The sequence below is a fragment of the Nonomuraea sp. NPDC005730 genome (genome assembly GCF_040630865.1).
GTDB lineage: Bacteria > Actinomycetota > Actinomycetes > Streptosporangiales > Streptosporangiaceae > Nonomuraea.
The window spans coordinates 1-57,671 of record NZ_JBEXYK010000024.1; the positions used below are offsets into that span (position 1 = coordinate 1).

Genomic DNA, 57,671 nt, shown 5'->3' on the forward strand with positions numbered 1-57,671 from the left:
AGTAAATTCGATGGGTGGCGCCTGCGTGCTAGACGGGGGGGAGCGGCGGGCGGGGGCCCCCGGGCGGAACCTCCGCCGGGCGCCTCTCGCACGCCCGGGCCCCCTCCCCACCGCAGTGGACCGGTCGTGCTTCCACCCCACCAGGCCAAGCGGTGGTTTCACACGATGTATGTGGGTGCTCTGACCCTGGACATCCTGCTCGGCGACGTGCATTCGCTGAAGCAGAAGCGCTCTGTCGTCCGGCCTCTGATCGCCGAGCTGCAGCGACGTTACCCGTCCATCGCGGTGGCCGAGACCGGTCATCTTGACCTGCATCGCAGGTGCGAGGTGGGCGTCGCGGTGATCTCCGCCTCTGCGGGTAACTGCAAAGAGGTGATGGACGCCTGCGAGCGGATGGTGGCCTTCCGCCCTGAAATCGAGTTGCTGTCAGCCAGACAGCGGCTCTACAACGACGAAGATTGAACGACAGCACGGCCAGGTCGTGCGTGAGGGGGAGCGAACATGGTGGATGCCGCACGAGCGCGCAAGCTCGCCGACCGCATCCAGCAGATCGTCGCCGAGATGCTGGAGCGCCGGATCAAGGACCCGCGCCTGGGCTTCGTCACCGTGACCGACACGCGCATCACGGCTGACCTGCGTGAGGCGACGGTGTTCTACACGGTGTTCGGCTCCGACGCCGAGCGGTCCGACAGCGCGGCCGCCCTCGAGAGCGCCACGGGCATCATCCGCGCCGAGGTGGGCCGCCAGACCGGCGTGCGCTTCACCCCGACGCTGACGTTCCGGCACGACCCGCTGCCCGACAGTGCCCGCCAGCTCGACGACCTGATCAACGCCGCCAGGGCGCGGGACGCCGAGGTGGCGCGCCGGGCCGAGGGCGCGGCCTACGCCGGCGAGGCCGACCCCTACAAGAAGCCCGATGAGGGTGAGGACGACCAGGCGTGACGTCGCACGTGCGCGCCCGAGCCGAGCAGCCCTCCCAGGAGGCCACGGGGATCCCCGAGGCCGCCTGGGAGCGCGCGGTCCAGCTCATCGGCCAGGTCGACGAGGTCGCCCTGGCCTGTCACGTGTCGCCCGACGGCGACGCGCTCGGCTCGATGCTGGCCGTCGGTTACGTGCTGCGCTCGATCGGCAAGCGGGTCGTGGCCTCCTTCGGTGACCAGTACTTCGCGGTCCCGCGGATCCTGCGGTTCCTGCCGGGGCAGGAGATGTTGTGCCCGCCGGCCGACTACCCCGAGGCGCCGGCGTTGATGATCACCTTCGACTCCTCCACGTTCGAGCGGCTGGGCCTGCTCAGCCCCAACGCGGCCAGGGCGGAGGAGGTCATCGTGATCGACCACCACCCGTCCAACGCCGGGTTCGGCACGCACAGCCTCATCGACCCGCGGGCGGCGGCCACGGCCATGCTGGCCGAGCAGCTCATCTACCGGCTCGGCGGCAGCCTCGACCGGGACATCGCCACCTGCCTGTACACCGGCCTGGTGACCGACACGGGTTCCTTCCGCTACGCCTCGACCACGCCGGCCGTGCACCGGATGGCGTCCCGGCTGGTGGCCACGGGCCTGCACACCGACGAGATCGCCCGCGAGCTGTGGGACCGTTCGCCGTTCGGCTACCTCAAGGTGCTGGCCAGGGCGCTCGACCGGGTGCAGCTGGAGGGTTCCATGGTCTGGACGTACGTGCCGCGGGTCGACCGGGCCGCGTACGGGCTGCCGTACTCGGAGATCGAGGGCATGATCGACATCGTCCGGCGTACCGACGAGGCCGAGGTCGCGGTCGTGCTCAAGGAGGACGACCACGGCGACTGGCAGGTGTCGACCAGGTCCAAGGGCGCGGTCGACGTGGCGGCCGTGTGCGCCGCGCTGGGCGGCGGCGGGCATCACAACGCGGCCGGGTTCACCTCCTACGACAGCGTGGAGGAGACCATGGCCAAGTTCAGACGAGAGCTGGGGAAGGCTGGATGGCCGAGAGCGGTCTGATCATCGTCGACAAGCCGGGCGAGTGGACCTCGCACGACGTGGTGGCCAAGATGCGGCGCATCGCGGGCACCCGCCGCGTCGGGCACGCCGGCACGCTCGACCCGATGGCCACGGGCGTGCTGGTGATCGGGGTGGAGAAGGCGACCCGGCTGCTCGGACACCTGGCGCTGACCGAGAAGGTCTACGAGGCCACGATCCGGCTGGGCGTGTCCACCAACACCGACGACGCCGAGGGCGAGACCGTGGCCACGGCGTCGGCGGCGGAGGTGGGCGCGGCCGAGGTGCACAAGGGCGTCGAGGCGCTCACCGGCGCCATCATGCAGGTGCCGCCGCAGGTCAGCGCCATCAAGGTCAACGGGCAGCGGGCGTACAAGATGGCCCGCGCGGGCCAGGAGGTCGCGCTCGCGGCCCGGCCCGTGACCGTGTACGGCTTCGACGTGCTCGACATCAGGGCCGCCGGCGACGTCGTGGACGTCGACGCGGTCGTCACCTGCTCCAGCGGCACCTACATCCGGGCCCTGGCCCGCGACCTGGGAGCCGCGCTCGGCGTCGGCGGCCACCTGACGAGCCTGCGCCGGACCCGGGTCGGCCCCTACGACCTGTCGCTGGCCCGGAGCATCGACCAGCTCGCCGAGGAGTGCATGGTGCTGCCCATCGGCGAGGCGGTCTCGGCGGCGTTCCCGCGCCGGGACGTGACCGCCGAGGAGGCGCGCGTGATCGGCCACGGCGGCCGGCTGCCCGCGGCCGGGCTCGGGGCCGGGCCGATCGGCGTGTTCGGGCCGGAGGGCGAGCTGCTGGCGCTGGTGGAGGAGCAGGGGCGGATCGCCAAGCCGCTGGCCGTGTTCGCGGGCTGAGCGCCGCCACCGGGCCGGCCGTGTTGGCGGGCTGAGCGCCGCTGCCAGGGCCGGCCGTGTTCGCGGCCGGCCTGCGGGCCCGTCGTCAGGCGGGTTTGCGGGCGACCAGGATGTCGCGGACGATAGCCTGGTCGACCCAGTGCTCGAAGTCGGGGTAGTCCATGACCTCCAGGCCCGCGCCGGTGAGGATCGCGGCCAGCTCGGCGCTCTTGCCGCCGTAGGTGTTCCAGGAGATGCCCATCGCGCCGCCGGGGCGCAGCAGCTCGGCCCAGACCGGCACCGCCTGCCTCAGCAGCTCCAGCGGGCTGCGGGACAGGCCGCCGCCGCCCTTGCTGCCGTGCTGGACGCCGTAGGGGGCGTCGGTCACGACGACGTCGAACGTGCGGGGCTTGAAGAACTCGCGGCTCTTGAGCGTGTCGGCGTTGACCACGGCGAGCTGCTGCACGTCGCCCGCCTTGACGGCCTCCTTCGACAGCCCGAACGTGACGTTGAGCCGCCGCCCCACCAGCGCCCGCGCCCGCCGCACCGGCACGGTCTCGGCGGTGTGCTTGAGCCGCTTGTTGCGCAGCCAGGTCTTGACGAACGTCGTGTACGCCTCGAAGTCCTTGCCGTCGACGTCGAGGCCGTAGGCGTCGTAGCCGTACATGAGGGCCTGGTTGAGGGTGGTGCCGCGGCCGCACATCGGGTCGAACACCGACAACCTGCCGGACATGGGCCGGTCTGAGGCGAGCACGGTGACGTTGAGCAGCAGCTTGGTGAAGTGTTCGTTGGTCTTGCCGGCGTATTTCTGGATGGTCAGCAGGTCGCTGCTCAGCCGGTCGAGCGGGCGCATGGCCAGCGGGCGCAGCAGGTCGCCCTCGACGCCGAAGACCGCGTAGACGGAGGAGAGGTTGGACAGCAGCGCGACGTCGGACTCGGAGAGCGGCTCGGCGGTCTCGAACGTGATGTACGGGACGCCGCCGATGGTGGTCTCCGCGCTGCTCAGCACGGTGTTCTCGATGGCGTGGTCGCTGAAGACGGCCAGCTCGCCCCTGGTCAGGCGTGGGGAGCTCTCGCCGTAGACCCGGTTGAAGGCGGGCAGGATCAGGAGCGCGTATCGAGGCATGATGGCTCATCCTACTTGCGGGAATACCGCGCTCCGCCCCTCGATTGGAGGTGAGCGGGAGGTGCATGGCAGGCTTGTCTCGGATTGATCTGCCACGAGCGAATGGGGCCTAGCGTGCGGGGTTCGAGAAGGTCTGTGGTGACCATCGGCGTGTACGACGGGGTCCATCGCGGGCATCGCAAGGTGATCGAGCGGACGGTCGAGCTGGCCCGCGAGCGGGGGGCGCGCAGCGTGGCGGTCACGTTCGAGCCGCATCCCGACGAGGTGGTGCTGCCGGGCACCCGGCGGGCGCGGCTGACCACGCTCAAGCGGCGCGCCGAGCTGCTGGCCGAGCTGGGCATCGACGACGTCGAGGTGGTGGAGTTCACCCTCGACCTGTCCAGGACGAGCCCCGACGACTTCGCGCAGGGCATGCTGAGCGAGCGCCTCGGAGCGGCGGTGGTCGTGGTCGGGGCGGACTTCACGTTCGGGCACCACGCCGTCGGCGACGTCGAGACGCTGCGCACGCTGGGCGACAAGTACGACTTCGAGGTCGAGGTGGTGCCCCTGCTCGACGGCGTCTCCTCGACCTCCGCCCGTGAGCTGATCGTCGCCGGTGACGTCGAGGGGGCCGCCGCCGAGCTGGGCCGTCCCCATCGGGTGGAGGGCGTGGTGGTGCGCGGCTACCAGCGGGGGCGGCAGCTCGGCTTCCCGACGGCCAACGTCGAGACGCCGCAGCAGACGGCCATCCCGGCCGACGGGGTCTACGCGGGGTGGCTGGAGTGCGTCCCGGTGGCCAACCTGCCGGCACCGTACGAGGGCGAGCGGTGGCCGGCGGCGATCTCGGTGGGGACGAACCCGACGTTCGAGGGCGTTCCGCGTACGGTGGAGGCGTACGCGCTCGACCGCGACGACCTGGAGCTGTACGGGGTGCACGTGGCGGTGGAGTTCGCCGCCCGGCTGAGGGGCAACACCCGTTTCGAGTCGATCGAGGCGCTGATCGACCAGATCCACGCCGACGTCGACGCCGCCCGCCGCATCACGTCGTGACACCGGGCGGCGACGTCAGCAGTCGTGGGCGTGAAACGCTTGACTCCGATGGTAACCTTGCATGTCGGCTCTGTAACGGTGGCGCTCTGCGCTGCTCATGACGGCCTTCACGCGGCGACTGTAGGCACGCACGGTCGTTCGCACTCTCATCTCATTCGCGCGTGTCCGTAGCTCGAAGGAGAGCCGTGTCCCTCGACACCGCTGCCAAGAAGACCATCATCGGCGAGTACGCGACGACCGAAGGCGACACCGGTTCGCCCGAGGTGCAGATCGCGCTGCTCAGCAAGCGCATCAGCGAGCTCACCGAGCACCTGAAGACGCACAAGCACGACCACCACAGCCGTCGTGGCCTGCTTCTGCTCGTCGGTCGCCGGCGTCGTCTGCTGAAGTACCTGCAGAAGGTCGACATCCAGCGTTACCGTTCGCTCATCGAGCGACTCGGTCTGCGCCGATAACATGAAAGGGAGCGGCGTAGGACGCCGCTCCCTTCTCATATGGCTCCGCCCATGTGGGTAGGGGCACACACGACCGGCGCGTCGTGGCGGCGAACCGCCGCGCCGTCGGCGTACAACTGAATATCCGAGACACACAGCCCCCGCGTCCGATTCAGCACCATGCGACCCGCGACGCCTGCGGGCCGGTCCTCGGTAGTGGCTTCCGGTAAGAATGACCGGGCGCTTCGATCGAAGACCGGCGCTGCACCTTCTATGGGGAGACGCGCTGATGGATCGCCGCCACCGTGCCACCGGGCACGACGGATGGGCGGCAATCTGACGAGCGGGTCCTTTCATAGGCACGAGGGTGCCGGTGAGAAAAGAGGGCGCGGGTGACCGACCACAAGGAGGTCCCCCGTGGAGGGTGTCCACACCGCTGAAGCCGTCATTGACAACGGCTCTTTCGGCACGCGCACGGTCCGGTTCGAGACCGGCCGTCTCGCGCGCCAGGCGGCGGGTTCCGCCGTCGCCTATCTCGACAACGACACGATGGTGCTTTCGGCCACCACCGCGTCCAAGGCTCCCAAGGAGAACTTCGACTTCTTCCCGCTCACGGTCGACGTCGAGGAGCGCATGTACGCCGCGGGCCGCATCCCCGGCTCGTTCTTCCGCCGTGAGGGCCGTCCGTCCGAGGACGCGATCCTGACCTGCCGCCTGATCGACCGGCCGCTGCGCCCGTCGTTCGTCAAGGGCCTGCGCAACGAGATCCAGGTCGTCGCCACGGTCATGGCGCTCAACCCCGACCACCTCTACGACGTGGTCGCCATCAACGCCGCCTCGCTGTCCACTCAGCTCGCCGGGTTGCCGTTCTCCGGCCCGATCGGCGGCGTGCGGGTCGCGCTGATCGAGGGCCAGTGGGTGGCCTTCCCGACGCACCCCGAGCTGGAGCGGGCCACGTTCGACATGGTCGTGGCGGGCCGCGTGCTCGACGACGGCGACGTCGCGATCATGATGGTCGAGGCCGAGTCCACCAAGGACACGCTCAAGCTGGTCGCCGAGGGCGCGGTCGCGCCGACCGAGGAGACCGTCGCGCAGGGTCTTGAGGCCGCCAAGCCGTTCATCAAGGTGCTGTGCGAGGCGCAGTCCCGCATCGCGCAGGTCGCCGCCAAGGAGACCACCGAGTACCCGGTCTTCCTCGACTACCAGGACGACGTCTACAACGCGGTCGAGGCCGCGATCAAGACCGAGCTGGCCGCCGCGCTGACCATCGCCGGCAAGCAGGAGCGCGAGACCGAGCTCGACAAGGTCAAGGCGCTGGCCGCCGAGCGGCTGCTGCCCGACTTCGAGGGGCGCGAGAAGGAGATCTCCGCCGCGTACCGCTCGGTGATGAAGAAGCTCATGCGCGAGCGGGTCGTCAAGGACGGCGTCCGCATCGACGGCCGTGGCACCAAGGACATCCGCGCCCTGTCGGCCGAGGTCCACGTGGTGCCCCGGGTGCACGGCTCGTCCCTGTTCGAGCGCGGCGAGACCCAGATCATGGGCATCACCACGCTGAACATGCTGCGCATGGAGCAGAACATCGACACGCTCAACCCTGAGCGGACCAAGCGCTACATGCACAACTACAACTTCCCGCCGTACTCCACCGGTGAGACGGGCCGCGTGGGCTCGCCCAAGCGCCGCGAGATCGGTCACGGCGCGCTGGCCGAGCGGGCGCTCATCCCGGTGCTGCCCTCGCGCGAGGAGTTCCCGTACGCCATCCGCCAGGTCTCCGAGGCCCTCGGCTCCAACGGCTCCACCTCGATGGGCTCGGTCTGCGCCTCCACGATGGCGCTGCTGGACGCCGGTGTGCCGCTCAGGGAGATGGTCGCCGGCATCGCGATGGGCCTGATCAGCGAGGGCGGCAGCTACGTCACGCTGACCGACATCCTCGGCGCCGAGGACGCCATGGGCGACATGGACTTCAAGGTCGCCGGCACCAAGGACGTCATCACCGCCCTGCAGCTCGACACCAAGCTCGACGGCATCCCCGCCTCCGTGCTGGCCGCCGCGCTGAAGCAGGCCAAGGGCGCCCGTCTGGCGATCCTCGACGTGATGCAGGAGGCGATCGACTCCCCGGCGGAGATGAACCCGACCGCGCCGCGCATCATCACGATCAAGGTCCCGGTCGACAAGATCGGCGAGGTCATCGGCCCGAAGGGCAAGATGATCAACCAGATCCAGGACGACACGGGCGCCGAGATCACCATCGAGGACGACGGCACGATCTACATCGGCGCCACCGACGGGCCCTCGGCCGAGGCGGCCCGATCGGCGATCAACAGCATCGCGAACCCGCACATGCCCGAGGTCGGCGAGCGTTACCTGGGCACGGTCGTCAAGATCGCGGCCTTCGGCGCGTTCGTCTCGCTCATGCCCGGCAAGGACGGCCTGCTGCACGTCTCCCAGATCCGCAAGCTGCACGGCGGCAAGCGCATCGAGAACGTCGAGGACGTCATGGGCGTCGGCGAGAAGATCCAGGTCGAGATCGCCGAGATCGACGGCCGGGGCAAGCTCTCCCTCGTGCCCGTCGAGGTCATCGAGAAGGAGGCCGCCGAGAAGGAGGCCAAGGCCGCGACCGGCGACGAGGACGGCGAGGCTCCCGCGCCCGAGGCCGACTCCGCCGCCGCCGAGGACAAGCCGGAGCGGCCGCGCCGCACCCGGACCCGCGTGCGCACCAGCCGCCCCAACGAGGGCGACGACCGCAACTCGTGACCGGGCAACCACAGTTCTCGGCACCCCCGAAGCAGGAGGCCTCGTGATGACCACCACGCTGCACCCCGGCAAGGACGGAGCCGGGGTCGTCAGGCGCACCGTCCTGCCGGGCGGGCTCCGTGTGGTGACCGAGACCATGCCGACCGTGCGTAGCGTCGCGGTCGGCATGTGGGTCGGCATCGGCTCGCGTGACGAGGCCCCCGAGCACACGGGGGCCACCCACTTCCTCGAACACCTGCTGTTCAAGGGCACGCCCACGCGGGACGCGATGGAGATCTCGGCCTCCATCGAGGGCATCGGCGGCGAGATCAACGCCTTCACCGCCAAGGAGTACACCTGCTACTACGCGCGGGTCCTCGACGAGGACCTGCCCGTGGCGGTCGACGTGCTCGCCGACGTGGTGACCAGCTCGCTGGTCACCGAGGAGGACGTCGAGTCCGAGCGCGGGGTGATCCTGGAAGAGATCGCCATGCACGACGACGACCCGTCCGACGTGGTGCACGAGCAGTTCGCCGCCGCGCTCTACGGCGACTCGCCGATCGGCCGGCCCATCCTGGGCACGGTCGACTCGATCAACGCCCTGGGCCGCGAGCGCATCGCCGAGTACTACCACCGGTACTACCGGCCGCGTACCACGGTGGTGTCGGTGGCGGGGAACGTGCGGCACGAGGAGGTCGTCGAGCTGGTCGCCCGCGCGTACGAGCGGGCGGGCGCGCTGGAGGGCCCCTACGAGTTCGCCCCGCCGCGCACCAGCGGGCCGGGCGCCGAGACCCGTTCCGGGGTCAGGGTGCTGGACCGGCCTACCGAGCAGGCCAACCTGGTGCTCGGCACGACCGGCATGTCCCGCACCGACGACCGCAGGTTCGCGCTCGGCGTGCTCAACGCCGCGCTGGGCGGCGGCATGTCCTCCCGGCTCTTCCAGGAGATCAGGGAGAAGCGCGGGCTGGCCTACTCGGCCTACAGCTACACCTCGGCCTACGCCGACACCGGGCAGTTCGGGATCTACGTGGGCTGTCTGCCCTCGAAGATCGACGACGTGCTGAAGATCTGCCGCGACGAGGTGTCCCGGGTGGTGGCCGAAGGCATCACCGCCGACGAGATCATGCGCGGCAAGGGGCAGATGCGCGGCGGGCTCGTGCTCGGGCTGGAGGACACCGGGTCGCGCATGTCGCGGATCGGGAAGAACGAGCTGGTCTACGACGAGCTGATGTCGGTGGACGAGGTGCTGGCGCGGATCGAGGCGGTCACTCCCGACGAGATCGGGGAGGTCGCCCGTGACGTCCTGAACCGGCCGCTCACGCTGGCCGTCATCGGGCCGTACGGGGACAAGGACTTCTCGGACGCCATCGCCTGACGGGTCCGCCCCGGCTGGGGTTCTTTCGAAGGGGGAGAGCGGGATTCCGCTCTCCCCCTTTCGGGTTTCGGGGCCGAGGGCCTTCGGGGGCGGGGATGGGGTGCTTGGGAGGGGGGCGGAGGCGTAATAGGGTTGGGGCGTGATCAGGGTTGGTGTGCTGGGCGCGCGTGGTCGCGTGGGCGTCGAGGTGTGCAAGGCGGTCGAGGCGGCGGACGACCTGGAGTTGGTGGCCGCGCTCGACAAGGACGATCCCGTCGAGGGGCTCGAAGGCGCCGAGGTGGTGGTCGACTTCACCCATCCCGACGTGGTCATGGGCAACCTGGAATGGGCCATCGCCCACGGCGTGCACCCGGTGGTGGGCACCACGGGGTTCGACGTCGGCCGGCTGGAGACCGTGCGCGGGTGGCTGGAGCGGTCGCCGGGCGTCAACTGCCTGATCGCCCCCAACTTCGGCATCGCGGCCGTGCTCATGATGCACTTCGCGCAGCAGGCGGCCCGCCACTTCGAGTCCGTCGAGATCATCGAGCTGCACCACCCGAACAAGGCCGACGCCCCTTCTGGCACCGCCCGGCGTACCGCTGAGCTGGTGGCCGAGGCGCGCGGCAAGGCCGGGCTCGGCCGGATGCCCGACGCCACCAGCACCGCCCTCGACGGCGCCCGCGGCGCCGACGTCGGCGGGGTGCACGTGCACGCGGTGCGCCTGTCCGGGCTGATCGCCCACCAGGAGGTGCTGCTCGGCGGCGACGGCGAGATCCTCACCATCCGGCACGACACGATGAGCAGGTCGGCGTTCACGCCGGGCGTGCTGCTGGGCGTGCGCCGGGTGCGCGAGCTGCCCGGCCTCACCGTGGGCCTGGAGCCCCTGCTCGACCTGTGACCGCTGCACGACGTGCCCATGACCGCAGCGGACCGGGGTCATGGGCACGTCGTGAGGAGAGGGTCCCGGCTCCGCACAGCCGGGCCTACGATCATCAACACTAATACCAGCGGCGTGGTCCACCCGAAACATGAGATCGTGTCGTCATGGTGCGATGGGCCGACCCCGACGAGCTTGCCGGGCTGATCTCCGTGGAACTGGCCGCCGACAAGCTGTTCGAGCAGGCCGGCATAGTCTTCCCGGCGGGCACGACCATGGTCGAGGACGTGACGGACGCGACCTCGGTGCTGGTCGAGGGCGACCCGCCGGCCGGGTTCGCGATGATCGGCTGGGTCGACGGCAACCTGCATCTCGACCAGCTCGCGGTGCACCCCGACAACATGCGGCAGGGCATCGGCGGGCGGCTGGTGGAGGCGGTGGCCGACCACGCGCGGGCGGTCGGGGCGCCGGCGGTCACGCTGACGACGTTCCGCGACGTGCCCTGGAACGCCCCCTGGTACGAGCGGCACGGCTTCGTGGTGCTGCCCGAGGCCGAGTGGGGTCCGGAGCTGCGCGCGCTGGTGGAACACGAGCGTGAGCTGGGCATCGAGGTGGCGCCGCGGGTCGTGATGCGCCGATAGCCTGGGCGGGTGAGCCGGTTTCGTGATGAGTTGTGGCAGGTCGTCGGCGGTGTGTACGACCAGATCCTGGCCCACCCGTTCCTGTCCGGGCTGACCGACGGATCCCTGCCGCGCGAGGCGTTCCGCCACTACGTGGTGCAGGAGGCGCACTTCCTGCCCGACTACGCCAGGGCGCTGGCGGCCTGCGCGGCGCGTTCGCCGGAGCCGTCCGGCGTGCAGCGTTTCGCCCGCGACGCCGCCATGACCGTCGAGGTCGAGCACAGCCTCGTGGTGGAGCTGCTGGCCGCGTTCGGGCTGGACGAGGCCGACGCGCGCAAGACGCCCGCCGGGCCCACGACGGTCGGTTACACGTCGTACCTGGTGCGCACGTGCTCGCTGGGCACGTTCCCGGAGGCGTTGGGCGCGATCGTGCCCTGTTACTGGATCTACGCCCGGGTCGGCGAGACCCTGCTCGGCCGTTCCTCGCCCGACCCGCTCTACGCCTGGTGGATCGACACCTACGGCGGCGAGGGCTACCAGGAGACCGTGGCGGGGGTGCTCGACCTGCTGGACGGGCTGGCGCCGGGCGGCGAGGAGCGGCTGCGGCTGCTCGACCGCGCGCTCACCACGGCCCGCTACGAGTGGATGTTCTGGGACGCGGCCTGGCGCCGGGAAGGCTGGCCATGCGGCTGAGGGACCTCCTCCAGGCCCGCCAGCTCGCCCTGAAGGTGCTGACCGGGCACGACCTGCTCGACCGGCGCGTACGCGGTGTCGCCACGACCGACCTGCCCGACCCGGCCATGTTCGTCAAGGCGGGCGAGCTGGTGCTCACCGAGCTGACCTGGCACACCGGTCCGGCCTCCGCGCGTGACTTCGTCGCGAACCTCGGGGACGTGGCGGCGCTGGTCGCCGGCACCGCGCTCAAGGTGCCGCCGGCCGACCTGATCGACGCCTGCGCCGAGGCCGGGCTGCCGCTGCTCACCCTGCCGGTGGACGTGCCGTTCAGCCAGGTCACCGAGCACGTGTTGCGGGCCCTGATCGCCGAGCTGGGCACGCCGCCGCGGCCCGCGTACGCCGCCCGCAGGCGGCTGGCCAGCACCCTGGTCGACGGCGGCAGCCTCACCAAGCTCGTCACGGCGGTGGCGGGCGAGCTGGACGTGCCCTGCTGGGTGCTCTCGCCCACGGGCCGGGTGGTCGTCGGCTCGCAGCCGCTTCCTGTCGCGGCCCGGCTGCGGCTGGCGCACACGTTCCTGACCGCGCGTTTCCTGCCGGGGATGGTGACGCAGGAGGACGGCACGGCGCTGTCGGTCTTCCCGGTCAGCAAGGGGGCGCCGCACCGCATCGCCAACTGGTTCCTGGCGTATGCGGGTGAGCAGGTGCAGGGGGAGAACGAGGACCTGGTCGTCGAGCTGGCCGCGCTGGTGGCGCTGGAGCGCTCGCGGCTGGAGGCGGCGCAGCGCATCGAGCGGCGGGTGCTCGACCAGCTCCTGACGCTGCTGGAGTCGGGCGACGCGGCGCTGCCCGGCGTGGTCTCGCGGCTGCACACTCTGCACGTGGAGACCGAGCACGGTCTGCTGGCCGTCGCCCTGTCGGCGCGGCTCGACGGCGGCGGCGACGAGGTCGCCGTGCCCGTGCTGGACGAGCTGCTGCGGCCGCTGGCGCCCGGCATCGTCACGGCCACCGGCCCCGCCGAGGCGGTCGCGCTCGTCCCGCTGGCGGGCAACACGGCCGACGAGCTGACGGCCCACGTGCTCAGGGGCGCGCGCACCCTGGAGGCGGGGCTCGGTCAGGGCCGCATCACGCTCGGGATGAGCAGCGTGACGACCGGCCCGGCGGCGCTGAGCAGCCTGATCGAGGAGGCCAGGCACGCGCTCACGCTGGCCGGCCTGAGCGGCGACCGGGTCAGCGTGATCACCGGCGACGACGTCAGCTCCCACCGCACGCTGCTGGCCGCCATCCCGGGGGAGCTGCGCCGGGCGTTCCGGTCGCGGCTGCTGGGGCGGCTGGAGTCGTACGACGCGGCCAACCAGACGGACCTGCTGGAGACGTTGCAGGCGTACCTGGAGGAGTCGGGCTCGTGGGCGGCCACGGCCGAGCGCCTGCACGTGCACGTCAACACGCTGCGCTACCGGCTGCGCCGGATCGAGGAGCTGACCGGCAGGTCGCTCAACTCCTGGGACGAGCGGGTCGACTTCATGCTGGCCCTCAGGATGCGCTGAGGATGCCGGCCCTCAGGATGCGCCGAGGCGCGCCCGCACCTCCTCCACGCCGGGGTTGACCAGGGCGGAGCCGTCCGGGAAGACGACCGTGGGGATGAGCCAGGAGCCGCCGTTGAGCTCGGCGATGTGGTCGACGGCGCCGGGGGTCTCGTCCACGTCGATCTCGGTGTACGGGATGCCGGCGCGGGAGAGCTGGGCCTTCAGCCGGTGGCAGTGACCGCACCAGGGAGCGCTGTACACGGTGATCATGTATTTCCGATTCGTTAGGTGGGTTTGACTGGTGACACAGGCGCCGAATACTCTCATGTGCCAACTGGAGTTTACCGGTAGACACTGCAGCTAGGCGGGTTGACCGGTCGTGTGAAAGTAGGGTCCCCCGGTGGCCGATCTGCCTGTCTCCCGGCGTTCCGTCCTGCGGTCCGCCGCCTTCGCGGGGGCACTCGCCGTGCTGCCCGGCCTGCTGTCGGCGTGCGGGCCGGCCGAGCCCGCCGGGACGAGCGCCAAGAAGAGCCTCGACGTCCTGCGCGTCGCGCTGCCCTCCTCCATCGGGTCGCTGGACGCGGCCAAGGAGGCGGGCATCATGAACTACGTCGTCGCCCTCCTCGTGCAGGAGTCCCTGGTCGGCGTCGGCCCGGACGGCAGCCTCCAGCCGTCCCTGGCCGAGTCCTGGGCCAGGAAGGACGCCACCACCTACGTCTACAAGCTGCGCGCCGGCGTGACGTTCTCCGACGGCAGCCCGCTCACCGCCGCCGACGTGGTCGCCAGCCTGAACCTGCACGCCAAGAAGGGCTCGACCACCGCCTTCGCCTACGCCTACGCCAACGTGGACACGATCGAGGCCACCGGCGACGCCGAGGTGACGATCAAGCTCAAGAGCCCCGACGCGGCGTTCGCGTGGGTGCCCACGCCCGGCACGCTGCTGGTGACCAGCGCGAAGTTCATCCAGGCCACCGGCGAGCGCATCGGCACGCCGGAGGGCAAGCTGCTGGGGACGGGGCCGTACAAGGTGGCCGAGTTCGCCCCCGACTCGCACGTCACGCTGGAGCGCAACGACGCCTACCGGGGCGGCAAGCCGGCCTTCCGGCAGATCAGGATCGACTTCATCGCCGAGGAGTCCACGCGGCTGCTGGCCATGCGCGGCGACAACGTGGACGTCGCGCTCAACGTGCCCGCCGAGCAGATCGACCAGTGGAAGGCGGTGCAGGGCGCGCAGGTGCTGACCGCCGCCGACCGTTCGCTGGTCACGCTGGCCTTCAACACGGCCAAGAAGCCCTGGGACGACGTGCACGTGCGCCGGGCCGTCGCCCACGCCGTGGACCGGGAGGGCATCGTCAGGAGCGTGCTGCGCGGCCACGGCAAGGTCGCCACCGCCATCCCGGACCCGGCCCAGTGGGGCGGCGTGCTGGACGAGGCCGGGGTCGCCGCCCTGTACGCGTCCATCCCCCAGTACGGTTTCGACCTGGCCCAGGCCAAGGCCGAGCTGGCGAAGTCGGCCACGCCGCAGGGGTTCGCCGACACGCTCACGTACCCGAGCAGCGGCCCGCAGCTCGGGCGGGCGGCGCTCACCCTGGCCGAGAACCTCAAGACCATCGGCATCACGCTGGAGGTCAAGGAGGTGCCGCTCGAACAGTGGATCGCCGACCTCGGCAAGCACGGCTCCGGCGTCTACCTCGGCTGGTACTTCGCCACCACGGGCGACCCCGCCGAGTACGTCCAGCAGCTCCTGCACGGCGGCGCCACCGGCGAGAACGGCACCAACATCGCCGAGTACGACAACGCCGAGGTGACCGGCCTGCTGGACCAGGCCAAGGCGGGCACCGACGACGCCGCCCGGGGCAAGCTGCTCGGCCAGGCGCTGGTCAGGGCTGCGGCGGACGTGCCGTACCAGCCGCTGTGGTGGGGCGAGGCGGCCACCGCGTTCGGCAAGGCGGTCGCCGCCGAGGGCTTCGGACCCTACTTCTTCGTCGGCCCGTGGGCGACGAAGGTGGCCGCGCGCTGATGACCGAGGCCATCCACGAGCACCGGGCGGCCGGGACGACCGACCCCATCGGCGTGCACCAGGCGCTGGCCGGGATGCGCCATCCCGAGTCGGTGTCGCTGCACCCCGGCGGCGACCGCGTCGCCTGCGTGATCGACGGCGTCGCGTACGTCGTCGCGCTCGACGGCGCCATGGAGGCCGCGGGCGACTGCCACGGCCCGGTCCGCTGGCTGCCCGACGGGCGGCTGCTGCGCACGCCGTCGCCGTCCGAGCTGGCCGTCGACGGCTGGCGGGCCCGCGTGGACGGCGAGATCGAGGACCTGATCCCCGGCGACGACGGCACCGTCCTGGTCCGGCTGGCCGACCCCGGCAGCGAGCGCGACGGCAGCCACCTGGGCCTGCGGGTGCACGACCCGTCCGACCCGTTCGTCCTGACGCCGGGCGGGCGGCTGCGCCGCCTGGCCTGGTTCGAGCTCGGCGACGACCGCCCGCGCGAGCTCGCGCTGCCCGGCCTGACCGTGTGGGACGCCGACTGGCGCGGGCGCCGCGCCCTGGCCGTGACCTCGCCGGACGAGACGCCCGCCGGGTACTACCGGCCCCGGCTCGACCTGGTCGAGGACGGCGAGGTGCGCACGTTGCACCGCACGTCCTGGCAGCTCGCCCGGCCCCGGCTGGCCCCGGACGGGCGGGCCGCCGTGGTGGTCGAGGGGCTGTCGATCGTCTCGGGCCGCGTCCTGCGGGCCGACCTGGTCACGGGTGAGGTCGCGTACCTGGGCGACCTGGACGACGTCACCGACCTCGGCTGGCTGGACGACGACACCCTGTGGTTCACCGGCTGGTCGGGCACCGGCGTGCACGGCGGGGTGCTCAGCGCCGCCGACGGCCGCGTGCTGAGCCGCTGGACGGCCCGGGGAACGCTGGGCGGCCGCGACGGCCAGCCCTCGCTGTCCGTGGACCGCACCGGCACGGTGGCCGCGGCCTGCTGGGAGAGCCCCGAGCGCCCGCCCGAGGTCGCCGTGGCCGTCCTCCGGGAGGGCGACTGGCGTCAGGTCACCGCGCTCAACGCCGGGCTGGCCGGGCTGGCTGCGCGCCAGGAGGAGATCACCTGGACGGGCCGCGACGGCCTGCCGGTCAGCGGCCTGCTGCTCACCACCCCCGGCGCCGGAGAGGGCCCCAGGCCGCTGGTCGTCATGGTGCACGGCGGGCCCACCTGGTTGTGGTCCAGCTCGTTCGCGCCCGCCGAGTCCAACCAGCTCGCCCTGCCGCTCGCGCACGCCGGCGCCGCCGTCCTGCTGCCGAACCCCAGGGGCAGCAGCGGCCGCGGCCAGGACTACGCCCGCGCGGTCATCGGCCAGGTCGGCGCGGCGGACCTGGACGACGTACTGGCCGGCGTGGACCACCTGGTCGCCGCCGGCGTCGCCGACCCGGACCGGACCGCGGTCATGGGCCTGAGCTACGGCGGCTACCTGACCGCCTGGGCCGTCACCCGCACGAGCCGCTTCCGCGCCGCCGTCGTCATGTCCGGCGTGAGCGACTGGCTGAGCTTCTCCACCGCCAGCAACCTCGCGGGCGGCTTCGACCCGCTCTACCACGCCGGCGCAGACCCGGCCACCAGCGAGGGACGCGAACGCCTGGCCGCCCGCTCACCCGTGCACCACGCCGCGAAGGCCGCCACCCCGACCCTGATCCTGCACGGCGAGCGCGACCGCACCACCCCTCCCGGCCAGGCGGAACAGCTCTATCGTGCCTGGTCGGCGGCGGGCGTGAGGACTCAGCTGGTCCTCTACCCTCGGGAGGGTCACGAGCTGGTCGAGCCCGCCCACCGCAAGGACGCGGCGGAGCGCGTGATCGGCTGGCTGACCGCGGGCGGGGTGTTGTGATGGGCTGGGCCGGGTTCCTGCTGCGCAGGTCCGCGGGCACCGCGGCCGTCGTGCTGCTGCTGTCGGCGGGCGTGTTCGGCCTGCTCTACCTGGCCCCGGGCGACATCCAGCAGACCCTGCTCGGCACCCGCCCGGCCACCGCCGACACGATCGCCGCCCTGCGGGCCCGCTACCACCTCGACGACCCCGTCGCCGTCCAGTACCTGCGCTGGCTCGGCGGCGTGCTCGGCGGCGACCTCGGCACCTCGATCAGGACCGGCCAGCCGGTCGCCGCGATGCTCGGCGAACGCCTGCCGCGCACGCTCGTCCTGACCGGCTACGGCACGCTCCTGGCCGCGCTGGCGGGCCTGCCGCTCGGCGTGCTGGGCGCGCTGCGCAAGGGCCGGGCGAGCGACCGCCTGGTGGTGACCGCCGGGGTGGTGGGGCTGAGCGCGCCGCCGTTCGCGGTCGGCCTGCTGCTGCTCGTGGTGTTCGCGCTGGGGCTCGGCTGGTTCCCCGTCTACGGCACGGGGGAGGGATTCGCGAGCGAGCTGTGGCATCTGACGCTGCCCGCCGTCGCGCTGGCGGCCGGGGCGGCCGGGATGCTGCTGCGCTTCAGCAGGGCCGCGCTCGTCCGCGAGCTCGACCAGGACTACGTGGTCTTCGCCCGCGCCCGCGGCCTGAGCGCGCCCGTCGTGCTCGGCTACGCCATGCGCAACTCGCTGGTGCCCGTGCTGACCGCGGCCGGGCTCGTCGTCACCGGCATGCTCGCCGGGACCGTGCTGGTGGAGGTCACGTTCGCGCTGCCGGGGCTCGGGTCGCTGCTGGTCGACTCGGTCACCTTCAAGGACGTGCCGGTGGTGCAGGCGCTCGCGCTGCTGCTCACCCTCCTGATCGCCGCCGTCAACCTGCTGGTGGACGTCGCCTACTCGGTGGCCGACCCGCGCGTGCGGCTCGGCGGGGGGCGCGTCGTGATCGCGGGCCGTACGCGCGGGCGTGCCGTGCTCCGCCGCTTCCCGATCGCGGTGCCGCTGGCGCTGGCCGTGCTCGTGGTCGTCGTGGCCGCCGCCGCGTTCGCGCCCTGGCTGGTCCCCGGCGCCACCGCCCAGGACCTGATGACCGGCATCACCATGCCCGGCCCCGGCCACCCGCTCGGCACCGACGACCTGGGCCGCGACGTGCTGAGCCTGCTCGTCGCGGGGGCCCGCACCGCCGTGCCGGGGGCGTTCGCCGTGGCCGCCGGCTCCATGCTGATCGGCAACCTGCTCGGCCTGGCCGCCGGATACTTCGGCGGCTGGACGGACACCCTGGTCATGCGCTGGGCCGACCTGATGTTCTCGCTGCCCGCGCTGCTGGTCGCGATCGTCGTGGCGGGCGTGCTCGGCGGCGGCTACGGCCTGGCCGTGGCCGTGCTGGTCGTGCTGTTCGCGCCCACCGACACGCGCGTGGTGCGCGGCGCCGTCCTGGAGCAGCGGCACCGGCCCTACGTCGAGGCGGCCCTGCTCAAGAACCTGTCGTCCTGGCGGATCATGACCCGGCACATCTGGCCGAACATCGTCCCCGTCAGCCTGGCCTCGGCCTTCCTGAACTTCGCCTTCGCCCTGGTCTCGCTGTCGTCGTTGTCGTTCCTCGGCCTGGGCGTGCCGGCCGGCTCGCCCGACTGGGGGCGCACGCTGGCCGACAACCGCACCCAGCTGCTGGCCAACCCGTGGGCGGTCATCGCGCCCGGCCTGGCCGTGATCGTCACCGCCGCCGCGCTCAACCTGGTGGGTGACTGGCTGCACGAACGTTTCGAGCGGAGGGCCCGGTGACCATGCTGCGGGTGGCCGACCTGACCGTACGGCAGCCGGACACCGGCCGTACGCTGCTGTCGCAGGTGTCCTTCGAGGTCGCCGCCGGCGAGTCGGTGGCGATCGTGGGCGAGTCCGGCTCCGGCAAGTCGCTGACCGTCCGCGCGCTGCTCGGGCTGCTGCCCGCCGGGCTGGAGTCCACCGGCCGGGTGGAGATCGACGGGCGGCGGGTCGACGACGACCCCAAGGCCAGGCGGCGGCAGCGCGGCGGCACGGTCTCGTTGCTCATGCAGGACCCGTTCACGCTGCTCAACCCCCTGCGCAGGGCCGGCAAGCAGATCGCCGACGGCCTGCCGGAGGGCGCCGACCCGAAGACCGAGGTGCCGCGGCTGCTGGCCGAGGTGGGGCTGCCGGGCGAGGTGGCGGGCCGCTACCCCTTCCAGCTCTCCGGCGGCATGCGGCAGCGGGTGGGCCTGGCCTGCGCGCTGGCCGCCGCGCCGCGGATCCTGCTGGCCGACGAGCCGACCACCGCCCTCGACGCCACCACGCAGCGCGAGGTCCTCGCCCTCATCCGCCGCATCCAGCGCGAGCGGGACATGACCTTCCTGCTCATCACCCACGACCTGCGGCTGGCGTTCTCGATGTGCGACCGGGTCGTGGTCATGTACGCGGGCCGCGTCATGGAGGTCGGGCGCGCCGCCGAGCTGCGCAAGGAGCAGCGGCATCCGTACACGCGGGCGCTGCTGGCCGCCGAGCCGCCCGCCGACCGGCGGCTGCCGGTCATCCCGTCCGTGCCGGGCTCGGTGCCGGCCCACGACGCGGTGGCCGGGCGCTGCGGGTTCGCCGACCGGTGCGCGCACGCGGGGGAGGAGTGCCGCGCGGGCGTCCCCGCCCTGGTGCCCGTTCCGGGCGCGGAGGTTCGCCTGTCGGCCTGCGTACGGGCCGCCGCGCTGCCCGAGGCGCCGCCGCCTCCGCAGGGCGTGCCGTCGCCGCCGCGCACCGCCGCCGCGCCCCTGCTGGCGGTGACGGGCCTGCGGAAGACGTACGCGGGCGCGTCGCGGCCGGCCCTGGCCGGCGTGGACCTGACCGTCGCGCCGGGCGAGGTCGTGGCCGTCGTCGGCGAGTCGGGGTCGGGCAAGACCACGCTGGCCCGCTGCGTCACCGGCCTGGAACGCCCCGACGCGGGCGTCGTCACCCTCGACGGGCTCGACTGCTCCGACCACAGCCGCATGTCCCGCCCGGCGGTCCGCCAGGCCCGCCGGACGGCACAGATGATCTTCCAGGACCCGTACTCGACGCTCAACCCGGCGCGTACCGTCGGGGCGACGCTCAAGGAGGCGCTCGCCGCCGAGGGACGCCCCACGGACGTCGGCGCGCTGCTGCGCCTGGTGGGCCTCGACCCCGCACTCGCCCGCAAGCGCCCGGCCGGCCTGTCGGGCGGCGAGCGGCAGCGCGTGGCCATCGCGCGGGCCGTGGCCGGCGAGCCCCGCCTGCTGGTCTGCGACGAGCCCGTCTCCGCCCTCGACGTCTCCGTGCAGGCGCAGGTGCTCACCCTGCTCGCCGGGCTCAAGGAACGCCTGGGCATGGGCCTGCTGTTCATCACCCACGACCTGGCCGTCGTCCGCCAGCTCGCCGACCGCCTGTACGTGCTGCGGGCCGGCGAATGCGTCGAGACCGGCGACGTGGACCAGGTGCTGGACGCCCCCGCCCACCCCTACACCCGCGAGCTGCTGGCCAGCGTGCCCGACGGAAGCAGCCGCTGGCCCGGCTAGTCGTAGGAGATCAGCGTGAGCATCCGGCAGCCGCGCTCGCCGGTCGAGTAGACGTGGTCGACCTCGGCCCCGAACCGCACCGCGTCGCCCTCGCCCAGCCGCACCGACCACGTGTCGCTCTCGACCGTCACCTCGCCGGACACCACGTAGGCGTGCTCCACGGACCCGTGGCCGTGGGCGCTCCTGGCGCTGCGCGTCATCGGCGGCAGCTCGCCCTCGGCCAGCTCGAACCGCCGCCGGTCGGCCGCGGCGAACAGGCCGCGCACGGTCGTGTCGCCCACGGCCACCGGCAGGCCCTCGCTCCTGCGCAGCACCTCGGGCTCGGCGAGCCGGGTACGGGTCAGCTCGGCGAAGGTGAGCTCCAGCGCGCCCGCCAGCCGGGTCAGCACCTCGATCGTCGGATTGGCCACGCCGCGCTCGATCTGTGAGATCAGCGCCTTGCTCACCCCGGTCAGCTCGGCCAGCTCGCGGACGCTGAACCCCCGGGCCAGCCGCGTGCGCCGCAGGTTGCCCGCCAGCGCGCCGCGCACCCCGGCGGCCTGCCCGTTGGTGACCGCGAGTTCCTGCCGCACGTGGTGAGTCCTTCCTGTCCCGGCGTCCACCCCCATCATGCCCTGCGCGTCAGGCCACGTCGTCCGGCGAGCTCGTCCAGGAAGCCGGACACCGCGGAGACGAACGCGCCCGGGTCGTCCACCCACGGGAAGTGGCCGGCGCCGGGCAGGGTCACCAGCGTGGCGTCGCGGAACAGGGCGGCGAAGGCCGGCGCGTACCGGCGGCAGGGGTGGACGTCCAGGTCGCCGGTCAGCAGCAGCGCCGGCGCGTCGAGGGCGGCCAGCCCGGCCCTGACCTCCTCGGGCGTCACCGGGGACGGCGCGTGGAAGCCGTCCGCCGCGGCCTCGCCGCACTCCTCCTCGGCCCTGGCGGAATGGGCCGCGGCGCGTTCGGTCCAGGGGCCGTAGAAGAACCGGTGGCGCTCCACGCCCTCGTCCGCCAGGAACTCCGCCAGGGCGGCGGCGTACCACGGCTCGTGCGCGCGCAGCTCCAGACCGGCCTGCCAGTCCTCCTCCGTCGGTGTGCAGCCCACGGCGACCGGCGAGGGCGCGACCAGGCACAACGATCTGAGGCGGGCCGGATGCAGCCCGGCGTACCGGACGGCCACGTTCGCGCCCGCCGAGTGCGCCAGCAGGTCCATGCGGTCCAGGTCCAGGTGCTCCCGCAGGGCCTCGACGTCCTCGGCCAGCCGGTCCCACCGGTACGTCCCGGGATCGGCCGGGATCGCCGAGTCGCCGGTGCCCCGGCCGTCCAGCCGGATCAGCCGCCGGGGCAGGCCGCCGAGGTCGCCCAGGTAGCGGGAGGCGCGGCCCGGGCCGCCGGGCACGCACACCAGCGGCTCGCCCGCCCCGTATACGTGGTAGGCCAGCTCGGTCCCGTCGTGAGCGAGGAAGGAGGGCATGGGGCGATTATGCCGGGTGTCCCTGGTCGCCGGGCGGCGGATCCTCGAACCGCGGCCGCTGCGGCGGGCTGCCGCTCACCGACCGGACGATCGTCGCCGCGACGTGGTGCACCTTGAGGTTGCGATCCTGGGAGACGTTGCGCAGGAGCTCGAACGCCTGGTGCGCGGTGCAGCGGCGCTGCGCCATGACGATCCCGATCGCCTGGTCGATGACCGGGCGGGTGCCCAGCGCCTCCTTCAGCTGCGCCGCCACCTCCCGCGTACGGGCCGCGCCGATCGCCACGTCGAACAGCACGCCGATCGTCGCGGCGGTCACCTGCGCCGCGACGTGCGTCGGCGCGGCGAAGCCGGCCGCGCCCGCCGAGTAGAGGTTGAGCGTGCCCAGCAGCCGCCCCTGGGAGGTCAGCGGCTCGGCGTGCAGGCTGAGGATGCCGTGCGGCTGCGGGCGGAAGGAGCCCCAGCGGGCGTCACCGACCGCCAGACCGGCCACCGTGACCGCACGCCCGGCCTCGATCGCGTCGAAGCTCGGCCCCCGCCCGGCCGCCGACTGCATGCCGTCGAGCATCCCGGCACGGGCGTGCGCGCACGCCGCCGAACGGATGCCGCGTTCGGTGCATAACGTCACGCTGACCAGCGGAGAGTCGGGCATCGCGCGGGCGGCGACGACGACACTCCGCACCAGTGCCCGTTCGAACTCGTCGATTCCGGCCGGAACAGCGGTCCTGTCCAACAAATCCCTCGCGCTCGGCTGCGGCTCACGCCTGCGACCAGACAGCCTGCCCCTCCAGCGGGGTTCTAAGCGGGCCCCGCCGGAGGATCCCCGGGATTCTCAGGCGAGGTAGGCGTCGACCTCGGCCAGGTAGGCGTCCTTCAGGTGCCGCGGCAGCCAGGTGATCTCGAACGCGTTGCGCTCCAGCCGGGCCAGCTCCTCGCGGGTGAGCTGCAGCTCCTCCTGCAGCGCCACCAGGTTCTCGCCCACGTACCCGTTGAAGTACGCCGGGTCGTCGGAGTTGATCGTCACCCGCACGCCGAGCTCCATGAGCTTGCGGATGCCCTCGGCCTTCATGGAGTCGGTGACGTACCCGTTGGAGATCGGGCAGCAGGTCAGGCCGATGCCGCGGGCCAGCACCAGGTCCACCAGCCGCTGGTCCTCCAGGATGTTGACGCCGTGGTCGACCCGGTCGACGCCGATCTCCTCGATCGCCTGCCGGATGTGCTCGATCGAGTTGTCCTGGTCGACGTCGCAGTGCATGGTCAGCAGGTAGCCCTCCTGGCGGGCCCGCTCGTACACGGCGGCGAACTTGGCCGGCGGGTTGCCCTTCTCGTCGGAGTCCAGGCCGATGCCGACGATCCACTCCTTGTACGGCAGCGACTCCAGCAGCGTCGCCATCGCGTACTCGGCCTGGAAGTCGCGCAGGAAGCACATGATGAGCTGGGCCCGCACGCCGAGCTGCCGGTCGGCGTCGATCAGCGCCCGCCGCAGCCCGCGGATCACCACGTCGAACGGCACCCCGCGCGAGGTGTGCGCCTGCGGGTCGAAGAAGATCTCGGCGTAGCGCACGTTCTGCTCGGCGGCCTTGCGCAGGTAGGCCATGGCCAGGTCGTAGAAGTCGGGCTCGGTGCGCAGCACCTGCATGCCCTCGTAGTAGACCGTGAGGAAGGAGGGGAGGTCGTCGAAGGAGTAGGCGGCCCGCATCTCCTCGACCGACGTGTAGGGCAGCGCGATGCCGTTGCGCCGGGCCAGGTCGAACTTGAGCTCCGGCTCCAGCGTGCCCTCGATGTGCAGGTGCAGCTCGCACTTGGGGAGACCGGCGATGAAGTCCTTCATGATCAAACCTCCGTGAGGATGGGGTCGACGACCTCGAGCCGTACGCAGTCGACCAGCCCGAGGTCGGTGACGGCGTAGTCGGGGATCGCGGTGATCGACAGGAAGAACAGGTACATCAGCGGCGCCGGCAGCGTGCAGCCCAGCTCGCGGGCCAGGTCGTCGAGCCGCTCCTCCAGCACCGCCATCTCGGCGGCGGGCAGGTCGGAGACGATGCCGCCGACCGGCAGCGGCAGCAGCGCCCGCACCTCGCCGTCCACCACCACGGCCTGGCCGCCGCCCTGCTCGGCGACGGTGTTGACGGCCAGCGCCATGTCCTCGCGGGAGGCGCCCACGCAGATGATGTTGTTGTCGTCGGGCGCCGCGCTGGTGGCGATCGCGCCGGCCCGCAGGCCCATGCCGCTGACCATGGCGACCGGCTTGTTGCCGGTCTTGCCGTAGCGCTCGACGACCGTGACGAGCAGCGCGTCCTGCTCCACGGACGGCTCCACGACGCCGTCGGTCACCGGCAGGGTCACGTCACGCCTCCTGCGGACGAAGACCTGCTCGGTGAACCCGAGGGTCAGCACGGTCGCCTGGTCGCCCTCGGCGCGCAGCACCAGGTCATCGGCGGTGACCGGGGCGATCGGGAACGGCCGGACCGGGCCGCGCTCGGGGGCCGGCGTCGGCGTGACCATCCGGCCGTCGCGGGCGGCCGGCACGCCGTTCGCGATCACCTCGCGGACCCGGAAGTCCGTCAGCGAGTCGACGATCAGGACGTCCGCGAACCGGCCGGGGGACAGGCTGCCCACCAGGTGGTCGATGCGGTACATCTCCGCGCAGTTCACCGTGGCCATCTGGATCGCCGTCACCGGGTCGACCCCCGCCGCGACCGCCATTCGGACGAGCTTGTCCATGTGGCCGCCCGCCAGCACGTCGGCGGCGTGCACGTCGTCGGTGCAGAACGCCAGCCTGCGGGAGCCGGCCAGGGCCACGGCCTTGATGTTCTCGTCGAGGAAGTGGGCGACGGACGACTCTCGGATGATGCCGTACATGCCGCGGCGCAGCTTCTCCAGCATCTCCTCGTGCGAGTACGACTCGTGGTCGAGCCGCACCCCGGCCGCCGCCAGCCCGCTGATCCGGCGCGGGTCGGACAGCGGCGCGCAGCCGAACACCGGCAGCCGCCGCTCCCGAGCCAGGTCGAGGGCCTCCATGACGGCAGGATCGGAGTGTTCCACCATCTCCTGGACGGTCTCCCAGATCCCCACACATTCCGGCCACTCGTGGGCGATCCTGTGCTCAGCCGGACCGAACGGATGCCCGACGGTCGACTCCGGCACGGTGTAGGGCGCCTTGGCGGGTGCACCCCACCAGATTCGCATGCCGGTCGCCGCCGACTCGTCCAGGAAACGCCGTACGCCCGGCAGACCCTCGGCCACGAGGATCTGGTCCAGCCCCGACACCACGCTCGTCGTGCCGAACGGCACCACCAGGTCGGCGAAGCTGGTGACCGACAACTTGCTGCACTCGATGTGCAGGTGCCCGTCGATCAGGCCGGGCACCAGGTATCCGCCGCGGGCGTCGATGACCTCGGTGTCCGGGCCGCGCTCCAACACCGGCTCGACGGCGGCGATCCGGCCGCCCACGATGCCGATCTCGGCCGGGTACAGCTCGCCGGTCAGCACGTTGACGAGCGTGCCGCCCGCGATGATCGTGTCCGCGGGCCGCCGCCCGTACGCCACGTCCAGCAGGTCGCGGTCCATCATGCCTCCACAGTCCGTACGGCGGGCCGCGGGACGAGCAGCGCGTAGGCCGCGCCCGCCACCAGGAAGCCCGCGAAGATGCTGAAGTCGCTGCCGCCCGTCGCCTCCGACAGCGGCCCGACGAAGACGGCCGAGTTGATCCACAGGGCCGCCGCCACCATGCCCAGGACCTGCGCGATGATCGCCGGCCACCGGACCTGGCCGGGCGCCTGCTCGTCGAACAGCGCCTCGGCGTCGTAGCGTCCCCGCCTGCGCAGCCAGTCGGTGATGTAGACCCCGGCCCAGGGCGCCAGCCAGATGATCAGCAGCGCGAGGAAGTTGTTGAGCATGGTGTTGAAGCTGTTCGAGGTGACCGCCACGAACGTGATGATCACGCAGAGCACGAGGTCGCCGACGACCGCCACCCAGCGCTTGACCTTGATCCCGGCCGCCTGCAGGTTCAGCCCCGAGGAGTACAGGTCGGTGGTGTTGACCGCGAACAGCGACACGATCGCCAGCAGCAGGTACGGCACCACGAACCACTGCGGCAGCGCGCCCGGCAGCCCCGAGATCGGGTCGGTGTTGTCCTTGACCACGGTCGCCACGGCCGCCCCGAGCACCATCAGCAGCACGTACGGGACGAACCCGCCCAGGGCCGCGTACCCGAAGACCGCCTTCCTGGAGGAGTTCGCCGGCAGGTAGCGGGAGTAGTCGCCGCCCAGTGGCCCCCACGACAGCCCGCCCGCCGACATGATCATCGCGATCGCCATCGTGAACGTGGCGAAGTCCGCCGACCCGCCGCCGCCCCCGAGCTCCACCTTGGGCGCGATCAGGATCGCCATCAGGCCGAACAGCACGACGAACACCCAGGTGAAGTACTTCTGCGCCTTCATCACCGCGGCGTGCCCGATCAGCGGCAGCACGAGCTGGATCGCCGCCGCCACCAGGATGACCACGACCTTGAGCCCGAGCCCCTGGTCGCTCACCCCCGCCTGCTCCAGCAGCGACAGCGCCGCGAACGTGATGAGCACCATGCCGCCGGCCTCGAAGCCCACCATGTTGAGCCAGCCGAAGAAGCTGAGCACCCGGGCGCCCTTGGGCCCGTAGGCGGCCCTGGAGACCGCCATGGTGGAGGTGCCGGTGGCCGGGCCCTGCAGGCTGGTCAGGCCGACCAGCGGGAACGACAGCAGGTTGCCGATGACGATCGCGATGACCGCCTGCGTGAAGCTGAGCTGGAACGCCGCCACGATCGTGATGCCGTAGACGAGGGTGAAGATGCCCATCGTCGTCCCGGACCAGAGGAAAAGCAGGTCACGCGGGCGGCCGTACCTTTCGCCGGCCGAGACCAGCTCGATCCCGCGTTGTTCCATGGCCCCTCCTGAGGGTCGCTGGGTGTGTGCGCACACAGTGAACCGTAGGGGGGTGACCTGGTGATTTATTCGGACATACGAGCGTGCTTGGGGCCAGTTGTGCCCCGGCTACAAAGTGATCGCCAAGGACCGCCGTACCCGGCTACAAGGTGATCGCCAAGCCGACCGCGAACAGCAGGCCGTACGCCATCTGCAGCTTGCCCGTCTGCTGCAGGACCGCGATCAGCGCCGGCCCGACGGCCTTGCCCAGCACGGTCCTGATCGGTGTGACCGCGAGCGGCGCGGCCAGCGCCGCGAGCGCCGCCCACGGCGTGACCGTGATCATCGCCAGCGCCACCACGAACGGCACCACCTGGCACAACACGTACAACGCCCGGGTGCGCCCGGCGCCGAGCACCACCGCCAGCGTGCGCTTGCCCGACGTGCCGTCAGTCTGGACGTCGCGCAGGTTGTTGACCACCAGCATCGAGCACGACAACAACCCCACCGGGATCGAGGCGAGGAAGGCCGTCCAGCTCAGCTGCTCGGTCTGCACGTACGCGGTGCCCATCACCGGGACCACGCCGAAGAACACGAAGACCGCCAGCTCGCCCAGACCGCGGTAGCCGTAGGGCCGCTTGCCGCCGGTGTAGAACCAGGCCGCCGCGATGCACGCGACCCCCACCAGCAGGATCCACCACGCCCGCGTCACGACCACCAGCACCAGCCCGAGCACCGCCGCGACCGCGAAACAGCCCAGCGCCGCCGTCAGGACCTGCCGGGGCGTGGCCGCCCGCGAGCCCACGAGCCGCATCGGGCCGACGCGCTGGTCGTCGGTGCCGCGGATGCCGTCGCTGTAGTCGTTGGCGTAGTTGACGCCGATCTGCAGGGACAGCGCCACGAGCAGCGCCAGGACCGCGCGCCACCAGACGAATCCGCCGTCGCCGATCGCCACACCCGTGCCGACCATGACGGGGACTACGGCGTTGGGAAGCGTGCGCGGGCGCGCGCCCGCGATCCACTGACCGGGGGTTGCCATGCTGTCGAAACCTCTAGCTGATATCCGTGGTGAGCCTGACCATGCGGATCGGACGGCCCATGTCGAGGACACGTTCGGCCATGTCCTCGCCCCAGCCGGCCGACTCCAGGAAACCGAGCACCGCGTAGTTGTCGGCGAACACCCAGGTGACGATCTGGCGGAAGCCGTCCTCACGCAGGTAGTCGACGGTGGCGTTGAGCAGGCGGCTGCCGTGGCCGCGGCGCACGAAGTCGGGATCGACCAGCAGCGTCAGCATCTCGGCGACCCTGCTGGGATCCAGGTCGGGATCCTCGGCGGGGGCGTGCGAGGCCAGCCCCACCACCCGCTCGCCGCCGCGCGGGGTCGTCAGCGCCGCGCTGCCGCCCGCGCCCAGCGCGGGGAAACCCTCGGTGTCGAGGATGGTCTCCACCGCGACCAGCACCCGGTGCGAGGGGCCGGGCGGGGCGACGATCGCCTCGTCCCACTGACGCAGCCACATCTTCTCGGCCGCCGGCCCCGTCATCTGCTCGAGTGGGCCTTCCGGGAGGAACTCCCGATATCCGTAGCGCCAGGCGCGGATCTGAGTATTCGCAACCTGGAGAACATCCTCGCGCCGGGCCGCCCGGACGCCTACGTCTGCCATCTCGGCCCGCTCCTTCGCCTGCCGTTCGTGCCACAAGGCACGAGTTACACCGTATCGGTGTTTGAGCCTTGGAGACGACGCGAACCCCGCTTCCCCGCCCGGTAAGCGCGTGTCTTGGTGTTGTCACCGCATACCCGCATCGAACACCATGAGCGCGAACGATTCCCGGACGCGTCGATGAACACCCGCCGCCACATTCCCTCCACCCGGACGCCGACCCGCCGTAACAGCCACCGCCCGCCGCCTACCCATCCGCGCGTGTCGATCCGCGGCCGCCGCCCCAGATGACGGCGACCTGCGGCAGCGATCGCGGCCGGGCATCCGATCACCGGACCTGTGCGTCCAGCGCCCGTCCGAGCCTCCGCACCCCCTCGGCCAGGACCGTCAGGTTGGCGGCGGCCATGTGCGTCACCCTGATCCGCGGGCCCGGCGGCTCCGACGGGTAGTACATCCGCCCGGGGCTCACCTGTGTCCCGTACCGCCGGGCCGTCTCGACCAGGGCGTTCTCGTCCACCTCCGCGGGCAGCCGCAGCCACAGGTGCAGACCGCCGATCGGCAGGAGATGCACCTCCGCCCCGGGGGCATGGGCCGCCAGCGCCGCCGCGAGCGCGTCCCGCCTGGTCGCGATCTCGGCGTGCACCGTGTTCAGATGCCTGCCCCACGCCGCCGAGCCCACGAACTCCAGCGCCGTCTCCTGCAACGGCCGCGCCACGAAGAACGACTCGACGAGCTGGCTGGCCCGCAGCCGGTGCGCGGCCGGCCCACGGGCCACGACCGCGGCCACCCGCAGGCTGGGCGACAGGATCTTGGTCAGCGAGCCCACGTTGACGACGGTGCCGTGCGCGTCCATGGAGGCCAGCGACGGGGGAGCGGCGGGGGACAGGTAGCGGGCGTAGTCGTCCTCGATCACGAACGCCCCCGCCGCCCTGGCCACCTCCAGCACCTGCGCGCGCCGCTCCAGGGGCAACGTCGCGCCGGTGGGGTTGTGCAGGGTGGGCTGGCAGAAGAACACCCGCGCGCCGGTGACGGCGAACGCCTCGGCGAGCAGGTCCGGCCGTACGCCGTCGCGGTCCATCGGCACGGCCGTCGCCCGCAACCCGGCCGCCTTGGCCGCCGCCAGCGCTCCGGGATAGGTGGGCGTCTCGACCAGCACCGGCGTCCCGGGGGCCGCCAGCGCCCTGAACGCGTGCGTCAGCGCCGCCTGGCCGCCGCTGACGATCAGCGCGTCCGCCGCCGTCACATCGCCCCCGGCCTGGCGGGCGAACCAGCCGCGCAGCTCGTGCAGGCCGTTCAACGGCGGCGTGGCCCAGACGTCCGGACGGTGCACCGCCCGCGCGGCGGCCGCCGCGAGCTGCCTGTCCGGCCTCAGCCCCGGGTTCAGGTAGCCGCCGGTCAGCGGCACCACCTCCTCGGGCGGCTGCGCGAGCAGCGCCGCCACCGGCCCGTCGTCCACCACCCGGTCGCCGAGGGCGACCGTCTGCCAGGACAGGTCCAGGGGGTCCTGGCCGCGCACGACCTGCCGCGGCGCCACGAACGCGCCGCTTCCCGGACGCGACACCACCCGACCCTCGGCGGCGAGCTGGCCGATGGCGCGCGAGACCGTCACGGGGCTGACGTTGTGCCGCCGCATGATCTCCCGACTGGACGGAAGCCGCGCACCGGGACCAAGACGGGTGGCCTCTTCGCGCAGTATCGCAGCAATCTGGGCGATACTGCTATCGTTGGTCATGAAGGATAAGGATAGCGCTACCGCCCAAAACGCAGTAGCACCCCCTCCCACCCCTCACCCCACAACCGCCCTCACGGGCTCTCCCGCCACCCTCAACAAGCCGGCCGCCCCTCAGAACCCAGCCACCCCTCTCGACAGGACCGGCCCCTCCTCCTCTCCACCCCCTGTCATGGAGCCCGCCACCTCTCCCGCCACCTCTCCCGCCACCTCTCCCGCCACCTCTCCCGCCATCTCGAACGGGCCCGCCATCTCGAACGGCGCCGCCCCCTCGAACGGGCCTGCGTCCTCGAATGGCGCTGCCCTCTCGAACGGGCCCGCCTCCTCGAACGGGCCTGCGCACTCGAACGGCGCCGCCACCCTTCGCGACGCCCTCAAAGGGACCGGCGGGGCCGCCGCCCGCGCCCGGCAAGGGACGATGCTGGCCTTCCTGGGCGTCCTGGCCTTCTCCGGCAGCTTCCCCGGCACCGTCTACGCGATGCGCGGCTTCGACCCCTGGCTCGTCGCCATCGGCCGCGCCGCCGTCGCCGGCGTCATCGCCCTGGTCTGCCTGAAAGCCGCCCGCCTGCCCTTCCTCCCGCCGCGCCGCCACTGGCCCTCGTACGCCGTGATCTCCTTGGGCGTGGTCTTCGGCTTCCCGGTGTTCAGCAGCCTCGCCCTCAACTTGGGCGCCAGCACCTCCCACGCCGCCGTGGTCATCGCCCTGCTGCCCGCCGCCACCGCCGCCTGTGCGGTCGTACGGGCGGGCGAACGCCCCCGCCCCCTGTTCTGGGCCGCCTGCGCCGCCGGCGCCGCCGCGATCACCGCCTTCACCCTCACCCGAGGCCAGGCCGGCGCCGCCTGGCCGGACCTGCTCCTGGTCGGCGCCCTCCTGTCAGCCGCGCTCGGCTACACCGAAGGCGGCCGCCTGACCAGGACGACCCCCGGCTGGCAGGTGATCAGCCACGCCCTCGTCCTCTCCCTCCCGCTGACCGCCGCGATCACCGCGGTCCTGACCCTCACCACCCCCATCACGCCGACCGCCCCCGCCCTGGCCGGCTTCGCCTACGTGGCGCTGATCTCGATGTTCCTCGGCTTCATCCCCTGGTACGCCGGCCTGGCCAGGGGCGGCATCGCCAGAGCCGGCCAGACCCAGCTGGCGCAGCCGCTGCTGACCCTCATCTGGGCCTGGGTCCTGATGGGCGAACGCTTCGGCCCGGCCACCGTGGCCGCCGCGCTCGCCGTCCTGGCCTGCGTCGCCGTCACGCAGCGCACCCGCGCGTAGGAAAGGGCCTGGCACGACGACGTACGCACCGGGCCGCGGCGAAGCTTGCATGGCGTGACGCCGCCACGCAGGATGGCAGGGGAGGTGTCACGATCATGGCGGACCTCACGATCCCGGAAGGCGGCTTCTGGCCCGCGCCGGAGATCCCGCAGCCCAACATCTATCCGATGGAATGGCGCGTGGAGACCGAGAAACTCGCGGCCATCTACGAGAAGTCCAAGCGCAAACTCTGGAACCCGGCCGACCTCCCATGGGACGGCCTGAACCCGGACGACTTCACCCGCGAACAGCGCCTGGGCATCATGTACTGGTTCGCCGTGCTCGCCAATTTCGACGCCTCGGGTCCGGCCGTGTTCGCCCGCGCAACCATCCAGGCTTTCGAGAAACACGAGGAGGACCCGGTCAGGAAGTGCTTCTTCTCCATCACCCGCGACGAGATGAACCATGAGGAGTGCTGCCAGCGCACCATCGCCCGGCTGTGGCCCGGCGGCCCCCTGAACTGGACCCCCGAAGACGATCTCGAAAAGGCCGCCCACAACAACATCGGCTGGCTCTACCACAACGGCGGCCGCTACTGGAACGGTTACACCAGCGCCGTCGGTAGATACTCGCTGCCGGTCCTGTTCACGAGTTTCATGATGGGCGAGATGGCCGCGTCCACGCTGTTCAGGGGCATGGCCACGGGCACCCGGCATCCGGTCTTCGGCGAGATGTTCCAGCGCATCGGCCTCGACGAGTCCCGCCATCTGCAAATCTGCATGACCATTCTGGAAAACGAATGGCCGGGCCTCACCGACGAGACCCGCGGCCTCATCACCCGCCAGCTGCGAGCCGGTTTCGTGTTCCTCTCCATGATTCTCTGGGAGCCTCCGGAAGGTTTCTGGGAACTCCCGCCGTACTTCCTCGACAACCACCGCGTCCTGATGGACCACGCCAGGGAAGCGGGCCTGGGCGTGCTCGCGTACGAGGAACAGAAGGAGAACTGGCGCGTGGCCATGGCGAAGGTCCGCGCGATCGTCGAACGATGGGGCATCGCCTTCCCTGCCATTCCCGAACTGGACCTGGAAGGCGTCGAGGTGAACGTCATCGACCCGGAGGAGATCATCCCCGTCTTCTAGGATGCGCGTATGTGGCCCCGCATCGACGGACGCAGAGTCCTCGCCCTCGGCACCCCCGGCAAGGTGCGCACCCTGCTGACCGACCTCACCCTCTCGGGCGCGAAGACCGCCACCGCCGGTCTCCTGCCCCTCGACTACGAGGCGGAAGGCGAAGAGGTCGAACACGTCGGCGAACACCTGATCCTCGTGGACGACGCCGGCGAGAAGGCCGCCACCATCGAGATCACCTCAGTGGCGCTGGTGCCGTTCGCCGAGGTGCCGTGGGAGTTCGCCGAGGCAGAAGGCGAAGGATTCACCTCGATCCAGCACTGGCGGGAAGTCCACCAGCGCTACTGGTCATCCTTGGGCCACGAGGTGAACGACACCTCCACAATCGTCTGCCTCCACTACCGCCTACTCCACACATAACCCCCGAGCACAAAACAACCAGCCCCCCAAACGCCCCCCACCAACCGCACCGCCCCTCAGCCCCACACCACCGCCTTGGGGGAGTACGGCCCTCAACCGCCCGTACACACCCCTGACCACGCCCCTGGGCCAAGCATCCCGCCCCTCAGTCCCCGCACTCCACGCCACCGCCTTGGGGGAGTACGGCCCTCAACCACCCGTACACACCCCTGACCACGCCCCTGGTGGGCCGAGCATCCGCCCCTCGGCCAAGCGTCCGCCTCCCGGCAGGCACGCACTCGAGCCCCCGGGCACGAGCCCCGCCGCAAAGGCGAGCCGGCCCGCGTCGCCGTCACTCCCGCACCGACGCCCTCACCGAACCGCCCCACCCAGCTCCCGCATACTCCCGCCTCCGTCGTCCCCTGTGCCGTCCTCGGTACCCCCGACGAACGTTCCTTTCCCTTTCACGGTGTGCACGAGCTGCCGCCGACGCAGCTCCCGCACCACGTTCCGGACGGTTGACCGCGCCACGTCGAACTCGGCCTCCATGGCCAGCTCGCTCATCACCGCCTCGCCGGCCAGCAGCTCACCTCTCAGAATCTGACCCTCGATCATCTCGGCAATCTGCACATAGATCGGCACGGGGCCGTCTCGGTCGAGCATGCTCATACCTTAGACGTCTGGATACAAGCAGATGAGTGAATCTCAATCCTGGGGCCACGACTCTTCGGGCGACACGTAACTCCCGCGCTGCGGCACGGTGTAGATCCACCCTTGCTCCCGCAACAACGCCATGGCCCGCCGCACCGTCTCCCGCGCCACGTCGTACTGCTGCACCAACGCCGTCTCACCGGGAATCGCCCGCTTGGGCTGGAAGTGCCCCGCCCTGATCTGCTTGGCCACATCGGCAGCAATCTGCCGATAGAGCGGCACTTTCCGCTGCTTGCGCGGCGCTTCATCAGGTGCACCGACGAAGGTTCCCTCGCCCTGGACCGTGTAGATGAGCCCTTCCTCGCGCAACACGTGGATGGCCCGGCGGGCCGTCGTCCGCGCGACCCCGAACTCGTGCTGAATGTCGGCCTCGCTCGGCACGGGATGCCCGGACGCCAGCCCCTCGACCCGCCGTCGAAGGATCTTCGCGATCTGTACGTAGATGTGGGTGTCGCCGTCGTAGTCCAGCACACCGGCAACATAGACGAAGGTGTACGAGCCCTCCCATATCCTCCTGCCTGCTCAGACAGAGTCATCTTTCCGAATAGACGAGCGGATACAACCAGACGTATTCTCTGCCCATGGCCGTACTCCCCCTGGACTACGAACACTGCATCGGCATCCACCTCCCAGAACCCTGCCCAGGCCGCACAGCCATCCGCTGGTATCCCACGACCTCCCCCTACGAACGCGTACGGGTCCGGGCATACACCTGCCACTGCCAGCCCACGATCTACGAGCTCTGCCAAATCGGAGGGCAGCGCTTCATCCGTCGAACCCGTACGAATCACAGAATCCCGATCGCGGAGGAGACCTTCCGGGGCTCCGCCCTCAGGACCCTGCTGCTCTGGAACGGTCTGCTGACCGGCAACGCCCGATAACCCGGGCACCTAGCCACACCTGTATTCATCGTCGGCTCATGTTCTTGAGAAACCCGCCCCTTGAGCCGCTACCTGCAGCAGTATGACCCCGCGTTGGCTGCCTGCCTGAGGCAACCTACCGGGAGAGCCTGACAAAACCAGCCCTCCCGTCGAGCGCAACTCTCAAGCTCCCTGTGCCGCTCAAACGCGACTCTGCGGCCCTACGCAGGCCCGCCCCCTGTGGACGTTCGTCTCGCGGCACGAACACTCTCTACAAACGTGCGGTCGCCTAAGTGGCCGGCAGCGCCAACCAATGACGATGGCGACACCGCATCCTCCGGTCGCCGTACTGCAATTTCGCCAACGAGCTGTCATTCAGCCTGATTTTCCTGATTAAGAGGGACACGTTGGCATTCCGCCCAGAGCCGACCCAAGAAAAGAGAAGTAGGAGCCACAGTTCCAAAACGGCTTTGCATGCCATCTCGAAGGCGGCACACTGTTCCTCGCGGCCATCACGTTGACTCCTTCGTTCTCGGACAAGGCCCTAGAAGGAGTACGGGATGGCCGTCACCATTTCCCGATGCCGTCCCCGCTCCTGGCCGATCCGCTTCGAACCAGCTCTGAAGTCCACCTCCAGCGTCATCGCCATCAAACGTTGGAGCAGTCGAGCGATCCCAACAAAGAGCCCCCGGCTTAGAGCCTGCTGACAAAGGCTTAAGTGTTGGTGGGCATGGGCCCGTAGAGAGCTGGTCCGATCTTGTTGATGTAGCCCTGGTGAGACCATTGAGACAGCTGGACGCGGAAGCTGTTGACGTTCTCGATGCCGAGAATGGCGGCCAGTTCGCTTCCTCTCCAGGCGTGCCAGGGCTGAGCGGTCAGGAGTTGCAGAACCTTGCCGCGCCGGTCGGGGCTGGACAAGACCGGCAGCGGCGCCGGGTCGCTCCAGCGGCCAGGGGGCGGCAGGCCGGCCAGTTCGCGCGTCAGACGGCGGGTCATCTGATGCACGGTGGCCCACCAGATCATGGCCTCGTGATGGTCGGGCTTGCGTTCGTAGATACGCACCAGTCGGCGGTAGCGGACCAGCCAGGCGAATGTCCGCTCCACCACCCACCTGCGGGGTAGCACCACGAAGCCGCTCAGGTCGTCGCTGCGCTTGACGATCGTGACCGCCAGGCCGAGGACCTGCCCGGCCCAGGTGACCAGCCGTCCGGCACAGCCGCCATCAGCCCAGACCAAGGCGATGGTGGAGAACTTCTCGCGCAGCAGCGCCAGCACCGGATGCGCGCCGTCGCGGTCCTGCACCGACGCGGCGGTGACCATCACGCACAACAGCAGCCCAAGGGTGTCCACCACGACGTGCCGCTTCTGCCCCTTGAGCTTCTTGCCCGCGTCGTACCCGCAGGCCACCGCGCCGACGGTCTCGGCCGCCCGGACCGTCTGGGAATCGATGCACCCGGCCGTCGGCAGCTCACTACGCCCGGCCAGCAGCCGCAACCGGCCGCGCAACCTCCCGGCCAGCCGCTCGGGCAGACCACGCCGCGACCAGCGCAGGAAGAACGCATACACCGCCTCATACGGCGGGAAGTCGACCGGCAGGGCCCGCCACTCGATCCCGTACCGGGTCACATAGCCGATCGCGTCCAACACCGCACGCAGGTCATGCACCATCGGCCGGCCCGCGACCGCGACCAGTTCGGCCATCACCGCCCGCGCCTCGCCCTCCAGCACCAGCCACTCGGCATCGGCCAGATCGGATGGGTATGCCGGTTTCCGGCCTCGACATGCGCATCCCGGTGAGGTGCAACCGCTGGCGTTCACGGCCGCGGGCGTGTAGACAGACAACCACGGGCTCCTGGCCGCTGAGCTGCTTAGACAACACCTCAGCTACTGGGAGCCCGCTCCTGTTCGCCGGTCAACAGCCCCATCATGACCACACCCCGGCACTTTCCTGACCCGAGCCCCGACACCAAATCCCTTTGTCAGCAGCCTCTTAGACCGGGGGCTCAAATGCTACCTACGCATCATCTTTCGCCAACAGGCGATCCAGTCTGAGCCCAAGGTCATTGAGCTGGAACCGTAGCCCCTCAAGCATCGTCAACGTTTCCGCCAGGCTGGCCTTGCAGCTCTCGTCAAACCGTTCCCGAAGGCGTGCGATCTCGAAGTTGAGGATCTCAAAATCCCGACCGACCCCTGAGCGAACCTCGATGATCTCCGCCCTCGCCGTAGCCAGCCCTGCCAACACCACATCTCGCTCACCTGAGCACGAGCGAGCCTCCAGTGCCTGCAGACGGAGTTGTAGATCGAGGATCTCCACCTCAACGTTCACGTACCCCTACCCCTTACCGATGGACGACGAGGGAGCCCGCCAACGGCGGCCGGCCCCACTTGCTGCGAGCACATATTGGCAAGTCGCCCGTGTCTGAAGCGATCCCCGAAAAGCACCCCGGAGTGGTTTTCTTCCTCCGCCGACTCGCGCTTTTCCGGTGAACGTCCATATCCGCCCGACTTGTCGGAGGAAATAAGACTACCTCGGCAAGGAGGATCAATCTGCCGGCCCCAGCAAAGGGACGCCAGCCAAGCCCAAGCGCCTAAGGAGGGCGGCCGGATCGAGAGTGTCATTGCTCAGCCTCCCCGCTAAGCATGCAGAAATGCGGATGTGGCCTAGTTATGTCCTGTCATTACCGGCATGTAGGCGGACCAGGCGAAAGAAGCCAGGTAATCCCCAGCCGATAGCCTGATATGAGATGGCAGCCTCCCGAAAACAGGGACCGCAGAATGAGCCGAAAGCGTAGATGTCACCCTGCTGACTGGCTCACCTCCGACGTGCAGGTGCGCCGTTGGTGACAAGCGGCGGGCCGTCGACCGCGGCGAGCCAAAGCTCGGTCTCGTCCGAGCTGCCAGACACAGCACTCGTGATCATCATCTTGCGCACACAGTGACCGTCGACCAGGGCGCCACGAGACCTCCCGCCACGGCGTCGAGCTCGGCCACACCATGCTGCTCGGCGCCAAAAGTCCCGACCGGGGCGTGCAGGCCGCCACCGCACTCGCCGCGCCTCTTGTCTGCATTGGCATGACCTGTCAGCAGCGGACCAAGCTCGCTCGCCCACGACAGTGCCCCTCCGAGCGGAGTCGCCTGTGATCGCGGGTCGATACCCCTCAGAGGCAACGCTCACGATGCTGACTGCCGGGTAGGCCAAGGCCCTGCCTGGCATCCGAAACGCCGCCCATCCTCGGCTACACCGCGACAAACTCAACGGCAACCGCAGCCCATGCCAACGGCAACAGCAGCCCCACAGCCGTTCCCAAGGGCGCCGACGCGGTCGTCACCCTGGCAACATCCGGCGCCCACTACGGCCGATTCGTCAACCGCACAGGCAAAACCCTCTAGCTGACCCCCACCATTAGCCGCAGAGCAACCTGCAACGGACAACCCAGGAAGAGTCCCTCTTGTAGCCCAGGAGCGTGGCGAGTAGGCGATGATCGGCCTGACGCGTGATGTTGGCCGGCGGACTTGATTGCTCCCATGTGACGCGCCACGCCGCGTCTCCCTGCCGGCCCTCGATCACAAACAGGCCGATCAAGCCGGGACGGCAGTCACCCTACCGAAGCACCAACAGGCGCCAGCCAGCACCAGCCCCCTCATTTCAACCCTTACGTTTCCTCATCCTGATCACCTCGGTCAGGCGGAGTTCCAGGCTCGCCAGCACCGGATCTCTCTGCTGTACCGATCCGGCCCCTGCCTCGCGCGCAGCCCCAGCCGAAGAGCCGACGTCGTAAGTCATGACAGCACCAGGATGCACCACAACATCCCTGTTCATGTGGCTGCCGATGCCTTGCGTGGCCTGCACATCCCTGAGCAGACGCCCCCACGTTCCGTCCGCCGCCCAGCGGCGCTGCCGTTTGTAGACGGTGATCCAACATCCGAACCGATCCGGGAGGCTGCGCCAAGGCGACCCGGTTCGCGCCTGGTACAGCACCCCGTTGATCAGCATTCGCTGGTCTCCGTGCCGCCGGCGTCCAATGTCGCCATCAGGCAGCAACGGCACCAGCCGTTCCCACTCCGCATTCGTCAGGTCCGTATGGCGCATTTATTCCTATCCTCGACTGCTTTCTACTCTCACCCGCGTCACCAGGACAATAAGGACGGCCATCGCAAGTCTCCCTCGAATAGCAACATTCAAGGGGTGAAGGAGGCTTGCAATGGCCGCAGGAACCAGTGTGCCTTCTCCGTCATAGCCAGCGCAGCAGATCGGCAAGGATTGGCCAAAATTTCCGAGCAACCGTGACGGGGACGTAGACCATCATCGACCATTCCTCATGACTACCGTCTTGCGCTCAACAGTCACGTGTCACGCGAACAGCCGCTATTTTCGAGACAATGGACAATCTGGCCCAAAGCCTTCTCGGGTGGCCAAGATTGAGCCTTGGTCATGGGCGATCTGTCTCGGAGCCACCGCCTCAGGCTTCCTTGGCGGGCGGATGCAGTTGCGGGTTTCCGTGTTCTGTCAGCCATCGAGAAGGTCAGGGGCCGTGGTCCGTTCTTACTGTCGGCCCCTCGCCCCGCTGAATCCATTCGCCAGAAAGAAAAGCGTGGTCCCGTGCTCTCCGGGATGCGCGGGACCGCGCTTGGGCGAGTCTGTTGGCCGGCCGACGTCTATTACGCCCTCAACTCGTGTCATTAGGCTCTCATGGCCACCTCATGCGTTTCTCCTGGTCGACACCGTCGGAGGAAGGTTACTTTCGGGCCCCCGCGTTCAAACATCCGTCGAGGTCCTGGATGAAGATGATTCACATGGAGATCCGCCTCCAAGCCGCATCCGTAATGATCAGATGGTCGAGGAGACGCAGTCCGACTGTTCGGGCGGCCTCGGCGAGGCGGGCCGTGGCTTCCAGATCGGCCTCGCTGGGATCGAGAGAGCCTCCAGGGTGATTGTGGGCAACGCCGAACATGGCGCCACCGGTGGTGAGCACAAGGGAGATCGTCTCCCGCACGGGCACCGTCGTGTGATCGGCGCCGCCCTCCGTCAACACCGAACGTTTCAGCACGCCACCCCGCGTATCGCACACCACCACAACGAAGCGTTCATGCCCGAGGCCACGCAGTAAGGGTGCGCAGACCTCTGCCAGGTCGGATGTGCTGGCGATGCGCATCCGCGCAGGTTCCGACGCTGCACGCCGTACGAGATGAAAGGCCGCCGCCACCCGCGCGGCCTTGGCCGGCCCTATGCCTCGTAGTCTGAGCAGCCGATGCGGATCAGCGCGCCCGAGTGCATCGAGATCGCCGCAGTGTTCGATGACTTGACTGGCCAGTTCCAGCGCGCTCGCCCCACGGAAGCCGGAGCCGAGCAGGACGGCCAGCAGTTCCCGGTCGGCAAGTACCGCCGCGCCGCTCGACATAAGCCTTTCTCGCGGCCGATCCCGCTCGTGCAGATCTTTGACTCGCATTCGCAACCTCCGCACCCGTTCTATCAACGAGGACCGACAATCTCAGGCTCCGAATTCCAGTCCGATATGGGATGCAGGGAGCTGATATGTCGCGCTTGGGGTGCGTCGATGGCGGCCGTGGGTCGCGAATGCGAGGACGGCCGCCATCGCAATGCCGTGACACGAACCAAGCCAGCAGACGAGTGATCTCGCGTGGCATGGTGCGGGGGATCTTCTCCTGCGCCCTGCGGTTGTCTGGCGGAACACGTGGTTTACCAGCTTCGATGTTGAGCCTGTTGACGGTGGTGGACGCTCAAGGCCCTTGTCCGAGGCGCCTGACGGCGCCGCTTGCGATCCCACCGCAAGCTCTCGACCCCTCTCGTTCGCCTTCGAAAGAGTGACAGAATGCTCGGACATTCGATGTCATGCTAGTAAGGAGAGCCGGAATCTGGGCCAGGCGATTTTTCGTCATCCAAGCCCATAGTTCCGAAAGGTGCATTGATGGCTTCATTGAAATCTCGCTCGCCGAAGCGATGGTTGCCACGCTGATTCCGGTATGGGCAGCGCGGCTCGCTGGTGTCGGTTCGGAGATCTCGCCGATCGCGAGCCATTTGAGCCACACCGAGGCTTCATCCTGGGCATGTTCGCGACACCCGCTGTCGGCAGCTGGGGCGTATGGTCGGCTCAAGTCGCGCTTCGGCTCGTCGCTCGGCTGCTTGCGGTCTTCCAGGTCATCACATCGTCGGTCAGGAAGACGACGCATTCGCGGACATGCCTCGCGCGATGCTGCGGAACGGCGCTCCTGGCCGTCAGCTCAGCCAGCTCACATCCGGGACTTCAGCACGTCGACCTCGCAGCCTGGCGAGAACGGGTCGAAGCCGTGCTCGATCAGCCATCTGATCGCCAGCAGGCTTCGCGAGGACCACCACCCGCGGATCACGTCGAGGTCGACATCGGCCCCGTAGCCGGCGACGACGTCGCCCAAGCGCTCCTCATGTCCGAGCGTCAAGATGGCGAGGTCGAACAGGGCATCACCCTGGCCCGCCTCGGACCAGTCGATCACGCCGGTGACCTCGTCACCGTCGACGAACACGTGCGTGATCTGCAAATCGCCGTGCGTGAACACCGGCTTCCATGGCCGGAGCGCAGCCTCGGCAACCTCACGATTGCGCGTGACCAGGTCGGTTGGAAGGACGCCGTTCGTGACGAGCCACTCGCATTCGGCGTCGAGACGCGATGTGACCTCGTCCAGGCTCTGTCCGGGCCATGGTGGCAGGGGCGCGTCGTGCAGCATCCGTACGGCGGCACCCACCGCGGCCCATGCCGCCGGCGACGCGACAGACGGCTCGCCCAGACGGCCGAGTGCCGTCCCTGGAACAGTGGCGAGCGCGAGGACGGGCGGTTTACGCCACAAAACCTCCGGGGTCGGGATCGGCGCCATGGCCATCGCTTCGACCTCGATGTCGGTGCGCGTCTGATCGGCGTCGATCTTCAGGAACACGTCGCCGGCACGCAGGGTCGCGCGCTCGTTATGCGCGACGACGACCTCGATCTGCTCCACGTCGGCCATCTGCTCCACGTCGGCCATTATCGCGAGGATGACCACTGACGTCGCCAGGTTTTTCGCGTGCGACTGCACGGCTGATCACGTCCCACTGCCCGGAGGCCTGTGCAGGACACTGACCACTGACGGATCAAGAAGGTGAGGCGTTCCTCACCTGGAGGCGCAAGTCGCGATCAACGGCGGATCGCCCAGCTTGATCTACGAACAGTGAAGCCTGTGCAGTGGCGTGGACGCCCGTCGCCAAGGCTGATCGGAAGCAGGTGAGAATCCTGGTCCGCAGCTCAGGCTTCCAAGGAGCTCTCGACCTGGTCTGACGCGAACTCCTATGCCGAGGGCGTAGGTGATCTGCTGCCGGAAGAGAAGTTGTTATGTTCCGAGTGCAGGGAGATCGCTTTCGGAGCCTCATGGCGCGTCTTACCGCATCCTCCGGCCAGATCAGTAGGCGGATTGCGCTCGGCCTTGTGGGTCTTTCGGTTCCTTGAGGTATCCCTTCCCAGGGGACCTTTGTATGGGTACGTGAGGCTCCAGGCGGCGAGGCGCGGCGCCACCCGGAGCCCAAACCGGTCAGACGGGCATGCTGTACATCACTCTGAAGCGGTCACCTGGAATGACGATGTCGCTGGTCTCGACAGGACGTTCGCCTGCCCAGTGCGTACGTTCGACATGCAGAACGTGAACCCCTGCCGCCAGATCGAGCGCATCGCTCTCGGCCGGTTGAGGCACCCGGGTGTGGATGCTCTCGACGACCTCAGTGATCTTTATGCCGTGCGCGTACATCCTCGCGACCAAGCTGCGGCGTTCCTCCTCGGTGTGGGCGACGAACGCCATCGGCTCGTAGGCGGTGACAAGTTGGATCGGCTTACCGTCGCCCCGAAAGACGTAGTGCGTTCTGGTCAGCGTGGAATGTTCGTCGATGCGTAGACGTCTGGCGATGTCGGGGCTGGCGTCAGCCGGTTCGCTGTGCCAATCCCACGTCACGCGCCTGCCTTGGGACTGCAGGTCGGACGCGAACGGCGCGGGGTGGTCCAGGAAGCGCCATCGATGCAAGGGGGTCAAATTTGGACGGTCCCTGACGTAATGGCCTGAACCGACACGGCCGATGATGAGACCCTCACCCGCGAGCACACGTAGAGCGTGACGGGCAGCGGTCTCACCGACCTGATACTTACGGGTCAGTTGCGCCCGTGAGGGAATGGGCGCGCCTGGGGGGAGGGTGCCGTCGAGGATCTGCCGCCGGATGTCTTCGACGACACGCAGGTAGACCGGATCTGAGGTGGCCACTAGTCCATCCCTGGGGGTTCGTGTGAGGCGTTGCCCCATGTTGCCGTATTCGACAGGTAACCGACCGTCATCGATGACTGCTGGAGCCCCAACTTTGCGATGGCGAAAAATTATCGGAGAAACCCAGTAACGCTGATGTAAGGGACACCGATTCTCCGGTAGAGGTCGTCGATGTGTGTACCCCCGAGCACATATCGGCGGCCTCTTCCAATGCGCGCCCCTCGAGTGCAGCCGTCGAGGCATGCTTGCGCAGCTCATTCGGTCCGTTGAGCTCCGGTTCCTGCCTTTTCATGGCATGTCGCAACCACCCTGCCGGATCCACGGCTGGGGGCGCGCCGACAGCGGAGCGCTGAGAGAAGAACCTGTCGAATGGGAACGAGAACAGCGCCAAGCCGCCCTGTCCATGCACCCGACTGCCGTGACAGCAACAACCACGCGTGCTCGCTGACGCGGAGAGTGACGGGCGGAACGGGGCGCACGTGATCAGCCACTGCAACAGTCCCAGCTGTGGGTGCTCTGCGGCCGAGAGGGCAGCGCCAAGGAGAACCCCCGTACCTCCAGGGCCGTCATAACCGTCCCTCAGCACCCGCAAGGTCGTCGGCACCCGCAGGGCCATCAGCGCCTGGAGAGCTATCGGTGCCTGGAGCGCCGTCAGTGCCTGGAGAGCGGTCAGCGCCGACAGAAGTTGTCAGTCGGCGGGGTTCCCCGCGGCTCAGTGCTCTCGCCGAGGGGTTGTGGAGCGGTGCAGCGTTGGAGCGCCGCTCTGATTGGTGGCTGGCGACAGCGGCTGCATTTCGTGACGCATACCTCATGAGAGGCGGTCAGCATCAGGCTGAGTGGTCTTCTGATATCCCGAAGAAGTGGCCGTGTTGTAGAGGGCCACCTTCTCCCTAGGTTGTGAGCTTCCGTCTTCGTCCTAGTCGTCGGCCCGGTCCATCCTGTGGGCCCGGCTGTCTGAGGCCGTGCCCGTAAGGAGACCATGTGATCAGCGTTGGCAAGCTCATGCCGTCCGACCGAGACGCCTGGGAGAGCTTGTTCCGGGCGTACATCGACTTCTATCAGCGAGTCGAACCGGACGAGATGTACGGACGGGCCTGGCAGGAGTTCCAGGCAGACACTCGGATGCACGCCCTCGGCGCGAGACTGGACGGGCGGCTCGTCGGCATCACCCACTTCCTGGTCCATGCCAGCACCTCGGCCCCTGACGCCGACGTCTGCTATCTCCAGGATCTGTTCACCGCTCCCGATGTGCGGGGCAGGGGAGTGGGACGCAAACTGATCGAGGCTGTCGCGGACTGGGCTCGGGATGGCGGCTGCTCCCGTGTCTACTGGAACACCCACGAATCGAACAGCACCGCGCGCCGTCTCTACGACAAGGTGGCCGAGAACAGGGGCTTCATCAGGTACCAGATCGAACTGTCCCGGTAGGGGCGCCGGGCGGTGGCTGATCTTCCCTTTTCGGTCCCGTCCAAGGAAAGGCTGGTGTGGAGGGAGATGATGGGGACTCGGCTGCCGGCGGGGTGATCGCGAGCGAAGTAGATCGGGTTACCCCGCGCAGTCATCCTTGTCACCTTGCTCCTCCAAATGCCTGCGAATGAGGGCAAATCGCTCCGTCGGGCGGGCAAAGCGGGGTGGCGACGTCCAACGTTTTTCCGAATCCAGGTAGCGTTCGCACTATGGCATCGCCAACTGGAACCGCCGAAGCGCCCTTCGGTCGCATGCTGACCGCGATGGTCACGCCGTTCACCTCTGACGGCGACGTCGACTACGAAGGCGTACGACGCCTGGCCACCTACCTGGTGGACGAGCAGCGCAACGATGGCCTGATCGTCAATGGGACGACAGGCGAGTCGCCCACCACCTCGGACGATGAGAAGCGACGAATCGTCGGCGCCGTCCTGGAGGCCGTTGGCGACCGCGCCACCGTAGTGGCGGGAGTGGGGACGAATGACACCCGCCACACCGTCAAGCTCGCGAAGCAGGCGGCGGAGGTGGGCGCCCACGCGCTGCTGGTGGTGACTCCCTACTACAACAAGCCCCCGCAAGAGGGGCTCTACCAGCACTTCACCCTCGTGGCCGACGCCACCGAGCTCCCGGTGATGCTCTACGACATCCCTGGGCGCAGCGGCGTGCCGATCAAGACCGAGACGTTGATCCGTCTGGCGCAGCACGACCGCATCGTGGCCGTCAAGGACGCAAAGGGCGACCTGTTCGCCGCCAGCCAGGTCATGACGGCGACCGATCTCGTCTTCTACTCCGGCGATGACCTGCTCAACCTGGCCTGGCTGTCCCTCGGCGCCGCAGGGTTCGTCAGCGTCGTCGGACATGTCGTGGGCTCCGAACTGGCTCGCATGATCGAGTTGCACAGGAGCGGCGACGTGAAGCAAGCGCTGGAGGTACACGGCCAGGTGGCCCCTGTAGTGGACGGGATCATGCTGAAGGCCGGTGGCGCGATCATGGCAAAGGCGGCGCTGAGCTTGGTGGGTGTGCCGGCGGGACCGGTACGTCTGCCGCTCGTGGCCGCGACAGAGAAGCAAATCGCCGAGCTGCGCGCTTGCCTGGTAGCCGGCGGGGTGAAGTTGACAGACGCATAGGAACGGGGAGGAACCGGGAGTTTTGAGAACACGATTTGACCATGGGGGCCGGGCATGAGCCATCCGCATCCTGAGCTTGGCCCCCCGCCGGAGCTGCCTTACGGCGGCCTGCGCATCGTCGCGCTCGGCGGGTTGGGGGAGATCGGCAGGAACATGGCCGTCTTCGAATACGACGGCCGACTGCTGATCGTCGACTGCGGGGTGTTGTTCCCCGAGCCCGATCAGCCGGGCGTCGACCTGATCCTGCCCGACTTCGAATACATCAGGGACAGGCTCGACGACATCGAAGCCGTCGTGCTGACCCACGCCCACGAGGACCACATCGGGGCGGTACCTTACCTTCTGCGCGAGCGGCGCAACATTCCGCTCATCGGATCCAGGCTCACCTTGGCCCTGATCGAGGCCAAGCTGACCGAGCACCGGATCCAGCCGACCAAGGTCGAGGTCGTCGAGGGCGAACGGCACACCTTCGGGCCCTTCGACTGCGAGTTCCTCGCGGTGAACCACTCGATCCCCGACGCGCTGGCCGTGGCGATCAGGACGCCCGCCGGCATCGTCCTGCACACCGGCGACTTCCGCATGGACCAGTTGCCGAGCGACGGCCGGCTCACCGACCTCGGCGGCTTCGCCAGGCTCGGCACCGAGGGCGTCGACCTGCTGATGTCGGACTCCACCAACGCCGAGGTGCCGGGCTTCGTCACCAGTGAGCGGGAGATCGGGCCGGTCATCGACGAGGTGATCCGCACCTCCGAGCAGCGCGTGATCGTGGCGAGCTTCGCCTCGCACGTGCACCGCATTCAGCAGGTGATGGATGCCGCGGCCAGGCACGGCCGCAAGGTCGCCCTGGTGGGCCGATCGATGGTCCGGAACATGGGCGTCGCTCGTGATCTGGGCTACCTCAAGGTGCCGCCGGAGTTGATCGTCGACTCGCGCGACATCGAGCAGTGGCCGCCGGAAGACGTGGTGCTGGTCTGCACCGGTTCTCAGGGCGAGCCCATGGCGGCGCTGTCGAGGATGGCCAATCGCGATCATCCGATCCGCATCGCCGACGGTGACACCGTGTTGCTGGCGTCGTCGCTGGTGCCGGGGAACGAGACCGCGGTCAACAAGGTGATCAACGGACTCACCAGGTGGGGCGCTCGTGTCGTGCACAAGGGCAACGCCAAGGTGCACGTCTCCGGCCACGCGGCCGCGGGCGAGCTCCTTTACGTCCTCAACCTGACTCGCCCCTCGAACTTCATGCCGGTTCACGGCGAATGGCGGCACCTGCGGGCGCACGCCAAGCTCGCCGCGCTCACCGGTGTTCCCGACGACCACATCGTGATCGCCGAGGACGGCGTCGTGGTGGACCTGGTCGACGGCAGAGCGAGGATCGTGGGAGCGGTTCACGCCGGGTACGTCTATGTCGACGGCACCTCGGTGGGCGAGATCACCGACACCTCGCTGAAGGACCGCAGGATTCTCGGCGACGAAGGGTTCATCTCGGTGGTCGTCGTGGTCGACTCCGCCACCGGCAAGCTCACCGCCGGCCCGGAGATCCACGCACGAGGATCCGGCATCGATCCGGCGCAGTTCGAGGAGTTCATTCCGCAGATCGAAAGAGCTCTTCAGGACAAGGCCGCGGATGGCGTGGTCGACATGCAGGAGATCCGCCGGGTCGTGCGCCGCACGGTCGGCCGTTGGGTCAGCGACACTTACCGCCGCCGACCCATGATCATTCCCGTCGTGGTCGAAGTCTGAGCCACTGAGCGGTACGGCAGGCACCTGAGCCTGCCGTACCCGCAGTTGGGGAACGAGACGGCGGAGGATGCCTCTCAACAAGGTCCATGGGGCGGGCATCTCAAGCGTCCCTCCTGCGTATGAGCCAGATGGCGGTCAGCAGGGGAAGAAACGCGTACAACACCAGTACGGTGGCGGCCGCAGGCGGAGACAGAAGTGACCCGTACACCGACGTGGTGATGATGTCGCCGGTGATCTCGCGGGGAAGCGCGCCGATCATGATCGAGCCCAGCCGTTCACTCCAGGGCTCCGGGATGTTGCCCACGATCATCGGGATCACATAGATCAGCCCCACCAACAAGGCGATCGCACCGGTGGCGGATCGCAGAAGCGCGCCCAATCCCAAGCCAAGCAGCGCGAAGACCACAACCGTGGAACTGGTGACGAGCAGGAACGGAAGCCTGTCCGCGAACGAGGTCAGATATACGCCGGAGAATCGGTCGCCAAGCACCCAACGTGAGACGAAATACGTCCCGAACACCGCCACCGGGCCAATGACCAAGCTCAATGCCCCGATTACGGCGGCCTTCGCAGTGAGAAGCGGCCATCTGCGGGGGATGGCCGTCAGACTCGTCCTGATCAAGCCGGTGGTGTATTCAGATGTGACGGCCAACGTGCCCAGGACGCCCATGCAGAGCTGCGGCACGATCACCAGAACCTCCTCCAGATCCGCTATCCGGGCAGTCGGACGCTGCTCCGCAGGGGCGTCGTCGTACATGCCGGCCGCCATGGAGGCCAAGGCAAGGCCCAGAAGGATCGTGCCGAGACTGATGCCGACGATGAGATAAGAAGAGCGGACCGAACGGACCTTCAGCCACTCTGAGGTAAGAACACTCATACGTCCCTCCGTTTGAGCAAGATGAAACCGGCAACGAGCGCGATCAACGGGTAGGCCAGGAGGACCAGGAGCGCGGCCCAAGGCGGAAGAAGGCCGTCTCCGAGCCGGGCCGAGAGGCGGTCGCCGACCAGTTGGGGAACCAGGTTCGGCAGCAGCAGTGATGCGGCACGCGTGTTCCACGGCGCAGGTAGGTATACGACAACACCGGGCAGGACGAACAGCAGAACCACGACCGAGATGAGCGCGCCAGCCGTCGACCGCGTGGCCATGCCCAGGCCGAGCCCCACCAGAGCCAGCGCAGTCACCGAGATCCCCGCGGCCAACAGCATCGGCACGTCGTCGGCCAGCGAAGTCTCGTTGAAGCCCAGCCGGTGGTCGTGGGCGATCAGACGGCTCGCCGAATAGGTGACCAGAAGGATGACGTGAGCCGCTGTCAACGTAGCCAGGCCGACGACGACGGCCTTGGCCAGAAGTAAGGTGCCGCGCCGCGGAACGACGGTAAGACTGGCGCGAATCATTCCTGTCGCGTATTCGGACGTGACCGCCAGTACGCCGAGCACGGTGAGGCTCATCTGAAGGAGCGGCAGTAGCCCTTGTTCCGGCGCGGCTGCCTGCAGCGTCCCTCGATCTTCGGCGAGGTCGTTGACATAGAGCGTCCAGAACACGCCGAGCACCGCCATGAGAGCCGCCGCACCCATGGCATGCCAGGTGGAAGTCGCTGACCGGAGCTTCAGCCATTCGGCCAGCAGGGCCATCCTCATCTCGCCGCCCCGAACTGGACGCTGCTCGCCGTCAGAGCCATATAGGCGTCTTCCAGCGAGGGATAGCGCGCCGTCAGTTCGTTGACCGTGGTGTGCGCTACCAACCGCCCCCGGCCGAGGATCACGATGCGTTCAGCGGTCAAGGCCATCTCGCTCATCAGATGACTGGAGAGCAGGACGGTCCTGCCCTCGGCGGCCAGTGACCGCATCAGGTCGCGGATCCAGCGCACCCCGTCGGGATCGAGGCCGTTGACGGGCTCGTCGAACAGCAGCACACCAGGATCGCCGAGCAGCGCAGCGGCGATGCCGAGTCGCTGCTTCATGCCGAGGGAGAAGCCGGCCACGCGTTTTCGTGCCACACTCGCCAACCCGACCTGCTCAAGCACCTCGGCCACGCGTGTGGCACCGATGCCGTTGGTGGTGGCCAGGCAGAGCAGATGGTTGTAGGCGCTGCGCCCGCCATGGACCGCACTCGCGTCGAGCAGCGCCCCCACCTTGAACATGGGCTTGCGCAAGGAGGCATATCGTCGGCCTTCGACCAGCGCCTGGCCGGAGGTCGGCGCGTCCAGGCCGAGGATCAGGCGCAGCGTGGTGGATTTGCCGGCGCCGTTGGGGCCGAGGAAACCCGTCACATGGCCCGGCTCGACCTTGAAGGACAGATCGTCCACGGCGAGCGTGTCGTTGTAGCGCTTGGTGAGGTGCTGAAGTTCGATCACGCTGAAGAAGATGCAGCATGCCGGGCCGGCGGCGCATCAGACCACGGTTCGAACTTCAAGGTCAGACCCTGGGCTGACGTGCTCAGCTCGGCGAGAGGCTACCGTTCAACGCGTGAACGAGAACCATCCCTTCTTCGCCAGGCGTTGGAGCCGCGGTCAGCTGATCGTGCTCGATCTGGTGGCGGGGCTGGGGTTCGCGTTCGTGTTCGTCACAGCGGCGGTCACCGCGCCCGGGGTGCCACCGTGGTTGAAGATCGCCCTCCCGTTCGCGCTGGGCCTGCCTTTGGCGGTGCGAAGGCTGTGGCCTCTGCCTGTCTTCTGTTTCACGCTGACGCTCGCCATCTTCGCAGTTGCAGCTGACGTGGTGGGATACGCCTGCATCGCACCCGCTTACGCGATCTATATCGTGGCGATGTCCGACAGGTTCGGGGCCGTGCTGCCGTCCTCGGCCATCGGTGTGGTCAGCATGATCAGTGTGTTGGGACTGGTGGTCGCAGGTGGCGCGCCGCGCGGGGGCACGCCTGCTTGGCTCGTGCACATCGATCGACCGCTGGTCGGCATCGCGGCGCTCGGCGGAGCCTGGACCATAGGGCGGGCCGTCCGGGAACGCAGGTTGTACGCCGCTCGTGAGGCCGGGCGAATGGCCGAGCATGCAGTGACGCAGGAACGGTTACGCATCGCGCGGGAACTGCACGATGTCGTGACTCACAGCGTGGGATTGATCGCGGTAAAGGCGGGTGTGGCCAATCACGTGCTGGCGACCAGGCCGGAAGAAGCACACGACGCCTTGCGTGTGATCGAGACCGCCAGCCGGGGTGCTCTGGTGGAGATGCGTCATCTTCTAGGCATGCTGCGTTCGACCCAACTGCCAGATCTCGTCCCCGTTCCGGGTATCGCGGGCCTGGAGGGTTTGGTGGAGCAGGCCAGGCAAGCTGGGGTCGAGGTCGAGCTTGATCTCCGGATCGGTGGAGATGAGGCCGGCCAGGAAAGGACGGGGCTGCGGGGTAAAGCTGGAGACACGCCACTGGGGCGGCCAAGAACGGGGCCTCGCGAAGTAGGAGGGCCTCTTGACGGGGCACAGGCCATGCGTTGGGACGATGACCATGCCTCGGATGAAGGCCTGTTCGGGGGAGTCGTCGCCGCGCATGGAGTGGGGGAACAACGAGAAGGTGGTGCGGCGGAGGGAAGACGGTTGCCCGATGGCGTGGAGTTGTCCGTCTATCGCATCGTGCAGGAGGCACTCACGAACGTGGTCAAGCATGCCTCACCTACTCGCTGTCAGGTCTCTGTCATAACGGATGGGGGCGAGGTGCGGATCGAGGTGGTGGACGAGGGCCCAGCAAGGCGTGTGTCGCCCGGAGGCGGCTCCGGCCACGGACTGATCGGGATGCGGGAGCGGGTCATGATGTACGGCGGAGTCCTTGAAGCGGGAAGTCTGCCTCGACGAGGATTCCGCGTCTTCGCGCGTCTGCCGTATCAGGAGGTCTCGTGATCAAGGTGGTCGTTGCTGACGATCAAGCTCTGCTCAGGGGGAGCTTCACGATGCTGGTCGACTCCGAGCCTGACATGACAGTGGTGGGCGAGGCATCAACCGGTGCTGAAGCAGTGGCAGTCGTCTTGGAGCATCGACCCGATGTGGTGCTGATGGATGTTCGTATGCCGGACATGGATGGCATTGAGGCGACTCGGCGTATCGGGGATGTCTCGCGGGTTCTCGTGGTGACGATGTTCGATCTGGATGCATATGTCTACGACGCACTTCGGGCCGGTGCGAGTGGGTTTCTACTTAAGGACACGCCGCCTGCGGACCTGCTCGCTGCCGTTCGTGTGGTTGCGAGCGGTGAGGCTTTGCTGGCGCCAACGGTGACGCGACGCTTGATCGAGGAGTTCACGAAGACCCCAGTGGCGCAGCGGCCACAGGGGCTGGACAGGGTGACGGAACGAGAGAGGGAAGTGCTGCTGCTGATCGCTCGTGGGCTGTCCAATGGGGAGATCGCTGACCATTTGCGGTTGAGCTTGGCCACCATCAAGACGCATATCGGCCGCTTGCGTGCGAAGTTGGACGCTCGTGACAGAGCACAGTTGGTTATCGCGGCCTACGAAAGTGGGCTGGTTTCCGCAAGACCGTGATGCAACAGGGGCTGGATCGCCCCCTGCTCAGTGTTTTCTCTGGTCGTCGGGGATCTTCGCAAGATGCGGATTCCGCAAGGCCGGAGGACGGGACTTGTGGGAAGCCGATTTGTGCGTATCGGAACGGTTGCTTGCCGCCGGTCGTCTGGAGGTGAGGAAGTGAGTACTCCAGTCGCACTTCGTACTCTGGGTCTGTTGGAGGGGCGGGCGGACTTCTGGCGGCGGGTTCAGGCCGCTGCGGGAGCCATCAACTGTTGGATGCGTGGCAATCGAGCTTGATCGATTCCCGGCTGCTTAGGGCCTTATCCGGGGCGAAGGGTGGACCGTAGTCACGATCAGGCTCGATCATGGCTACGCCGTGAAGACGTGACCGATCAGGCTCCGTCATGGCTACGCCGTGAAGACGTGGGCGACGGCTCCGCTGCTGGAGGCGCTCTCGCTTTTGGCTTCAGGGTTGGCGTTGCCAGGGGCGATTCGCGTCATCCGCGCCTGGGACGGCGGATTGGACCAGGAGGTGTGTTCGTCGACCAAGCCGGCATCGACCAGCGACAGGGGGAATCGTGTTCCGCCGTGAGCGAGCCGGTGTCATCCGGAGGGGTTCCGCTGGAGCCGGGTGATGTAGGTCCTTGGGTGTCCCAGGCATGCCCGCTCCGGAGAGGTGCGGCTGGAGTCGTTGGCCGTTGGCTTGAGGGGGGCAGGATGCCAGGCGGCGGCGAGCAGCGGCCGGCGCGGACAGGCAGTCGGCGCCGGCCGCCCTCGGCAGCCAGGGGTCGGCGCAAGCAGCATGGGGTGCGTACTGAGGGTGGACATGCTGAGGCGCGTTACATGCTCAGTTTGACTGTGATGAAGGCGGTTGTCCCTTCGGGGAGGAGGGGACTTGGTGCCCGCTCGCCGTCTTCTCGCCTGCTGGGGGCAGCGCTTGCGTAGCTCGTGGATCTTCGGTGTGGACATCGCTGGCGGGTTCGTATGGAAGTGCCCGATCCGAAGGGGCGGCCCGCGCGGGCACAGGTGTAGGGGTTGTGCTCGCGCGGGCCGGAGATGGAGGAACCGGTAGGTGCCCGCGCGGGCAAAATGGAGGGGGATTCTAAGTGCCCGCGCGGGTGTCTATGGGATCCGATATCGGATCGATCTGTCCTACTTCGAACAGGCTGGTGGGGAAACTGTTCAGTGTTTCGGCTTGCTCAGGGTGAAGATTACTAGCCGGTGGCCTAGTTGTGGGAGCGAATTCTTATCTTGATGCTGGCGGAATGGTGAAGGTGGACGGTTCGGGGGTGGCGAATTAACTGCCTTCTTTGCGTGTTATGAGGAATTGCTGCAGATTTGAGGAGATTGTCTAGTGGGGTTTGTGTCTTTTTGAGGGCCATAGGTTGCGTGGGTTGGAGGGAGGGCGGTGCTCTACGGAGGGGTGGGGTCCTCTGTGGCTTGTGCTTCCGCCAGGACTCGTGCCCACGTCCCGTCCTCGGTCCAGCGTTTGTGCCGTTCGTAGCAGGTTTGCCAGGGGCTATAGCATTTGGGCATATCTCGCCAGGCCGATCCGGTCTCAAAACGCCACAGGATTCCGTTCACTACTTGCCGATGTCCACGCCGCGGGCGGCCAGGGCTTGCGGCAGTTGGGAGTAGGGGGGCGATCCGGTCCCATGCTTTATCGGTCAAGTCGCGCGTGTTGCCACGGCTCACTATTTAAGCGGGATTCGAGAAGAGTGGTAAGGGGCTCCTTGGGGCGTTCTTTGATTGGGGGTGTGTGATCGGGGGCGGGAACGGTGAAAAGCCCGACTATGTGGGCGGTAGGTCGCCAATTATCAAGGCTGATGTTGTTTGTGGGCATGCGGGGACTTGGTGGTATATGGGGTGCGGTTGCAGGAGTTCCTCGTGGCTCGATTGAAGTGCGTACGAGTAAAGGTGGAATGCGCTGGCTGAGCGTGTTGAAGGGGATGCGCTCCTGCTGATGCATGATGGGCTCTGTTCTGATGAGGGCGTGACTGCTCAGATCGAGGCGACTTTCCGGCGTGGGGAGAGCGTGGCGGCCTTGGTATAGCGCGAGGGAGCTGGCGCTGGATCGGTTGGGAGTGCAGGGCGCTCGTCGTTGTTGTCTGCACTTCGGAAGTCTGAGTGCGCTCGGTGCGCACTAGAAGTCGTGTTCGAGCTGTGTTTCTGGTTCAAGTTCAAGTCCCTCGGTGGTCTCGGGTGGTGGCTGATCAGGAATGGCCGCTGATGGCTGGCTTGTCTCCGTGAGTTGGTCAGGGGAACGTTCGTTGACTCTCGGGTGGCAGCGTTGAGTGGTTTGAGGTCTGTGCTGTGCGGCGTACCGGAGGGCTGCTGCATGGTGCGGTAGCAGGCAGCTGAGGGTTGGGGCTGAGTCTGTGGCGAGGGCAAGGTCTCAGGGGCCTGGGAGAGGGCGGAGCAGAGGAGGGGACGAGAGGGGTGCCCTCTCAGCTCTCGTGGTGGAGGTGGACGAAAAGTAGATTTGTTCTATGAGTGATGTACGGGTGGTGTTTCGGAAGTACGGCGGGGCATTGCACTGGAACCATCCGGGCACGGTGCTCGGAGATGATCAACATGGGGTGTGGGTGGCCGTGCCCGGAGGGACGGTTGCGCGCAAGGGGGATGGGCCGGCCATCACCTGGGACAACCACGCGATCATGCTGTTCCCGCGGGATGCCTGGTGGGCGGCATCGTTCAATGCTGCACCGCATCGCACCGAGGTCTACGTGGATGTCACCACGGTTCCCGAGTGGCGGGATGACGAGGTCACCATGTTGGATCTCGATCTCGACGTGATCAGAAAGCGGGATGGGCGGCTCATCCTCGACGATGAGGACGAGTTCGCTGAGCATCAGGTGGTGCTGGGGTATCCGCCTGAGTTGATCGCTGGGGCGGAAGCGAGTGCGCGGTGGCTGATGGATGCGGTCGGGGCTCGTAGGGGGCCGTTCGGGGGAGCGCACGTGAAGTGGCTTGCGATGATGGAATGAGTGTCGTCGCTTCGGATGTGGGTGGAGTGGGGCGGCAGGCGTTGGGCCTGCGCCGGCGGCCGACACGGCGGGGGCGTGTTGGGGTGTCGGGTGAGGCGGCTGGCACTGCTCAGGCGAGTGACCTTGGGTTCCGGACTGTGATGGTGATAGGTGGCCTGGGGAGCGCCTGATCTGTGGTGCGAACCTTGCGTTCGTCGGGGTTTGGCGGGTTGCCCTGTCATGGCTTGCTGCTGGGGAGCGGCCCTGGGTGCAGCTTCGTTTTGCTCGCGCTGTAGGTGAGTGTTCGCCTGCATATGGTCTTCGCCAAAGGTAGGCGGTCGGTGATCGTGGCAGGGAGGTCTGTGACCTTCGCTGGGCGGTCGATCACGCTGGGTGGTCGATCTCCGCGTGGTCGATCACCGCTTGGGGCATCCGCTCCCAGGGCGAGCTTTAGCGACCTCGTGCGGACTTCCGTTGTGTGGATTTGGGCGCTTGGAGATCGACGCGCGCCTGGTGCATCGTTGCCATCTGCGACGGTGGCTCGTTTCGTGGCAGGGGCATCGCTGGTGAGGAGGGGGGCTCCGCTGAGTTGGTGTCTCTCCTCCCGAAGGGGTGAGGTGCCGGGCCATGGCTCGGTGCCACTTCTCAGGCGGTTCCGTGTATCGGTGACCTGACAGGCGGCAGCCCTGTTGGTGATGAGACATGGGACCCGCTGTGGGCTGCACCGTTGGTGGCCTCTTGGGGGCTCAGGGCTCGCCGTTGGCTTGGTTCGGAGCGGTGATCGTCAGTGGTTCGTGGTCGGGCTTCGGGGGGACTGGTGCTGGCCGTTGGAACGGGGTTACTGGAGGAGGCGGAGCGCGGTTGCGATGGCGGAGAGGCGGTACGGGGACGCCAGGCCTGCGTGGTAGAGGTGGAATTCTGAGGCGCCGGCGTTGGCGTAGATCTTCAGTTGTTCGGCGAGGGCGGCTGCGTCGGCGGGGCGAGGTGGGAGGGCCAGGACGTAGGCGCCTACTCGTTGGCCAGGCGTGCACAGGTTCGCCAGGGCAGTGAGGCGGGCGGCGTCGGTGCGGGTGTCGCCCCAGCAGTTGCCCACGAGGACGTCCAGGTTCGGGTCGCCCGAGGGGAGGGCGGCGAAGGCACCGGTGGCCCACGGGTTCGGGTCGGCGTGCAGCGTGATGGGGATGTTCGGCGCTGTTCGCCGGGCGGCTGAGACGAGGCGGTGGCGGAGGGTGGCTGACAGTCTCACTCGGGTTGCCCTCACCTCGTCGGCCAGGGGGCCGAGGGCGAGTTCCGTCGTGTCGATGTGGTGGCGAGGGGTGGGACGGGCAGCGGTGTCCGAGGCGGTGGGGGTGCAAACTGTGGTGCTCTGAAAAGGCCGAGCAGCGCCTTCGGTGTCTACGCCCCGGGTGCCTGAGGCTGAGCCCCCTGAGGCTCGGGGCGCCGAACTTTGGGTCTGTAAGGCTCGGGTCTCCGAGGGCGGGGTGCCAGGGGCTCGGGTCTCTGAAACCTGGGTCCCGGAAGTTGAGGCCCCTGAGGGCGGTATCTCTGAGGTTGGCCGACCGGAAGCTGAGGTCTTCAAGGCTGAGGGGTCCGGGGTTGGGTTCTCCGAGGCTGAGGGGTCCGGGGTTGGGTTCTCCGAGGCTGAGGGGTCCGGGGTTGGGGTCTCCGAGGCTGAGGGGCCCGGGGTTGGGTTCTCCGAGGCTGAGGGGCTCGGAGTTGGGATCTCCAAAGCTGAAGGCCGCGGGGTTGGGGGTCCCAACAGCGGGGTGCCTGGGCGTGCGGAGGAGGTTCTCGGAGGGCGTGAGGCTGGGGGGACGGCCTGTGCGCTGTCTGGGGCTGTAGGGGGCGCGCCTTTGATGCGCGAGCCCGCGGCGGTGTCGGTTGTGGGCGGGGAGGCCGCGGTGGGGGTGGTTGGGGGGTCGGCAGCCGAAGTGGCGTTGGTAGGGGTTGCGGAGGCAGAGGCGGCGTTGGTTGGGGTTGCGGGAGTAAGGGCGGCGTTGGTTGGGGCTTCTGAGGCAGGTGGGGGGTCGGTTGGGAGGGGGATGGGGGTGGAGGACGGCTTGGCGGTGTCGATGGTGGTGCGGACTCTTGTGGCGGTTTCTGAGGGGTACTGGGGGGCGCAGGTGGTGCAGAAGCACAAGGAGAGGAGGTCGGCGTCGGTGGCGGTCCAGTCGGCGCCGGACGTCTTCTCGTGCACGCCCTGATGCCCGAACCCCATCGGTCCGCACGCCTCCAGGATCAGGCCGTCCGGTTCGGCGAGGGTGAGGATCTCCGTGACGAGGGTCTCGCAGTACGTCAGGACGTCCTCGTGGGCGGGGCAGAGGGCGTACGGGTACGGGTCGCCGAAGGCGTTGCGCACGGTCAGGTCCGGGAATCGCGTTCCCAGGTAGGAGTTGTGGGTGAGGACGGTCCAGGCGTGGACCTTGAGGCCGACCTGCCGCAGGGCCGTCTGGGCCTGGAGGTAGGCGTCCGGCGGGGTCCAGGTGGGGGCGGCGGGGACCAGGCGGGACCAGGCATGGGGGCGGATCGGCAGGTAGAAGGCGGGATGGGCGACGTCCAGGACGCGGTGTGCCGGGTGGTACGGGGTGGCGGCGCGGGTGGAGTGGTAGCCGGCGGCCAGGGCGATCGTGTCGACGCCCAGCTCGGCCAGGCGGGCGGGTGCGGTCGGGTCGCCGACGACGTCCCAGGGGTAGACGTAGGCGACGTTCACCAGCGGGGGATCTTCGCGGAGAAGGAAGGTTCGACGCTCCGCATGTAGGTCGTGTCGTCGCGGGCGCGGATGCCGCAGGTCTCGTACTGCTCGTGCATGACCGCCAGCGCGTCGCGGTCCAGTTCGACGCCCAGGCCCGGGCCGGTGGGCACCGGTACGGCGCCCTCGACGGAGCGCAGGCCGCCGGGGAGCACCACGTCCTGGCCGTCCTGCCAGGGGGTGTGGGTGTCGCAGGCGAAGGTGAGGTTC

General features: G+C 68.9%; 51 protein-coding genes and 1 pseudogene (1 of these 52 running past the window's edge). 26 read left to right on the forward strand and 26 right to left on the reverse strand.

What is annotated here, in order from left to right; all coding sequences use genetic code 11:
- Positions 1–165: 165 nt before the first annotated feature.
- The 4 genes from ABZ444_RS25780 to truB are packed head-to-tail and all read left to right on the forward strand — an operon-like array spanning position 166 to position 2,830.
- Positions 166–462, forward strand: coding sequence for a DUF503 domain-containing protein (locus ABZ444_RS25780; RefSeq protein ID WP_358001951.1), 297 nt, complete (start codon positions 166–168; stop codon positions 460–462).
- Positions 463–501: 39 nt separating this feature from the next.
- Positions 502–942: a 30S ribosome-binding factor RbfA gene (rbfA, locus tag ABZ444_RS25785; protein ID WP_358001694.1), complete on the forward strand. Its 441-nt coding sequence runs from the start codon at positions 502–504 to the stop codon at positions 940–942.
- Positions 939–1,976 carry a bifunctional oligoribonuclease/PAP phosphatase NrnA gene (locus ABZ444_RS25790; RefSeq protein ID WP_358001697.1) on the forward strand — a complete coding sequence of 346 codons (1,038 nt, stop codon included), beginning with the start codon at positions 939–941 and terminating at the stop codon, positions 1,974–1,976. Before rbfA ends, ABZ444_RS25790 begins: the two co-directional genes overlap by 4 nt.
- Positions 1,958–2,830, forward strand: a complete 873-nt coding sequence (gene truB, locus ABZ444_RS25795; protein ID WP_358001700.1) for a tRNA pseudouridine(55) synthase TruB — start codon at positions 1,958–1,960, stop codon at positions 2,828–2,830. Before ABZ444_RS25790 ends, truB begins: the two co-directional genes overlap by 19 nt.
- A gap of 85 nt (positions 2,831–2,915) precedes the next feature.
- Here truB and ABZ444_RS25800 read toward each other — a convergent pair whose 3' ends face one another.
- The gene (locus ABZ444_RS25800) at positions 2,916–3,935 is read right to left on the reverse strand and encodes an SAM-dependent methyltransferase (protein WP_358001703.1); all 1,020 of its coding nucleotides are present in this window, start codon (positions 3,933–3,935) and stop codon (positions 2,916–2,918) included.
- 102 nt (positions 3,936–4,037) lie between these two features.
- On the opposite strand from ABZ444_RS25800, the gene ABZ444_RS25805 reads away from it, so the two are divergent.
- The 8 genes from ABZ444_RS25805 to ABZ444_RS25840 all read left to right on the forward strand — a co-directional run bounded on the left by ABZ444_RS25805 (position 4,038) and on the right by ABZ444_RS25840 (position 13,201).
- Positions 4,038–4,964: a bifunctional riboflavin kinase/FAD synthetase gene (locus ABZ444_RS25805; RefSeq protein WP_358001706.1), complete on the forward strand. Its 927-nt coding sequence runs from the start codon at positions 4,038–4,040 to the stop codon at positions 4,962–4,964.
- A gap of 185 nt (positions 4,965–5,149) precedes the next feature.
- Positions 5,150–5,419, forward strand: a complete 270-nt coding sequence (rpsO, locus tag ABZ444_RS25810; protein WP_195896693.1) for a 30S ribosomal protein S15 — start codon at positions 5,150–5,152, stop codon at positions 5,417–5,419.
- A gap of 396 nt (positions 5,420–5,815) precedes the next feature.
- Positions 5,816–8,152, forward strand: coding sequence for a polyribonucleotide nucleotidyltransferase (locus tag ABZ444_RS25815; RefSeq protein ID WP_358001709.1), 2,337 nt, complete (start codon positions 5,816–5,818; stop codon positions 8,150–8,152).
- Between the two features lie 46 nt (positions 8,153–8,198).
- The gene (locus ABZ444_RS25820; RefSeq protein WP_358001711.1) at positions 8,199–9,506 is read left to right on the forward strand and encodes a pitrilysin family protein; all 1,308 of its coding nucleotides are present in this window, start codon (positions 8,199–8,201) and stop codon (positions 9,504–9,506) included.
- A gap of 139 nt (positions 9,507–9,645) precedes the next feature.
- Positions 9,646–10,383 carry a 4-hydroxy-tetrahydrodipicolinate reductase gene (gene dapB / locus ABZ444_RS25825; RefSeq protein ID WP_358001714.1) on the forward strand — a complete coding sequence of 246 codons (738 nt, stop codon included), beginning with the start codon at positions 9,646–9,648 and terminating at the stop codon, positions 10,381–10,383.
- Between the two features lie 146 nt (positions 10,384–10,529).
- Positions 10,530–11,003: a GNAT family N-acetyltransferase gene (locus ABZ444_RS25830; RefSeq protein WP_358001717.1), complete on the forward strand. Its 474-nt coding sequence runs from the start codon at positions 10,530–10,532 to the stop codon at positions 11,001–11,003.
- 9 nt (positions 11,004–11,012) lie between these two features.
- On the forward strand, positions 11,013–11,675 hold the full coding sequence (locus ABZ444_RS25835) for a TenA family protein (protein ID WP_357694398.1): 663 nt from the start codon (positions 11,013–11,015) through the stop codon (positions 11,673–11,675).
- Entirely contained in the window at positions 11,666–13,201 is a 1,536-nt protein-coding gene (locus tag ABZ444_RS25840) for a helix-turn-helix domain-containing protein (protein ID WP_358001720.1), read from the forward strand. Before ABZ444_RS25835 ends, ABZ444_RS25840 begins: the two co-directional genes overlap by 10 nt.
- A 12-nt stretch (positions 13,202–13,213) precedes the next feature.
- On the opposite strand, the gene ABZ444_RS25845 is transcribed toward ABZ444_RS25840, so the two are convergent.
- The gene (locus ABZ444_RS25845) at positions 13,214–13,450 is read right to left on the reverse strand and encodes a glutaredoxin domain-containing protein (RefSeq protein ID WP_357988065.1); all 237 of its coding nucleotides are present in this window, start codon (positions 13,448–13,450) and stop codon (positions 13,214–13,216) included.
- Between the two features lie 130 nt (positions 13,451–13,580).
- On the opposite strand from ABZ444_RS25845, the gene ABZ444_RS25850 reads away from it, so the two are divergent.
- Genes ABZ444_RS25850 through ABZ444_RS25865 form a run of 4 tightly spaced genes read left to right on the forward strand, consistent with a single transcriptional unit; the run spans position 13,581 to position 20,600 of the window.
- Complete coding sequence (locus ABZ444_RS25850) at positions 13,581–15,200, forward strand: ABC transporter substrate-binding protein (protein ID WP_358001723.1); 1,620 nt, start codon at positions 13,581–13,583, stop codon at positions 15,198–15,200.
- On the forward strand, positions 15,200–17,059 hold the full coding sequence (locus ABZ444_RS25855; protein WP_358001726.1) for a S9 family peptidase: 1,860 nt from the start codon (positions 15,200–15,202) through the stop codon (positions 17,057–17,059). The genes ABZ444_RS25850 and ABZ444_RS25855 overlap by 1 nt, the downstream gene beginning before the upstream one ends.
- Entirely contained in the window at positions 17,059–18,849 is a 1,791-nt protein-coding gene (locus ABZ444_RS25860) for an ABC transporter permease subunit (protein WP_358001729.1), read from the forward strand. The genes ABZ444_RS25855 and ABZ444_RS25860 overlap by 1 nt, the downstream gene beginning before the upstream one ends.
- Before the next feature lie 2 nt (positions 18,850–18,851).
- The gene (locus tag ABZ444_RS25865; RefSeq protein WP_358001954.1) at positions 18,852–20,600 is read left to right on the forward strand and encodes an ABC transporter ATP-binding protein; all 1,749 of its coding nucleotides are present in this window, start codon (positions 18,852–18,854) and stop codon (positions 20,598–20,600) included.
- On the opposite strand, the gene ABZ444_RS25870 is transcribed toward ABZ444_RS25865, so the two are convergent.
- From ABZ444_RS25870 to ABZ444_RS25915, 10 genes are all read right to left on the reverse strand, one after another.
- On the reverse strand, positions 20,597–21,172 hold the full coding sequence (locus ABZ444_RS25870; RefSeq protein ID WP_358001732.1) for an XRE family transcriptional regulator: 576 nt from the start codon (positions 21,170–21,172) through the stop codon (positions 20,597–20,599). The two genes, ABZ444_RS25865 and ABZ444_RS25870, sit on opposite strands and share 4 nt — an antisense overlap.
- A gap of 35 nt (positions 21,173–21,207) precedes the next feature.
- The gene (locus tag ABZ444_RS25875; protein ID WP_358001735.1) at positions 21,208–22,053 is read right to left on the reverse strand and encodes an alpha/beta hydrolase; all 846 of its coding nucleotides are present in this window, start codon (positions 22,051–22,053) and stop codon (positions 21,208–21,210) included.
- Positions 22,054–22,060: 7 nt separating this feature from the next.
- Positions 22,061–22,732 carry a GAF and ANTAR domain-containing protein gene (locus ABZ444_RS25880; RefSeq protein ID WP_358001738.1) on the reverse strand — a complete coding sequence of 224 codons (672 nt, stop codon included), beginning with the start codon at positions 22,730–22,732 and terminating at the stop codon, positions 22,061–22,063.
- A 150-nt stretch (positions 22,733–22,882) separates the two neighbouring features.
- On the reverse strand, positions 22,883–23,881 hold the full coding sequence (locus tag ABZ444_RS25885; protein ID WP_358001741.1) for an adenosine deaminase: 999 nt from the start codon (positions 23,879–23,881) through the stop codon (positions 22,883–22,885).
- Positions 23,882–23,883: 2 nt separating this feature from the next.
- Positions 23,884–25,623 carry an adenine deaminase C-terminal domain-containing protein gene (locus ABZ444_RS25890; protein WP_358001744.1) on the reverse strand — a complete coding sequence of 580 codons (1,740 nt, stop codon included), beginning with the start codon at positions 25,621–25,623 and terminating at the stop codon, positions 23,884–23,886.
- Positions 25,620–26,969 carry a cytosine permease gene (locus ABZ444_RS25895; protein WP_358001746.1) on the reverse strand — a complete coding sequence of 450 codons (1,350 nt, stop codon included), beginning with the start codon at positions 26,967–26,969 and terminating at the stop codon, positions 25,620–25,622. Before ABZ444_RS25895 ends, ABZ444_RS25890 begins: the two co-directional genes overlap by 4 nt.
- 142 nt (positions 26,970–27,111) lie before the next feature.
- A complete protein-coding gene (locus ABZ444_RS25900; RefSeq protein ID WP_358001748.1) occupies positions 27,112–27,987 on the reverse strand; it encodes a 1,4-dihydroxy-2-naphthoate polyprenyltransferase in 876 nt (291 codons plus the stop codon).
- A gap of 13 nt (positions 27,988–28,000) precedes the next feature.
- Positions 28,001–28,489, reverse strand: coding sequence for a GNAT family N-acetyltransferase (locus ABZ444_RS25905; protein ID WP_358001751.1), 489 nt, complete (start codon positions 28,487–28,489; stop codon positions 28,001–28,003).
- Between the two features lie 164 nt (positions 28,490–28,653).
- Positions 28,654–28,806, reverse strand: coding sequence for a CGNR zinc finger domain-containing protein (locus tag ABZ444_RS25910; protein ID WP_358001753.1), 153 nt, complete (start codon positions 28,804–28,806; stop codon positions 28,654–28,656).
- A gap of 128 nt (positions 28,807–28,934) precedes the next feature.
- Positions 28,935–30,338, reverse strand: coding sequence for a PLP-dependent aminotransferase family protein (locus ABZ444_RS25915; RefSeq protein ID WP_358001756.1), 1,404 nt, complete (start codon positions 30,336–30,338; stop codon positions 28,935–28,937).
- Positions 30,339–30,753: 415 nt separating this feature from the next.
- On the opposite strand from ABZ444_RS25915, the gene ABZ444_RS25920 reads away from it, so the two are divergent.
- The 3 genes from ABZ444_RS25920 to ABZ444_RS25930 all read left to right on the forward strand — a co-directional run bounded on the left by ABZ444_RS25920 (position 30,754) and on the right by ABZ444_RS25930 (position 33,125).
- Positions 30,754–31,599 (forward strand): DMT family transporter, encoded by an 846-nt coding sequence (locus ABZ444_RS25920; RefSeq protein WP_358001759.1) that lies wholly within the window; start codon positions 30,754–30,756, stop codon positions 31,597–31,599.
- Positions 31,600–31,694: 95 nt separating this feature from the next.
- A complete protein-coding gene (locus tag ABZ444_RS25925; RefSeq protein ID WP_358001762.1) occupies positions 31,695–32,717 on the forward strand; it encodes a hypothetical protein in 1,023 nt (340 codons plus the stop codon).
- A gap of 9 nt (positions 32,718–32,726) precedes the next feature.
- Positions 32,727–33,125: an ASCH domain-containing protein gene (locus ABZ444_RS25930; protein ID WP_358001765.1), complete on the forward strand. Its 399-nt coding sequence runs from the start codon at positions 32,727–32,729 to the stop codon at positions 33,123–33,125.
- A 351-nt stretch (positions 33,126–33,476) separates the two neighbouring features.
- On the opposite strand, the gene ABZ444_RS25935 is transcribed toward ABZ444_RS25930, so the two are convergent.
- From ABZ444_RS25935 to ABZ444_RS25970, 8 genes are all read right to left on the reverse strand, one after another.
- On the reverse strand, positions 33,477–33,767 hold the full coding sequence (locus ABZ444_RS25935; protein ID WP_358001768.1) for a GntR family transcriptional regulator: 291 nt from the start codon (positions 33,765–33,767) through the stop codon (positions 33,477–33,479).
- Between the two features lie 42 nt (positions 33,768–33,809).
- A complete protein-coding gene (locus ABZ444_RS25940) occupies positions 33,810–34,286 on the reverse strand; it encodes a GntR family transcriptional regulator (protein ID WP_358001771.1) in 477 nt (158 codons plus the stop codon).
- 1,103 nt (positions 34,287–35,389) lie between these two features.
- Entirely contained in the window at positions 35,390–36,517 is a 1,128-nt protein-coding gene (locus tag ABZ444_RS25945) for an IS5 family transposase (protein ID WP_358001774.1), read from the reverse strand.
- 172 nt (positions 36,518–36,689) lie between these two features.
- Positions 36,690–37,001 carry a hypothetical protein gene (locus ABZ444_RS25950; protein ID WP_358001777.1) on the reverse strand — a complete coding sequence of 104 codons (312 nt, stop codon included), beginning with the start codon at positions 36,999–37,001 and terminating at the stop codon, positions 36,690–36,692.
- Positions 37,002–38,321: 1,320 nt separating this feature from the next.
- The gene (locus ABZ444_RS25955; RefSeq protein WP_358001780.1) at positions 38,322–38,765 is read right to left on the reverse strand and encodes a transposase; all 444 of its coding nucleotides are present in this window, start codon (positions 38,763–38,765) and stop codon (positions 38,322–38,324) included.
- Positions 38,766–39,465: 700 nt separating this feature from the next.
- Positions 39,466–40,122 (reverse strand): DNA repair protein RadC, encoded by a 657-nt coding sequence (gene radC, locus ABZ444_RS25960; protein WP_358001783.1) that lies wholly within the window; start codon positions 40,120–40,122, stop codon positions 39,466–39,468.
- Positions 40,123–40,924: 802 nt separating this feature from the next.
- Positions 40,925–41,689 (reverse strand): phosphotransferase, encoded by a 765-nt coding sequence (locus tag ABZ444_RS25965; protein WP_358001786.1) that lies wholly within the window; start codon positions 41,687–41,689, stop codon positions 40,925–40,927.
- 540 nt (positions 41,690–42,229) lie between these two features.
- Positions 42,230–42,946, reverse strand: coding sequence for a GntR family transcriptional regulator (locus ABZ444_RS25970; RefSeq protein WP_352320788.1), 717 nt, complete (start codon positions 42,944–42,946; stop codon positions 42,230–42,232).
- 981 nt (positions 42,947–43,927) lie between these two features.
- Here ABZ444_RS25970 and ABZ444_RS25975 point away from each other — a divergent pair.
- From ABZ444_RS25975 to ABZ444_RS25985, 3 genes are all read left to right on the forward strand, one after another.
- Positions 43,928–44,374 (forward strand): GNAT family N-acetyltransferase, encoded by a 447-nt coding sequence (locus ABZ444_RS25975; protein ID WP_358001789.1) that lies wholly within the window; start codon positions 43,928–43,930, stop codon positions 44,372–44,374.
- A gap of 248 nt (positions 44,375–44,622) precedes the next feature.
- Positions 44,623–45,540, forward strand: coding sequence for a 4-hydroxy-tetrahydrodipicolinate synthase (gene dapA, locus ABZ444_RS25980; RefSeq protein WP_358001792.1), 918 nt, complete (start codon positions 44,623–44,625; stop codon positions 45,538–45,540).
- Positions 45,541–45,594: 54 nt separating this feature from the next.
- Positions 45,595–47,280, forward strand: a complete 1,686-nt coding sequence (locus ABZ444_RS25985; protein ID WP_358001795.1) for a ribonuclease J — start codon at positions 45,595–45,597, stop codon at positions 47,278–47,280.
- 100 nt (positions 47,281–47,380) lie between these two features.
- Here ABZ444_RS25985 and ABZ444_RS25990 read toward each other — a convergent pair whose 3' ends face one another.
- The 3 genes from ABZ444_RS25990 to ABZ444_RS26000 are packed head-to-tail and all read right to left on the reverse strand — an operon-like array spanning position 47,381 to position 49,634.
- Entirely contained in the window at positions 47,381–48,157 is a 777-nt protein-coding gene (locus tag ABZ444_RS25990; RefSeq protein ID WP_358001798.1) for an ABC transporter permease subunit, read from the reverse strand.
- Complete coding sequence (locus ABZ444_RS25995; protein WP_358001801.1) at positions 48,154–48,912, reverse strand: ABC transporter permease; 759 nt, start codon at positions 48,910–48,912, stop codon at positions 48,154–48,156. Before ABZ444_RS25995 ends, ABZ444_RS25990 begins: the two co-directional genes overlap by 4 nt.
- Before the next feature lie 2 nt (positions 48,913–48,914).
- The gene (locus ABZ444_RS26000) at positions 48,915–49,634 is read right to left on the reverse strand and encodes an ATP-binding cassette domain-containing protein (protein WP_358001804.1); all 720 of its coding nucleotides are present in this window, start codon (positions 49,632–49,634) and stop codon (positions 48,915–48,917) included.
- Positions 49,635–49,746: 112 nt separating this feature from the next.
- On the opposite strand from ABZ444_RS26000, the gene ABZ444_RS26005 reads away from it, so the two are divergent.
- Positions 49,747–51,126: a histidine kinase gene (locus ABZ444_RS26005; RefSeq protein ID WP_358001807.1), complete on the forward strand. Its 1,380-nt coding sequence runs from the start codon at positions 49,747–49,749 to the stop codon at positions 51,124–51,126.
- Positions 51,123–51,764, forward strand: coding sequence for a response regulator transcription factor (locus ABZ444_RS26010; protein WP_358001810.1), 642 nt, complete (start codon positions 51,123–51,125; stop codon positions 51,762–51,764). The genes ABZ444_RS26005 and ABZ444_RS26010 overlap by 4 nt, the downstream gene beginning before the upstream one ends.
- Positions 51,765–53,195: 1,431 nt before the next feature.
- Here the strand turns inward: ABZ444_RS26010 and ABZ444_RS26015 are convergent.
- A pseudogene (locus tag ABZ444_RS26015) lies at positions 53,196–53,444 on the reverse strand (transposase); the annotation flags it as partial.
- A 791-nt stretch (positions 53,445–54,235) separates the two neighbouring features.
- Here ABZ444_RS26015 and ABZ444_RS26020 point away from each other — a divergent pair.
- Positions 54,236–54,733, forward strand: coding sequence for a DUF402 domain-containing protein (locus ABZ444_RS26020; protein ID WP_358001813.1), 498 nt, complete (start codon positions 54,236–54,238; stop codon positions 54,731–54,733).
- Between the two features lie 817 nt (positions 54,734–55,550).
- Here the strand turns inward: ABZ444_RS26020 and ABZ444_RS26025 are convergent.
- Positions 55,551–55,958, reverse strand: coding sequence for a hypothetical protein (locus tag ABZ444_RS26025; protein ID WP_358001816.1), 408 nt, complete (start codon positions 55,956–55,958; stop codon positions 55,551–55,553).
- A gap of 610 nt (positions 55,959–56,568) precedes the next feature.
- Here ABZ444_RS26025 and ABZ444_RS26030 point away from each other — a divergent pair.
- Positions 56,569–56,916 carry a hypothetical protein gene (locus ABZ444_RS26030; RefSeq protein WP_358001819.1) on the forward strand — a complete coding sequence of 116 codons (348 nt, stop codon included), beginning with the start codon at positions 56,569–56,571 and terminating at the stop codon, positions 56,914–56,916.
- A gap of 502 nt (positions 56,917–57,418) precedes the next feature.
- Here the strand turns inward: ABZ444_RS26030 and ABZ444_RS26035 are convergent.
- Positions 57,419–57,671, reverse strand: the end of a protein-coding gene (locus tag ABZ444_RS26035; RefSeq protein ID WP_358001822.1) for a glucarate dehydratase family protein. It continues 1,004 nt past the right edge of the window; 253 of the gene's 1,257 nt are visible here — the last part of the coding sequence; the start codon falls outside the window, past its right edge — the gene reads right to left on this strand; the stop codon is at positions 57,419–57,421.

Coding starts and splice junctions, on each gene's coding strand:
- dapA (WP_358001792.1), top strand. CDS start 44,623: ATGGCATCGCCAACTGGAACCGCCGAAGCGCCCTTCGGTCGCATGCTG.
- ABZ444_RS25805 (WP_358001706.1), top strand. CDS start 4,038: ATGGGGCCTAGCGTGCGGGGTTCGAGAAGGTCTGTGGTGACCATCGGC.
- ABZ444_RS26030 (WP_358001819.1), top strand. CDS start 56,569: ATGCGCGAGCCCGCGGCGGTGTCGGTTGTGGGCGGGGAGGCCGCGGTG.
- ABZ444_RS25855 (WP_358001726.1), top strand. CDS start 15,200: ATGACCGAGGCCATCCACGAGCACCGGGCGGCCGGGACGACCGACCCC.
- truB (WP_358001700.1), top strand. CDS start 1,958: ATGGCCGAGAGCGGTCTGATCATCGTCGACAAGCCGGGCGAGTGGACC.
- ABZ444_RS25955 (WP_358001780.1), bottom strand. CDS start 38,765: ATGCGCCATACGGACCTGACGAATGCGGAGTGGGAACGGCTGGTGCCG.
- ABZ444_RS25845 (WP_357988065.1), bottom strand. CDS start 13,450: ATGATCACCGTGTACAGCGCTCCCTGGTGCGGTCACTGCCACCGGCTG.
- ABZ444_RS25890 (WP_358001744.1), bottom strand. CDS start 25,623: ATGATGGACCGCGACCTGCTGGACGTGGCGTACGGGCGGCGGCCCGCG.
- ABZ444_RS25985 (WP_358001795.1), top strand. CDS start 45,595: ATGAGCCATCCGCATCCTGAGCTTGGCCCCCCGCCGGAGCTGCCTTAC.
- ABZ444_RS25820 (WP_358001711.1), top strand. CDS start 8,199: ATGACCACCACGCTGCACCCCGGCAAGGACGGAGCCGGGGTCGTCAGG.
- ABZ444_RS25830 (WP_358001717.1), top strand. CDS start 10,530: ATGGTGCGATGGGCCGACCCCGACGAGCTTGCCGGGCTGATCTCCGTG.
- ABZ444_RS25895 (WP_358001746.1), bottom strand. CDS start 26,969: ATGGAACAACGCGGGATCGAGCTGGTCTCGGCCGGCGAAAGGTACGGC.
- radC (WP_358001783.1), bottom strand. CDS start 40,122: ATGCGAGTCAAAGATCTGCACGAGCGGGATCGGCCGCGAGAAAGGCTT.
- ABZ444_RS25840 (WP_358001720.1), top strand. CDS start 11,666: ATGCGGCTGAGGGACCTCCTCCAGGCCCGCCAGCTCGCCCTGAAGGTG.
- ABZ444_RS25930 (WP_358001765.1), top strand. CDS start 32,727: ATGTGGCCCCGCATCGACGGACGCAGAGTCCTCGCCCTCGGCACCCCC.
- ABZ444_RS25885 (WP_358001741.1), bottom strand. CDS start 23,881: ATGAAGGACTTCATCGCCGGTCTCCCCAAGTGCGAGCTGCACCTGCAC.
- ABZ444_RS25865 (WP_358001954.1), top strand. CDS start 18,852: ATGCTGCGGGTGGCCGACCTGACCGTACGGCAGCCGGACACCGGCCGT.
- ABZ444_RS25935 (WP_358001768.1), bottom strand. CDS start 33,767: ATGCTCGACCGAGACGGCCCCGTGCCGATCTATGTGCAGATTGCCGAG.
- ABZ444_RS25905 (WP_358001751.1), bottom strand. CDS start 28,489: ATGACGGGGCCGGCGGCCGAGAAGATGTGGCTGCGTCAGTGGGACGAG.
- ABZ444_RS25995 (WP_358001801.1), bottom strand. CDS start 48,912: ATGGCCCTGCTGGCCGAATGGCTGAAGCTCCGGTCAGCGACTTCCACC.
- ABZ444_RS25910 (WP_358001753.1), bottom strand. CDS start 28,806: ATGTGGCGGCGGGTGTTCATCGACGCGTCCGGGAATCGTTCGCGCTCA.
- ABZ444_RS25925 (WP_358001762.1), top strand. CDS start 31,695: ATGGCGGACCTCACGATCCCGGAAGGCGGCTTCTGGCCCGCGCCGGAG.
- ABZ444_RS25780 (WP_358001951.1), top strand. CDS start 166: ATGTATGTGGGTGCTCTGACCCTGGACATCCTGCTCGGCGACGTGCAT.
- ABZ444_RS25800 (WP_358001703.1), bottom strand. CDS start 3,935: ATGCCTCGATACGCGCTCCTGATCCTGCCCGCCTTCAACCGGGTCTAC.
- ABZ444_RS25915 (WP_358001756.1), bottom strand. CDS start 30,338: ATGACCAACGATAGCAGTATCGCCCAGATTGCTGCGATACTGCGCGAA.
- ABZ444_RS25920 (WP_358001759.1), top strand. CDS start 30,754: ATGCTGGCCTTCCTGGGCGTCCTGGCCTTCTCCGGCAGCTTCCCCGGC.
- ABZ444_RS25900 (WP_358001748.1), bottom strand. CDS start 27,987: ATGGCAACCCCCGGTCAGTGGATCGCGGGCGCGCGCCCGCGCACGCTT.
- ABZ444_RS25875 (WP_358001735.1), bottom strand. CDS start 22,053: ATGCCCTCCTTCCTCGCTCACGACGGGACCGAGCTGGCCTACCACGTA.
- ABZ444_RS26020 (WP_358001813.1), top strand. CDS start 54,236: ATGAGTGATGTACGGGTGGTGTTTCGGAAGTACGGCGGGGCATTGCAC.
- rbfA (WP_358001694.1), top strand. CDS start 502: ATGGTGGATGCCGCACGAGCGCGCAAGCTCGCCGACCGCATCCAGCAG.
- ABZ444_RS25860 (WP_358001729.1), top strand. CDS start 17,059: ATGGGCTGGGCCGGGTTCCTGCTGCGCAGGTCCGCGGGCACCGCGGCC.
- ABZ444_RS25965 (WP_358001786.1), bottom strand. CDS start 41,689: ATGGCCGACGTGGAGCAGATGGCCGACGTGGAGCAGATCGAGGTCGTC.
- ABZ444_RS25990 (WP_358001798.1), bottom strand. CDS start 48,157: ATGAGTGTTCTTACCTCAGAGTGGCTGAAGGTCCGTTCGGTCCGCTCT.